The sequence below is a fragment of the Rubrimonas sp. genome (assembly GCF_036788415.1).
Taxonomy (GTDB): Bacteria; Pseudomonadota; Alphaproteobacteria; order Rhodobacterales; family Rhodobacteraceae; genus Rubrimonas.
In genome coordinates this window covers 1-53,709 of the sequence record NZ_DAIQNN010000016.1, presented here as the reverse complement: position 1 = coordinate 53,709, position 53,709 = coordinate 1, and the positions used below count along the sequence as shown (strand labels likewise).

The 53,709-nt window shown below is 69.4% G+C and carries 54 protein-coding genes; 37 read left to right on the top strand and 17 right to left on the bottom strand.

Going from position 1 to position 53,709, the window contains the following annotated elements; translation table 11 throughout:
• The 3 genes from V7Q31_RS06490 to V7Q31_RS06480 form a co-directional block, all read right to left on the bottom strand.
• Nucleotides 1-674: YeeE/YedE thiosulfate transporter family protein (locus V7Q31_RS06490; protein ID WP_333832877.1), on the bottom strand; the 674-nt coding region annotated here is incomplete at its 3' end.
• An 83-nt stretch (nucleotides 675-757) separates the two neighbouring features.
• A complete protein-coding gene (locus V7Q31_RS06485) occupies nucleotides 758-1,114 on the bottom strand; it encodes an ArsR/SmtB family transcription factor (protein ID WP_333832876.1) in 357 nt (118 codons plus the stop codon).
• Between the two features lie 102 nt (nucleotides 1,115-1,216).
• Entirely contained in the window at nucleotides 1,217-1,612 is a 396-nt protein-coding gene (locus V7Q31_RS06480) for a hypothetical protein (protein ID WP_333832875.1), read from the bottom strand.
• Nucleotides 1,613-1,714: 102 nt separating this feature from the next.
• Between V7Q31_RS06480 and V7Q31_RS06475 the strand changes: the two genes are divergently transcribed.
• The 20 genes from V7Q31_RS06475 (at nucleotide 1,715) to V7Q31_RS06380 (ending at nucleotide 19,543) form a co-directional block, all read left to right on the top strand.
• On the top strand, nucleotides 1,715-2,446 hold the full coding sequence (locus V7Q31_RS06475; protein ID WP_333832874.1) for a cytochrome c biogenesis CcdA family protein: 732 nt from the start codon (nucleotides 1,715-1,717) through the stop codon (nucleotides 2,444-2,446).
• Nucleotides 2,447-2,462: 16 nt separating this feature from the next.
• Nucleotides 2,463-3,053 carry a thioredoxin family protein gene (locus V7Q31_RS06470; protein ID WP_333832873.1) on the top strand — a complete coding sequence of 197 codons (591 nt, stop codon included), beginning with the start codon at nucleotides 2,463-2,465 and terminating at the stop codon, nucleotides 3,051-3,053.
• A gap of 216 nt (nucleotides 3,054-3,269) precedes the next feature.
• A complete protein-coding gene (soxY, locus tag V7Q31_RS06465) occupies nucleotides 3,270-3,716 on the top strand; it encodes a thiosulfate oxidation carrier protein SoxY (RefSeq protein ID WP_333832872.1) in 447 nt (148 codons plus the stop codon).
• Nucleotides 3,717-3,741: 25 nt separating this feature from the next.
• The gene (gene soxZ / locus V7Q31_RS06460) at nucleotides 3,742-4,068 is read left to right on the top strand and encodes a thiosulfate oxidation carrier complex protein SoxZ (RefSeq protein WP_333832871.1); all 327 of its coding nucleotides are present in this window, start codon (nucleotides 3,742-3,744) and stop codon (nucleotides 4,066-4,068) included.
• Nucleotides 4,069-4,164: 96 nt separating this feature from the next.
• On the top strand, nucleotides 4,165-4,971 hold the full coding sequence (gene soxA / locus V7Q31_RS06455; RefSeq protein ID WP_333832870.1) for a sulfur oxidation c-type cytochrome SoxA: 807 nt from the start codon (nucleotides 4,165-4,167) through the stop codon (nucleotides 4,969-4,971).
• A gap of 14 nt (nucleotides 4,972-4,985) precedes the next feature.
• Nucleotides 4,986-5,603 (top strand): sulfur oxidation c-type cytochrome SoxX, encoded by a 618-nt coding sequence (gene soxX, locus V7Q31_RS06450; RefSeq protein ID WP_333832869.1) that lies wholly within the window; start codon nucleotides 4,986-4,988, stop codon nucleotides 5,601-5,603.
• Nucleotides 5,604-5,665: 62 nt separating this feature from the next.
• Nucleotides 5,666-7,351 carry a thiosulfohydrolase SoxB gene (gene soxB / locus V7Q31_RS06445; RefSeq protein ID WP_333832868.1) on the top strand — a complete coding sequence of 562 codons (1,686 nt, stop codon included), beginning with the start codon at nucleotides 5,666-5,668 and terminating at the stop codon, nucleotides 7,349-7,351.
• A gap of 23 nt (nucleotides 7,352-7,374) precedes the next feature.
• The gene (gene soxC / locus V7Q31_RS06440) at nucleotides 7,375-8,652 is read left to right on the top strand and encodes a sulfite dehydrogenase (RefSeq protein ID WP_333832867.1); all 1,278 of its coding nucleotides are present in this window, start codon (nucleotides 7,375-7,377) and stop codon (nucleotides 8,650-8,652) included.
• Nucleotides 8,636-9,283, top strand: a complete 648-nt coding sequence (locus tag V7Q31_RS06435) for a c-type cytochrome (protein WP_333832866.1) — start codon at nucleotides 8,636-8,638, stop codon at nucleotides 9,281-9,283. Before soxC ends, V7Q31_RS06435 begins: the two co-directional genes overlap by 17 nt.
• Nucleotides 9,261-9,962, top strand: coding sequence for a c-type cytochrome (locus tag V7Q31_RS06430; protein WP_333832865.1), 702 nt, complete (start codon nucleotides 9,261-9,263; stop codon nucleotides 9,960-9,962). The genes V7Q31_RS06435 and V7Q31_RS06430 overlap by 23 nt, the downstream gene beginning before the upstream one ends.
• Nucleotides 9,963-10,038: 76 nt before the next feature.
• A complete protein-coding gene (locus V7Q31_RS06425) occupies nucleotides 10,039-11,307 on the top strand; it encodes an NAD(P)/FAD-dependent oxidoreductase (RefSeq protein ID WP_333832864.1) in 1,269 nt (422 codons plus the stop codon).
• Between the two features lie 54 nt (nucleotides 11,308-11,361).
• Complete coding sequence (locus V7Q31_RS06420; RefSeq protein ID WP_333832863.1) at nucleotides 11,362-12,435, top strand: YeeE/YedE family protein; 1,074 nt, start codon at nucleotides 11,362-11,364, stop codon at nucleotides 12,433-12,435.
• 168 nt (nucleotides 12,436-12,603) lie between these two features.
• The gene (gene rplM, locus V7Q31_RS06415; RefSeq protein ID WP_333832862.1) at nucleotides 12,604-13,068 is read left to right on the top strand and encodes a 50S ribosomal protein L13; all 465 of its coding nucleotides are present in this window, start codon (nucleotides 12,604-12,606) and stop codon (nucleotides 13,066-13,068) included.
• A 2-nt stretch (nucleotides 13,069-13,070) separates the two neighbouring features.
• A complete protein-coding gene (rpsI, locus tag V7Q31_RS06410; protein ID WP_333832861.1) occupies nucleotides 13,071-13,517 on the top strand; it encodes a 30S ribosomal protein S9 in 447 nt (148 codons plus the stop codon).
• A 116-nt stretch (nucleotides 13,518-13,633) separates the two neighbouring features.
• Nucleotides 13,634-14,524 carry a lysophospholipid acyltransferase family protein gene (locus V7Q31_RS06405; protein WP_333832860.1) on the top strand — a complete coding sequence of 297 codons (891 nt, stop codon included), beginning with the start codon at nucleotides 13,634-13,636 and terminating at the stop codon, nucleotides 14,522-14,524.
• A 69-nt stretch (nucleotides 14,525-14,593) separates the two neighbouring features.
• Complete coding sequence (gene argC, locus V7Q31_RS06400) at nucleotides 14,594-15,616, top strand: N-acetyl-gamma-glutamyl-phosphate reductase (RefSeq protein ID WP_333832859.1); 1,023 nt, start codon at nucleotides 14,594-14,596, stop codon at nucleotides 15,614-15,616.
• Between the two features lie 32 nt (nucleotides 15,617-15,648).
• A complete protein-coding gene (locus tag V7Q31_RS06395) occupies nucleotides 15,649-16,527 on the top strand; it encodes a YihY/virulence factor BrkB family protein (protein ID WP_333832858.1) in 879 nt (292 codons plus the stop codon).
• A 42-nt stretch (nucleotides 16,528-16,569) separates the two neighbouring features.
• Nucleotides 16,570-17,001, top strand: a complete 432-nt coding sequence (gene ccmE / locus V7Q31_RS06390) for a cytochrome c maturation protein CcmE (protein ID WP_333832857.1) — start codon at nucleotides 16,570-16,572, stop codon at nucleotides 16,999-17,001.
• 80 nt (nucleotides 17,002-17,081) lie between these two features.
• Nucleotides 17,082-19,079, top strand: a complete 1,998-nt coding sequence (locus tag V7Q31_RS06385) for a heme lyase CcmF/NrfE family subunit (RefSeq protein WP_333832856.1) — start codon at nucleotides 17,082-17,084, stop codon at nucleotides 19,077-19,079.
• Nucleotides 19,076-19,543, top strand: a complete 468-nt coding sequence (locus V7Q31_RS06380; protein ID WP_333832855.1) for a cytochrome c-type biogenesis protein — start codon at nucleotides 19,076-19,078, stop codon at nucleotides 19,541-19,543. The genes V7Q31_RS06385 and V7Q31_RS06380 overlap by 4 nt, the downstream gene beginning before the upstream one ends.
• 396 nt (nucleotides 19,544-19,939) lie before the next feature.
• Here V7Q31_RS06380 and groL read toward each other — a convergent pair whose 3' ends face one another.
• The 3 genes from groL to V7Q31_RS06365 form a co-directional block, all read right to left on the bottom strand.
• The gene (gene groL, locus V7Q31_RS06375) at nucleotides 19,940-21,586 is read right to left on the bottom strand and encodes a chaperonin GroEL (protein ID WP_333832854.1); all 1,647 of its coding nucleotides are present in this window, start codon (nucleotides 21,584-21,586) and stop codon (nucleotides 19,940-19,942) included.
• Between the two features lie 40 nt (nucleotides 21,587-21,626).
• Nucleotides 21,627-21,941, bottom strand: a complete 315-nt coding sequence (groES, locus tag V7Q31_RS06370) for a co-chaperone GroES (protein WP_333832853.1) — start codon at nucleotides 21,939-21,941, stop codon at nucleotides 21,627-21,629.
• Nucleotides 21,942-22,099: 158 nt separating this feature from the next.
• On the bottom strand, nucleotides 22,100-22,528 hold the full coding sequence (locus V7Q31_RS06365) for a DUF3429 domain-containing protein (protein WP_333832852.1): 429 nt from the start codon (nucleotides 22,526-22,528) through the stop codon (nucleotides 22,100-22,102).
• A 40-nt stretch (nucleotides 22,529-22,568) separates the two neighbouring features.
• On the opposite strand from V7Q31_RS06365, the gene V7Q31_RS06360 reads away from it, so the two are divergent.
• From V7Q31_RS06360 to V7Q31_RS06350, 3 genes are all read left to right on the top strand, one after another.
• A complete protein-coding gene (locus V7Q31_RS06360) occupies nucleotides 22,569-22,943 on the top strand; it encodes a thiol-disulfide oxidoreductase DCC family protein (RefSeq protein WP_333832851.1) in 375 nt (124 codons plus the stop codon).
• A gap of 163 nt (nucleotides 22,944-23,106) precedes the next feature.
• The gene (locus V7Q31_RS06355; RefSeq protein ID WP_333832850.1) at nucleotides 23,107-23,565 is read left to right on the top strand and encodes a MaoC family dehydratase; all 459 of its coding nucleotides are present in this window, start codon (nucleotides 23,107-23,109) and stop codon (nucleotides 23,563-23,565) included.
• Between the two features lie 228 nt (nucleotides 23,566-23,793).
• Nucleotides 23,794-25,017 (top strand): DEAD/DEAH box helicase, encoded by a 1,224-nt coding sequence (locus V7Q31_RS06350; protein WP_333832849.1) that lies wholly within the window; start codon nucleotides 23,794-23,796, stop codon nucleotides 25,015-25,017.
• Nucleotides 25,018-25,029: 12 nt separating this feature from the next.
• Here the strand turns inward: V7Q31_RS06350 and V7Q31_RS06345 are convergent, their stop codons facing one another.
• The 4 genes from V7Q31_RS06345 to V7Q31_RS06330 all read right to left on the bottom strand — a co-directional run bounded on the left by V7Q31_RS06345 (nucleotide 25,030) and on the right by V7Q31_RS06330 (nucleotide 27,266).
• Nucleotides 25,030-25,536 carry a hypothetical protein gene (locus tag V7Q31_RS06345; RefSeq protein WP_333832848.1) on the bottom strand — a complete coding sequence of 169 codons (507 nt, stop codon included), beginning with the start codon at nucleotides 25,534-25,536 and terminating at the stop codon, nucleotides 25,030-25,032.
• A gap of 73 nt (nucleotides 25,537-25,609) precedes the next feature.
• Nucleotides 25,610-26,107 carry a hypothetical protein gene (locus V7Q31_RS06340; protein ID WP_333832847.1) on the bottom strand — a complete coding sequence of 166 codons (498 nt, stop codon included), beginning with the start codon at nucleotides 26,105-26,107 and terminating at the stop codon, nucleotides 25,610-25,612.
• Nucleotides 26,101-26,394: a hypothetical protein gene (locus V7Q31_RS06335; RefSeq protein ID WP_333832846.1), complete on the bottom strand. Its 294-nt coding sequence runs from the start codon at nucleotides 26,392-26,394 to the stop codon at nucleotides 26,101-26,103. The genes V7Q31_RS06340 and V7Q31_RS06335 overlap by 7 nt, the downstream gene beginning before the upstream one ends.
• A 101-nt stretch (nucleotides 26,395-26,495) precedes the next feature.
• Nucleotides 26,496-27,266 carry an N-formylglutamate amidohydrolase gene (locus V7Q31_RS06330; RefSeq protein ID WP_333832845.1) on the bottom strand — a complete coding sequence of 257 codons (771 nt, stop codon included), beginning with the start codon at nucleotides 27,264-27,266 and terminating at the stop codon, nucleotides 26,496-26,498.
• Nucleotides 27,267-27,453: 187 nt separating this feature from the next.
• On the opposite strand from V7Q31_RS06330, the gene V7Q31_RS06325 reads away from it, so the two are divergent.
• From V7Q31_RS06325 to V7Q31_RS06315, 3 genes are read left to right on the top strand one after another with little or no spacing between them, the layout of a single operon-like run.
• Nucleotides 27,454-28,026 (top strand): YceI family protein, encoded by a 573-nt coding sequence (locus V7Q31_RS06325; protein WP_333832844.1) that lies wholly within the window; start codon nucleotides 27,454-27,456, stop codon nucleotides 28,024-28,026.
• Nucleotides 28,023-28,619 carry a YceI family protein gene (locus V7Q31_RS06320; RefSeq protein WP_333832843.1) on the top strand — a complete coding sequence of 199 codons (597 nt, stop codon included), beginning with the start codon at nucleotides 28,023-28,025 and terminating at the stop codon, nucleotides 28,617-28,619. Before V7Q31_RS06325 ends, V7Q31_RS06320 begins: the two co-directional genes overlap by 4 nt.
• Nucleotides 28,616-29,200: a cytochrome b gene (locus V7Q31_RS06315; protein WP_333832842.1), complete on the top strand. Its 585-nt coding sequence runs from the start codon at nucleotides 28,616-28,618 to the stop codon at nucleotides 29,198-29,200. Before V7Q31_RS06320 ends, V7Q31_RS06315 begins: the two co-directional genes overlap by 4 nt.
• 181 nt (nucleotides 29,201-29,381) lie before the next feature.
• On the opposite strand, the gene V7Q31_RS06310 is transcribed toward V7Q31_RS06315, so the two are convergent.
• A complete protein-coding gene (locus V7Q31_RS06310; protein WP_333832841.1) occupies nucleotides 29,382-29,966 on the bottom strand; it encodes a TlpA disulfide reductase family protein in 585 nt (194 codons plus the stop codon).
• Between the two features lie 88 nt (nucleotides 29,967-30,054).
• Here V7Q31_RS06310 and argH point away from each other — a divergent pair, with 88 nt between their 5' ends.
• Both argH and V7Q31_RS06300 read left to right on the top strand, forming a co-directional pair.
• Complete coding sequence (argH, locus tag V7Q31_RS06305) at nucleotides 30,055-31,419, top strand: argininosuccinate lyase (RefSeq protein ID WP_333832878.1); 1,365 nt, start codon at nucleotides 30,055-30,057, stop codon at nucleotides 31,417-31,419.
• 174 nt (nucleotides 31,420-31,593) lie between these two features.
• Nucleotides 31,594-33,429 carry an ABC-F family ATP-binding cassette domain-containing protein gene (locus V7Q31_RS06300; protein ID WP_333832840.1) on the top strand — a complete coding sequence of 612 codons (1,836 nt, stop codon included), beginning with the start codon at nucleotides 31,594-31,596 and terminating at the stop codon, nucleotides 33,427-33,429.
• A 22-nt stretch (nucleotides 33,430-33,451) separates the two neighbouring features.
• Here V7Q31_RS06300 and V7Q31_RS06295 read toward each other — a convergent pair whose 3' ends face one another.
• From V7Q31_RS06295 to V7Q31_RS06275, 5 genes are all read right to left on the bottom strand, one after another.
• Nucleotides 33,452-34,591 carry an ABC transporter permease gene (locus V7Q31_RS06295; RefSeq protein WP_333832839.1) on the bottom strand — a complete coding sequence of 380 codons (1,140 nt, stop codon included), beginning with the start codon at nucleotides 34,589-34,591 and terminating at the stop codon, nucleotides 33,452-33,454.
• A gap of 3 nt (nucleotides 34,592-34,594) precedes the next feature.
• Nucleotides 34,595-35,770, bottom strand: coding sequence for an ABC transporter permease (locus tag V7Q31_RS06290; protein ID WP_333832838.1), 1,176 nt, complete (start codon nucleotides 35,768-35,770; stop codon nucleotides 34,595-34,597).
• Nucleotides 35,767-37,623 (bottom strand): ABC transporter substrate-binding protein, encoded by a 1,857-nt coding sequence (locus tag V7Q31_RS06285; RefSeq protein WP_333832837.1) that lies wholly within the window; start codon nucleotides 37,621-37,623, stop codon nucleotides 35,767-35,769. Before V7Q31_RS06285 ends, V7Q31_RS06290 begins: the two co-directional genes overlap by 4 nt.
• A gap of 32 nt (nucleotides 37,624-37,655) precedes the next feature.
• Nucleotides 37,656-39,419, bottom strand: coding sequence for an ABC transporter ATP-binding protein (locus V7Q31_RS06280; protein WP_333832836.1), 1,764 nt, complete (start codon nucleotides 39,417-39,419; stop codon nucleotides 37,656-37,658).
• 103 nt (nucleotides 39,420-39,522) lie between these two features.
• Nucleotides 39,523-40,185, bottom strand: coding sequence for a TetR/AcrR family transcriptional regulator (locus V7Q31_RS06275; protein WP_333832835.1), 663 nt, complete (start codon nucleotides 40,183-40,185; stop codon nucleotides 39,523-39,525).
• 115 nt (nucleotides 40,186-40,300) lie between these two features.
• Between V7Q31_RS06275 and V7Q31_RS06270 the strand changes: the two genes are divergently transcribed.
• Both V7Q31_RS06270 and V7Q31_RS06265 read left to right on the top strand, forming a co-directional pair.
• Nucleotides 40,301-41,464: an efflux RND transporter periplasmic adaptor subunit gene (locus V7Q31_RS06270; RefSeq protein ID WP_333832834.1), complete on the top strand. Its 1,164-nt coding sequence runs from the start codon at nucleotides 40,301-40,303 to the stop codon at nucleotides 41,462-41,464.
• Between the two features lie 3 nt (nucleotides 41,465-41,467).
• Nucleotides 41,468-44,593 carry an efflux RND transporter permease subunit gene (locus tag V7Q31_RS06265; RefSeq protein ID WP_333832833.1) on the top strand — a complete coding sequence of 1,042 codons (3,126 nt, stop codon included), beginning with the start codon at nucleotides 41,468-41,470 and terminating at the stop codon, nucleotides 44,591-44,593.
• Here the strand turns inward: V7Q31_RS06265 and V7Q31_RS06260 are convergent.
• Entirely contained in the window at nucleotides 44,508-45,500 is a 993-nt protein-coding gene (locus V7Q31_RS06260) for a DMT family transporter (protein ID WP_333832832.1), read from the bottom strand. The two genes, V7Q31_RS06265 and V7Q31_RS06260, sit on opposite strands and share 86 nt — an antisense overlap.
• Before the next feature lie 147 nt (nucleotides 45,501-45,647).
• Between V7Q31_RS06260 and V7Q31_RS06255 the strand changes: the two genes are divergently transcribed.
• The 7 genes from V7Q31_RS06255 to scpA all read left to right on the top strand — a co-directional run.
• Nucleotides 45,648-45,971 (top strand): hypothetical protein, encoded by a 324-nt coding sequence (locus tag V7Q31_RS06255; protein ID WP_333832831.1) that lies wholly within the window; start codon nucleotides 45,648-45,650, stop codon nucleotides 45,969-45,971.
• Between the two features lie 138 nt (nucleotides 45,972-46,109).
• The gene (locus V7Q31_RS06250; RefSeq protein WP_333832830.1) at nucleotides 46,110-47,642 is read left to right on the top strand and encodes an acyl-CoA carboxylase subunit beta; all 1,533 of its coding nucleotides are present in this window, start codon (nucleotides 46,110-46,112) and stop codon (nucleotides 47,640-47,642) included.
• Between the two features lie 522 nt (nucleotides 47,643-48,164).
• A complete protein-coding gene (locus V7Q31_RS06245) occupies nucleotides 48,165-48,497 on the top strand; it encodes a hypothetical protein (RefSeq protein WP_333832829.1) in 333 nt (110 codons plus the stop codon).
• Between the two features lie 231 nt (nucleotides 48,498-48,728).
• Nucleotides 48,729-49,016 carry a hypothetical protein gene (locus V7Q31_RS06240; protein ID WP_333832828.1) on the top strand — a complete coding sequence of 96 codons (288 nt, stop codon included), beginning with the start codon at nucleotides 48,729-48,731 and terminating at the stop codon, nucleotides 49,014-49,016.
• Nucleotides 49,017-49,042: 26 nt separating this feature from the next.
• Nucleotides 49,043-49,453 (top strand): hypothetical protein, encoded by a 411-nt coding sequence (locus tag V7Q31_RS06235; RefSeq protein WP_333832827.1) that lies wholly within the window; start codon nucleotides 49,043-49,045, stop codon nucleotides 49,451-49,453.
• A gap of 28 nt (nucleotides 49,454-49,481) precedes the next feature.
• Nucleotides 49,482-51,512, top strand: coding sequence for an acetyl/propionyl/methylcrotonyl-CoA carboxylase subunit alpha (locus V7Q31_RS06230; RefSeq protein ID WP_333832826.1), 2,031 nt, complete (start codon nucleotides 49,482-49,484; stop codon nucleotides 51,510-51,512).
• A gap of 95 nt (nucleotides 51,513-51,607) precedes the next feature.
• Nucleotides 51,608-53,709 (top strand): methylmalonyl-CoA mutase (scpA, locus tag V7Q31_RS06225; protein WP_333832825.1); only part of this gene is annotated, 2,102 nt, incomplete at its 3' end.

The window sequence follows — 53,709 nt, the reverse complement described above, 5'->3', positions numbered from 1 at the left end:
GCGGCGAAGCTGGTGACCACCCAGCCCGCGGCGATGGCGAGGCCGATCACCGCGCCGGCGAACATCAGACCCGGCCGCGCGCGGAAGGCGGGCGAGGCGAAGACCCAGAGGAACAGGCCCCCCGCCACGGCGATGGCGGTTGCGGCATGCAGGTCCGCGCCGGTCATCGCCGACAGGATGGCCCCAAGCGACTGGTTCCCCGCGAAGGACAGGTCCATCGCCTGCGCATCGACCAGCGCCACCCGAACCTGCGCGACGAGCCCCCGCTGCGCCGCGAGCGCCGCGAGGCCCATCACGACCAGAACCACCAGCGCCTTGAGGCTGCCGCCGCCCACCTGGACCAGCGCGCTGAAGCCGCAGGCCCCGACCAGCGCCATGCCGATGCCGAACAGCAGGCCCCCCAGCACCGCGCCGGGCAGCGACAGCAGGGGCGAGAGGTAGAAACTGTCCTCGACCGCGATCAGCCCGCCCAGCCACAACGCCTGCGTGAGGGCCATAGCCACGGCCGTTGCCAGCACCCAGGCGCGCAGGGCGGTCGCGTCATTGGCATACCACCAGCGCTCGAGCGCCGAGAGGGTGCAGAACCGCCAGCGCCGGGCCACGAAGCCCATTGCGGCGCCTGCCAGAAGGCCCGCGAGCGGGGCCAGCCATCCGCTCTGCGCGAGCGCGATCATCGGCGTCGCCTCCCATGCCATGTTTTCGCCACGCTACGCCCGATGGCGCGCGGCGTCCATGTCGGGGCGGCCTCGACGCCCGGTCACTCGGCGGCGACGCCGTCGCAGCCGGGATCGCAGAACAGGGAATACAGCGCGGCGATGACCTGCGTCACCTCGCCTTCCGCCAGCGTGTAGTAGATGTTCCGTCCGTCGCGTCGGGTGGTCACCAGATTGTCGATGCGCAGGCGGGCAAGCTGCTGGGAGACAGCCGCCTGCGGCATGGCCAGCATGTCCTCGAGTTCCGAGACCGAACGCTCGCCGCGTGCCAGGATGCAAAGGATCACCAGCCGGGTCTCGTGCGACAGCGCCTTCAACAGGTCGCTGGCGTGACGCGCATGCGCCATCAGGGCGGCGACTTCCGCGGCGGTCGGGTTCTGGCTGAGCGCGGGGAGCGCCATGGACCAAGGGCTCCTCGGGAGCGCGACGGGGGGCACGGGACGCCCGGACCGATCATCCGCATTTTCTTGTTGCAGCGCAACGGGGACGCATCGCGGCCCCGATCAAGGGGGGAACGGCGGCGGACCGAGCATCTGCCCGAGCAGCCCCCAGAAGAAATCTTCGCCCGGATAGCCGCGTATCCGCCCGATCTCCTCCGTGCCCCGAAGCAGCAGGAAGCTCGGCGTCATCCGTTCGGGCGCATAGGCAGCCAGTTCGGCCGGCCAGCCCCGCGTGACGTCGACGATGCGCAGCGGCGCGCGACGCCCTTCCTCGGTGGCGGCGTAGATCGGGCCGATCTCGGCTTTCCAGCGCTTGCACCACACGCAGCCCTCGCGCTCGATCATCACGAGGCGCAAGCCGCCATCCGGCGCTGCGATGTCCTGCGGCCCCTCGGCCCGCAGCATGGGCGGGGCAGACAGCAGGAGCAGCAGCGACAGCAGGGCGGCGAACGGGCGCATGGGCGTGTCTCCGATGGCGCTTGCGAAAGTTACATAGAACGGCTTGAATATGTCCAGCGTCGCAAGCGGCCGGCAGAGGCTGCGGGGCGCGGGGGAGGCGGCATGTTCGACGTCAGCACGGGCGGGGCGTTCCTCGCGGGCCTGCTGTCCTTCGTGTCGCCCTGCGTCCTGCCCATCGTGCCGCCTTACATGTGCTACCTCGCCGGCGTCGGCGTCGAGGAGATCCGGGACGGGGGCGACCGCGACCTGTCGCTGCGGCTGGTGCGGTCGGCCATCGCCTTCGTGCTCGGCTTCACCACGGTGTTCGTGGCGCTGGGGGCCACGGCCAGCCTGATCGGCCAGGCCATCGCGCAATGGTTCGACGTGCTGTCCATCGTCGCGGGGGTGATGATCGCGATCATGGGGCTGCATTTCCTCGGGGTGTTCCGCATCGGCCTTCTGTTCCGCGAGGCGCGGGTGGAGGTGGCGCGCAGGCCGCCGGGGCTGCTCGGGGCCTATGTGCTGGGCCTCGCCTTCGCCTTTGGCTGGACGCCCTGCGTCGGGCCGGTGCTCGCCGCGATCCTGTTCGTGGCCGGGACCGAGGACACGGCATGGCGCGGCGCGGGGCTGCTCGCGGTCTATTCGCTCGGGATCGGGCTGCCCTTCGTGCTCGCGGCGGCATTCGCCGGGCGCTTCATGGGCGCGGCGCGCGGCTTCATGCGGCATCTGCCCAAGGTCGAGAAGGCCATGGGCGGGTTGCTGGTGGTCACGGGCGTGCTGTTCATGACAGGCTCGATGTCGGCCATCGCGCAGTGGCTGCTCGACACCTTCCCCGCCTTCGCCACCATCGGTTGACCGGAGGACGAAGCCCATGACCACCCGACGCCTGTTTATTGCCCTCGGCCTTTCCCTTGCGCTCACCGCGCCCGCCGCCGCCGCCACGATCGGCGAGGACGGGCTGCACAAGGAGGACTGGTTCGCCCTCACCTTCAAGGACGTGCGCGAGGACATCGAGACGGCGCGCGAACAGGGAAAGCGCCTCGTGCTCGTGTTCGAGCAGCGCGGCTGCATCTACTGCACCAAGATGCACGAGGAGATCCTCTCGCGGCCCGAGGTGCGCGACTACATCCGCGACAACTTCATGGTGGTGCAGGTCAACCTGTTCGGCGACGAGGAGGTGACGGACCTCGACGGCCGCAGCCTTACGGAGAAGACCGCGGCGCGGCGCTGGGCGGTGATCTTCACGCCGACCATGCTGTTCATGCCCGAGGAGGCTCCGGAGGGCGGCACGGCGGCCGAGGCGGCGGTGGCGGTGATGCCCGGCGCCTTCGGGCGACTGACCTTCCTGCACATGTTCCAGTGGGTGCGCGAGAAGGGCTACGAGGGCGAGGAGCACTTCCAAGCCTGGCATGCCCGCAAGATCAACGAGATGCGGGCGTCGGGCGCATTGGTGTCCGAGTGATCCAACTTGTCACATGCAGAAATCTGCATGAATGACTTGATCGACGTCAAATCTCCGCGTAGCGTCCCTTCAACAAGCCAGACCGGCCTGAAAAATCCGCCGGCAGAGGAAACCAAGGGTCGCCCGCGCGAGGGTCCCGAAGCGACGGTCTCCGCCGGTCCGGCCGGCAACGGCCGACATGCGCCCCGCGCCGGGGCCCAACGAGAGGAGAGGCCCATGAACTTCACCAGACGGCAGACTTTCGGGCTGGCATCGGGGGCGGCGGCCTTCGCCGCGGTCGCGCCGAAGCTGGCCTTCGCCGCCGCCGACGCCGACGCGGTCGTCGCCGCCTTCACCGGCGGCGCCGCGCCGCAGGCGGGCCGCATCACGCTGACCGCCCCGGAGATCGCCGAGAACGGCAACTCGGTGCCGGTGTCGATCTCGGTCGAGAGCCCGATGACCGATGGCGACCACGTCGCGGAGGTCCTCCTGCTGGCCACGGGCAACCCGAGCCCGACGGTCGCGACCTTCCGCTTCTCGCCGCTGGCGGGCAGCGCGGCGGCGACCACCCGGGTGCGCCTTGCCAAGACGCAGAACATGATGGCCATCGCCAAGATGTCCGACGGCTCGGTCTGGATGGACCAGAGCGAGGTCAAGGTGACCATCGGCGGCTGCGGCGGCTGAGCCCTTTCAGGACAGGAGAGACACCATGGCCGCTGCAAAGCCCCGCATCCGGGTTCCCAAGACCGCCGCTCCCGGCGAGATCTTCACCATCAAGACGCTGATCAGCCACCCGATGGAATCGGGCCTGCGCAAGGACAGCGCCGGCAACCCGATCCCGCGCATGATCATCAACAAGTTCACCTGCGAGTTCGGTGGACAGCTTGTGTTCGGGGCCGACATCGAGCCGTCGCTTTCGGCCAACCCCTACCTCGAGTTCAGCGCGGCGCTGCCGCAGTCCGGCGACCTGGTGTTCACCTGGACGGACGACGAGGGCACCACGGTCACCACCACCGAGACCGTGACCGTCGGCTGACACGCCTTCGCGTCCCGCCCCCGCGGGGGCAGGGCGCTCTGCCGTTGCTGACAATAACGCCGGGCCGCCCCAGCGCGGACCCGTGGGGAGGTTTCTATGCTCGCACCCAAGTGCGCGGTCGGGGCCATGGCGGGCCTCGCCATGGCGGTCGGCGGATCCGCCGCTCAGGCCGACGACCTGGAAGTCTACAAGCAGATGCTGTCCGACCCTTTCGCCAATCCGGGCTATCTGGCCGCGGATGCCGGCGAGGCGCTGTGGCAGACGCCCGCCGGACCGAAGAATGCCACGCTCGAGGGCTGCGATCTCGGGCTGGGCGCGGGCGTCGTCGACGGGGCCTTCGCGCAGATGCCGCGCTGGTTCGAGGACGCGGGCCGCGTCATGGACGTGGACACCCGCATCGGCTGGTGCCGCGAGACGCTTCAGGGCATCCCGATGGCCGAGACCGCCAAGGGCGCCTTCTCCAAGCGCGGCGGGCGATCCGACATGGAGCAGCTCGTGCTCTATGTCGCTTCGAAGTCCGAGGGCCTGCCGATCCAGGCGCCGCTCGCGCATCCCAAGGAGCAGGAGGCCTACGCGCTGGGCGAGGCGATGTTCTTCCGCCGCGCCGGCACGCTCGACTATTCCTGCGCCACCTGCCACAGCAACACCGGCGCGCGCATCCGCCTGCAGGACCTGCCGAACCTGCTGACGCCGGAAGGCGCGGCGGTGCCCATGACGACCTGGCCGACCTACCGCGTCAGCCACGAGAGCGTGCGGACCATGCAGCACCGCATGTGGGACTGCTACTGGCAGATGCGCATGCCGGACGTGGCCTGGGGCTCGGACGTCACCATCGCGCTGATCACCTACATGGCCAAGAACGCCGAGGGGGCCGAGCTCGCCGTCCCCGGCCTGAAGCGCTGAGAGGGACCGGACACATGCGCAGCCTGACCCTCGCCGCCGCGGCCGCCGCCTTCGCCGCCCCCGCGCTGGCCGAGCCGATCACCCCGGTCGCCATCGCCCCCGAGACGGTCGCCGCGGCCATCGCCGCGGCCTGGCCGGACCTGTCCCCCGAGCTGCAGGCCCGGGTGGACCAGGACGAGACCATGGCGGCCTGCACGCAGTACCGCGACCTGCCCCCCGACGACATCCACGAGGCCATCCTCGCCCGCGAGAAGGCCAACATCGTCTATCCCGCCGACGGCGTGCTGATGGGCGACTGGCAGGCCGGGATGAAGGAGGCCAACAACGGCTATGGCGGCCGGATGCGCGACAACCCGGACCGGGTGGTCGGCGGAAACTGCTACGCGTGCCACCAGCTCGCCCCCGACGAGGTCGCCTACGGCAATCTCGGGCCGAGCCTGACCGGCTACGGCACGCTCGAGCCGCTGACCGACGAGCGGATCAAGGCGACCTACGAGAAGATCTTCAACGCCCAGTCGGTGCTGCCCTGCTCGCAGATGCCGCGCATGGGCGCCAACGGCTTCCTGACGCCGGAACAGGTCCGCGATTTCGTGGCCATGCTCCTGCACCCCGACAGCCCGGTCAACAAGTGACCCACCGGGCCGTGCGCTGGGTCTGAGCCCCGCCGCGGCCCGCCCGACGACGCGAGGACATGATGAAGCTGAACAGACGCCACATTCTGGCGGCCGGCGCCGCCTTGGCCGGAAGCCTGGGCGGCGTGCCGCTGCGCGCGCTCGCCCAGCAGCGGCTGACGGAGGCCGACCTGCTGGACGCCGCGCCGTTCGGCAACGTCACCATCGCGCACATCACCGACATCCACGCCCAGCTGAAGCCGGTATGGTTCCGCGAGCCGTCGATCAACCTCGGCGTGGGCGAGGCGACGGGCCTGCCCCCGCACGTCACGGGCGCGGATTTCCTGAAGCTCTACGGCATCGAGCCGGGCTCGCCTCAGGCCTATGCGCTGACCTACCCCGATTTCGAGGCGCTGGGCCGGACCTATGGGCGCATGGGCGGACTCGACCGCGTGGCGACCGTGATGAAGCGCCTGCGCGCCGAGCGGCCGGGGGGCGTGCTGCTGCTGGACGGCGGCGACACCTGGCAGGGCAGCTACACCTCCAACCTCACGCAGGGCGCCGACATGGTCGCGGCGATGAACCTGCTCGCCCCCGACGCCATGACCGGCCACTGGGAGTTCACCTACGGCACGGACCGCGTGAAGGAGCTGGTGGAGAGCCTGCCCTTCCCCTTCCTCGGCGCCAACATCTTCGATGCCGAATGGGACGAGCCGGCCTTCGAGGCGTGGCGCATGTACGACCGCGGCGGCGTGCAGGTCGCGGTGATCGGGCAGGCCTTCCCCTATCTCCCGATCGCCAACCCGCGCTGGATGATGGAGAACTGGTCCTTCGGAATCCGCGAGGAGGTCGTGGCCGCCCGCGTGCAGGAGGCCCGCGACGCCGGCGCCCAAGTCGTCGTGCTGCTGTCGCACAACGGCTTCGACGTGGACCGCAAGCTGGCGGGCCGCGTGCCGGGCATCGACGTGATCCTCACCGGCCACACCCACGACGCGCTTCCCGAGCCGGTGATCGTCGGCCGCACGCTGGTCATCGCCTCGGGCTCGCAGGGCAAGTTCCTGACCTCGCTCGATCTCGACGTGCAGGGGGGCGAGGTGAAGGGCTGGCGGTCGCGCCTGATCCCGATCTTTGCCGACGTGATCGCGCCCGACCCGGAGATGGCGGCGCTGATCGACGAGGTGCGCGCGCCCCACGAGGCGGAGCTCGGCCGCGTGGTCGGGCGCACCGAGTCGCTGCTCTACCGCCGGGGGAACTTCAACGGCACCTTCGACGACCTGATCTGCGAGGCGCTGCTGGCAGAGCGCGACGCCGAGATCGCGCTGTCGCCGGGCTTCCGCTGGGGCACCTCGCTGCTGCCGGGCGACGACATCACGGTCGAGGACATCCACAACGCCACCGCCATGACCTATCCGGCCGCCTACCGCCTGAGCATGAGCGGCGCGACGCTGCGCGAGGTGATGGAGGACGTGGCCGACAACCTGTTCAACGTCGATCCCTATTACCAGCAGGGCGGCGACATGGTCCGGGTCGGCGGCATGGGCTACGCCATCGACATCCATGCGCCCATGGGCAGCCGCATCTCGGAGATGACGCTTCTCAAGACCGGCGAGCCCATCGAGGCCTCGCGCGACTACGTCGTGGCGGGCTGGGCATCGGTGAACCAGGGGACCGAGGGCCCCGCCATCTGGGACGTGGTGCTGTCCCATCTCGCGAAGAACCCGGTGGTGCGGCTCGAGCCCAACACCTCCGTCAAGGTGGTCGGGGCGTGAGGCCCGAGACGAGGAGAGACGCCGTGACCGACAAGACCAATCCCGCCAACCCCTCGCGCCGCGCGCTCCTGCGCGGCGCGGCGCTGACCGGCACGGCGCTGGCTGCGGGCGCGGCCGGCGGCCGGGCCATGGCCGCCGCCGACCCCGCCATCACCGAGATCCAAGACTGGAACCGTTATCTCGGCGCAGGCGTGGACGCCGCCCCCTACGGCATGCCCTCGCCGCACGAGGCCCATGTCGTGCGCCGCGGCGTGTCCTGGCTGACCGCCGAGAACACCTCGTCGATCAACTTCACGCCGCTGCACGAGCTCGACGGCATCATCACGCCCAACGGGCTGTGCTTCGAGCGCCACCATGCCGGCGCGGCGGAGATCGAGCCGTCGATGCACCGGCTGATGATCCACGGCCTCGTGGACACGCCGCTGGTGTTCACCATGCAGGACATCCTGCGCATGCCGCGGGTGAACAAGGTCTATTTCCTTGAATGCGCCGCCAACTCCGGCATGGAGTGGCGGGGCGCGCAGCTGAACGGCTGCCAGTTCACCCATGGCATGGTGCATTGCGTCCACTACACCGGCGTCAAGCTATCCACGATCCTCGAGATGGCGGGCGTGCGCACCACCGGCAAATGGATCCTGCCCGAAGGCGCCGACGCCTCGCACATGACCCGCTCGATCCCCATCGAGAAGGCCATGGACGACTGTATGCTGGCCTTCAGGATGAACGGCGAGGCGCTGCGCACCGAGCAGGGCCATCCGCTGCGCCTCGTGGTGCCGGGCTGGGAAGGCAACATGTGGGTCAAGTGGCTGCGCCGCATCAAGGTCGGCGACGAGCCGTGGCACCACCGCGAGGAGACCTCGAAATACACCGACCTGCTCGAGGACGGCCGCGCCCGTCGCTTCACCTGGGAGCAGGAGGTGAAGTCGGTGATCACCTCGCCCAGCCCGCAGGCCCCGATCGCCCATGGCAAGGGGCCGCTGGTCGTCACTGGCCTCGCGTGGTCGGGATATGGCACCATCAAGCGGGTGGACGTCAGCCTCGACGGCGGGCGCAATTGGCGCACGGCGCGGCTGGATGGTCCCAGCCACGACAAGGCGCTGCACCGCTTCTATGCCGATGTCGACTGGGACGGCCGCGAGATGTTCCTGATGTCGCGCGCCATCGACGAGAAGGGCTTCGTCCAGCCGACCAAGGACCAGCTGCGCGCCGCCCGCGGTGTGAATTCGATCTACCACAACAACGGCATCCAGACCTGGCATGTCAGCACGGACGGGACGGTGGAAAATGTCGAAATCTCGTAAGCTCGCCGCCGCCCTGATCCTGCTGGCCGCACCCGCGGCCGCGGAGGGGCCGACGCTCGGCCGGGTCGCGCTGCCCGAGGAGATCGCCGCCTGGGACATCGATGTGCGGCCCGACGGCGCCGGCCTTCCCCCCGGTTCCGGAACCGTCGCGCAGGGCGAGGAACTGTTCGTCGAACAGTGCGCCGCCTGCCACGGCGACTTCGGCGAGGGCGTGGACCGCTGGCCGGTGCTGGCCGGCGGGCATGACAGCCTGACCCACGAGCGGCCGGAAAAGACCATAGGCAGCTACTGGCCCTATCTGTCCACCGTGTTCGACTACATCAAACGCGCCATGCCCTTCGGCAACGCGCGATCGCTGTCGGACGACGAGGTCTATGCCATCACCGCCTATCTGCTCTACATGAATGACGTGGTGGGCGAGGACTTCGAGCTGTCGCGGGAGAACTTCGCCAGCGTGCGGATGCCGAACGAGGCCAATTTCATCGATGACGACCGCCTGTCCGAACCGCACTACCAGCCCGGGCTCGTGCCCTGCATGGAGAACTGCGCGCCCGGCCCTGCGGCCATCGCCATGCGCGCGGCCGTTCTCGACGTGACGCCAGATGGCGATGGCTCGATCACGCTGGAGTAGGGGCCTCGCCGCGGCGGCGCTGGCCGCCGCGGCCGTGTTCGTCCCGCAGGCGCGGGCGGGCGGGGCGCCGCCGCAGTTCAAGGCCTGCAAGGCCTGCCACAAGGTCGGCGAGGGGGCGGTGCACGGCATCGGCCCCCATCTTGACGGGCTGATGGGCCGCAGGGCCGGCGGCCTGCCGGATTTCGCCTATTCCTCCAGCATGGTCGCGCATGGCCGCGACGGGTTGGTCTGGACCCCCGAGACGCTTGACGCCTATCTGGCGAAACCCGATGCCCTCGTGCCCGGCACGCGCATGTCCTACCGCGGCATGCGCGATCCGGCCGACCGGGCCGCCCTGATCGCGTGGCTGGCAGACGCCACGTCGGCCGAACCTGCCGAGGACGCGACCGTGGCGCCGGAGGTCTCTCCCGGCATGTACCAGGGCGCGCTGGCGCTGGCCGGAGACCCGGCCTACGGCGAATACCTCGCTTCGGAGTGCGTGACCTGCCACCAGGTCTCGGGGCGGGCCGACGGCATCCCGTCGATCGTCGGCTGGCCGCGGGAGGCCTTCGTGCAGGCGATCTTCGCCTACAAGACCAACATCCGGGCGCATGAGGTGATGCGCATGGTGACGACGACGCTGGGCGACGAGGAAATCGCCTCGCTCGCGGCCTATTTCGAGGGCCTCGCGCCGCAGTGACAAAACCCTCCGCGCGCGCGATATTTACCGTCAAGCGCCGTAGAAAAGGGCGCCGACACTCCGGGGAGGAATGCAGATGCTGCACATGGATCGCCGCGCCTTCGGCCGGCTGCTCGGCGGGGCCACGCTCGTGGCCCCGATGCTGGCGCGCGCGCAGTCGCGGCCGAAGCTCGTGGTCATCGGCGGCGGTGCGGGGGGCGCCACGGCGGCCCGCTATGTCGCCAAGGACAGCGAGGGCGCCATCGACGTCACGCTGATCGAGGCCAACCCGGCCTACACCACCTGCTTTTTCGGCAACCTCGCCATGGGCGGCTTCTACGACTGGGACAGCCTGACCCATTCCTACGACCGCCTCGCCTCGAACTACGGCGTGACCATGGTGCAGGCCATGGCGCAGTCCGTGGATCGCGATGCGCGCGAGGTCGTCATGGCAGACGGGTCGCGCGTGCCCTATGACCGGCTGATCGTCTCGCCCGGCATCGATTTCCGCTGGGACGCGACCGAGGGCTACTCCGAGGCCGCGGTCGCGAAGATGCCGCACGCCTACAAGGGCGGCACCCCGGCGCGCGAACTGTCGGATCGGCTGCATGCGCTCGAGAACGGGCAGAACGTGGTGCTTGTGGCGCCGCCCAACCCGTTCCGCTGTCCGCCCGGCCCTTACGAGCGCGCCTCGATGTTCGCGCATGTGCTCAAGGCCAAGGGGCACGACCGCTCGAAGGTGTTCGTCCTCGACCACAAGGACAGCTTCTCGAAGCAGGCGCTGTTCGCCGAAGGCTGGACGCGCCATTACGGGCAGATGATCGAGTGGTTCGGCCCGTCGATCCATGGCGGCATCGAGCGCGTCGATCCCGACACTGGCGAGGTGCACACCGATCTCGACGTCTTCCAGGGCGACCTCGTGAACTTCATCCCGGCCCAGAAGGCCGGGGCCATCGCCCATGCGGCCGGCCTGACCAATGAAAGCGGCTTCTGCCCCGTCGATCCGGCCACCATGCGCTCGACCATGGACCCGAACATCTTCGTGCTGGGCGACAGCTCGATCGCGGGCGACATGCCGAAATCGGGCTTCTCGGCCAACAGCCAGGCCAAGGTCGCCGCGATGATCGTCCGGTCGGAACTGATCGGCGCGCGGGCCTTCCCGGCCCGCTTCGCCAACACCTGCTGGAGCCTGATCGCGGCCGAGGACGGCGTGAAGGTGGGCGGGCAGTATGCGCCCACCGAGGAGAAGATCGCCACTCAGACCTCGTTCATCAGCCAGACCGGCGAGGACGCGGCGCTGCGCCGGGCGACCTTCGAGGAATCGCTCGGCTGGTACGCGGGCATCACGGCCGACATGTTCGGCTGATCGGCAGCGGGGCGGGGGCATGCGTCCGCCGCCCCGAATGGCGGGAGAGGGGCCATGGAGGGCTTCGACGCGACCCCCGTGCTCGACGCGCTGGGCGATGGCGGCGCCGCAGCGCTTGCGGGGCTGCTGACCGGCGCGATCTTCGGCGTCTCGGCCCAGCGCAGCCGCTTCTGCCTTCGCGCGGCCTGCGTCGAGTTCGCCCGCGGCCAGGTCGGCGAGCGCCTGTCGGTCTGGTTCCTCTGCTTCGCCACGGCGATGATCTGGACCCATGCCTTCGACCTGCTTGGCTGGGCCGACATCCACGCCTCGCGCATCCTCACCGGCGCGGGCTCGCTGTCGGGGGCCATCGTCGGCGGGGCGCTGGTGGGCTGGGGGATGGTGCTGTCGCGCGGCTGCCCGGGGCGGCTGCTTGTGCTGGCCTCGACCGGCAACCTGCGATCGCTGCTGACGGGCCTTGTGTTCGTGGTCGCGGCGCAGATGGCCTATCACGGCGCGCTCGCGCCGCTGCGGCAGGATATCGCCCTGTGGTGGACCACGGGGACAAGCAACGTCGATCTGGCGCTGGTGTCCGGGCTGGGGCGCTGGACGGGGCTTGTGCTGGGCGTCGCATTCACGGCGCTCGCGCTGTGGTCCGCGGCGCGCAACCGCGTCTCGGCGCGGACGCTGTGGTTCGGCTCGGGCGTGGGATTCTCTGTCGGGGCCGGCTGGCTGCTGACCGCGCAGCTTTCGCGCGCGGCCTTCGAGCCGATCCCGGTGGAGAGCATCGCCTTCTCCGGGCCGTCCGCCGAGACGCTGATGGCGCTGCTGTTCACCGGGGAATGGGCGGATTTCGGTGTCGGCCTCGTGGCCGGCGTGGTGCTGGGGGCGGGCATCGCGGCGCGCGCCGCGGGCGAGTGGCGCTTCGAGGGCTTCGACGGCGCGCCCGCCATGCGCCGCCACATCGCGGGCGCGGTGCTCATGGGCTTCGGCGCCATGCTGGCGGGCGGCTGCTCGATCGGGGCGGGGGTCACGGGCGCGTCCACGTTGGCGCTGAGCATGTGGGTCGCGCTGACGGCCATGTGGGTCGCCGCGATCGCCACGGAATGGGCGCTGGACCGGCCGGGCGCCGCGCCGGTGGCGGCGCAGTAGCGGTATCGAAATACCCCAACAGTGAATCCCTTGAAGTCGCGCGGGAAATCGCGCCAGAGCGCGCTTGACAGCGGCGCGTCGCTCTGCCACTCACCGCGCCTCAGCGACGCGGGGCGTGGACCGCGGCGAACCCTCGCGCCGCCTGCGGCGCCAAGGCACGGACGGACGATGAAAACCTTCAGCGCGCGACCCGCCGACATCGACAAGAAGTGGGTCCTGATCGACGCGCAGGGCGTGGTGCTCGGGCGGCTCGCCTCGATCATCGCCAAGGTCCTGCGCGGCAAGCACAAGGCGACCTTCACGCCGCACATGGACATGGGCGACAACGTGATCGTCGTGAATGCGGCCAAGGTGCAGCTGACCGGCAACAAGCGGGCCGACAAGGTGTATTACCGGCACACAGGCTATCCGGGCGGCATCAAGTCGGCGATCGCCGGAAAAATCCTCGAGGGCAAACACCCCGAGCGCGTGATCTCGAAGGCGGTCGAGCGCATGCTGCCGGGCGGCCCGCTCAGCCGCAAGCAGATGACCAACCTGCGCATCTATGGCGGCGCGGAGCACCCGCACGAAGCCCAGCAGCCCGCCGTTATGGACGTGGCGTCGATGAACCCCAAGAACACGCGGAGCGCCTGAGCATGGACGAGCTGACCCCCATCGAAGAGGTCGCGGCGCCCAAGGTCCCCGTGCGCGACGCGCTGAACCGCTCCTACGCCACCGGCAAGCGCAAGAACGCCATCGCGCGCGTGTGGGTGAAGCCCGGCGCCGGCCGCGTGACGGTCAACGGCAAGGTCATGGCCGAGTATTTCGCGCGGCCCGTGCTGCAGATGGTCGTCGCCCAGCCCTTCAAGATCGCCAATGTCGGCGGCCAGTTCGACGTGATGGCGACCGTCAAGGGCGGCGGCCTGTCGGGCCAGGCGGGCGCTGTGAAGCACGGCATCTCGAAGGCGCTGAGCCTGTGGGACCCCGAGCTTCGACCCTCGCTGAAGGCTGCGGGCTTCCTGACCCGCGACCCCCGCGTGGTCGAGCGCAAGAAATACGGCAAGGCGAAGGCCCGCCGCAGCTTCCAGTTCTCGAAGCGCTGATCCGCCCCGCCCGCCCCGCGCCCTGCGCGGAGCGGGCTCACTCTCCGGGCCGCCGTCTTGCGCTGCGCGCGACGGCGGCCCTATCTCTGTGCAGCGCCGCCTCAACTGAACGGACCATGCCAGGCTCCAGCACCCACGGCCCGACCCCATCCGACGGGGCGGCCGCCCGCGAGATCAGCTATGCCTTCGGGGCCAAGAGCCGCGCGGGGCGCGTCTTCATCCGCTCGGTCGAGAACATCACCGGACGCCCGCGCCTGATCCGCATGGCGATGGGATACGACGCGGAGGTGGAGCGCGGGCGCGATTTCTGGGAGGTGATGGCGGAACGCTATCGCCTCGCCCTGTCGGTGACGCAGGACGATCTCGCGCGCATCCCGCGCGAGGGGCCGCTGGTGGTGGTGGCGAACCACCCGTTCGGCATCCTCGACGGGCTGGCGATGGGTCGGATCCTCTCGCTGACGCGGGGACGGTTCAAGATCCTCGCCAACAACGTGTTCACCAAGGCGCGCGACCTGCACGAGGTGATCCTGCCCATCAGCTTCGAGGAGAGCCGGGCGGGCACCGAGGAGAACCTGCGCACGCGTCGCGAGGCGCTGGCCTGGCTGGGGCAGGGCGGCTGCATCGGTGTGTTCCCCGGGGGCACGGTCTCGACCAGCGCCCGTCCGTTCGGCCGCGCCATGGACCCGGCATGGCGCACCTTCACCGCCAAGATGATCACCCGCACCGGGGCGGCGGTGGTGCCGGTGTTCTTCGACGGCCAGAACAGCCGCCTGTTCCAGATCGCCAGCCACGTGAACCAGACCCTGCGGCTTGCCCTGCTGATCAACGAGTTCGGCCGCGGCATCGAGCGCCCGGTCAGCGTGCGCATCGGCGCGCCGCTGCCGAAGGATGAACTCGACCGCTTCAGGCGCGATCCCAAGGGGTTGATGGATCACCTTCGCGTGGCGACCTATCGGCTCGCCACGCCCCCGATCCCCGACCTGTCCTACGGCCACGATTTCGGCTGAGGCCCCCGCGGTTGCTTCGAGGCCACCTGCGGGGTATCCATCGCGCTCGCGAGGGAAGGGGAGACAGCCATGCGGACGGCCGCGATCCTGGGCGCCAGCGGCTATACGGGGGCCGAGCTGGTGCGGCTCATCGCCACCCATCCCGGGCTGCGCATCGGGGCGCTGACCGCCGACCGCAAGGCCGGGTCGGAGATGCGCGACGTGTTCCCCCACCTCACGCATCTGGACCTTCCGGCGCTGACGCGCATCGAGGATGTCGACTTCGCCCGCATCGACCTCGTTTTCTGCGCGCTTCCGCACGCGACAACGCAGGAGGTCGTGGCCGAGCTGCCGCGCGACCTGAAGGTCGTCGACCTGTCGGCGGATTTCCGGCTCGAGGATCCGGCGGTCTACGAACGCTGGTACGGCCACGCGCACCATGCGCTCGCGCTGCAGGCCGAGGCGGTCTATGGGCTGACCGAATTCTATCGCGACCGCATCGCGCCGGCGCGCCTCGTGGCCGGGACGGGCTGCAATGCCGCCACTGGCATGTATGCGGTGCTGCCGCTGCTGGCCGACCGCGTCATCGATCCCGACGAGATCATCATCGACCTCGCGACCGGCGTATCGGGCGCCGGGCGTTCGCCCAAGGAGGGCAGTCTCTACGCGGAGGTCGCCGAGGGCTTCCACGCCTACAACGTCGCCGCGCACCGGCATCTGGCGGAGTTCGACCAGGAGTTCTCGAAGGCTGCGGGCCGAAGCGTGACCTGCACCTTCACGCCGCACCTGGCCCCCCAGAACCGCGGCATCCTCGCCACCGTGTATGTGCGGGGCGAGGCGGCGGAGATCCACGCCTCGCTGGCCCGCCGCTACGCCGCCGAGCCTTTCCTGCATGTCCTGCCCATGGGCCGCACGCCGCAGACGCGCCATGTGCGCGGCTCGAACCACTGCCACATCGGGGTCGTCGCCGACCGGCGCGCGGGCCGGACGATGGTGTTCGCCGCGCTCGACAACCTTGTGAAGGGCGCCTCGGGGCAGGCGCTGCAGAACGCCAACCTGATGCTGGGGCTGCCCGAGACGCAGGGGCTGGACGCCGCGCCCCTGTTTCCGTGACCGTCGCCGCGGCAGTTGCGGCGCCGCCCCGGATGGCGGTTCGGGCGCGCATCGCACGGCTCTGGCGGCGTCTGCGCGCCGCGGTCCGCGTGGGCTGGCTGGCACTGGCCCGCCACGCCGGAGAGGACGGCGACGCCATGGCGGCCTACATCGCCTACACCGCCTTCCTCGCGGTGTTCCCGTTCGCGATCTTCATGACGGCACTGATCGGCGTGACCATCAGCGAGGCGCAGGCGCAGTCCCTGATCGACGGGCTGTTCGAGGCCGCGCCCCAGCACATCGCCCAGACCCTCGAGCCGGTGATCTTCAGCGTCACGCAGGGGGCGAGCGGGCGACTGCTGACAATCTCGGCGGTCGGCGCGCTGTGGGTGGCCTCGAGCGCGCTCGAAGCGGTGCGCGTGGGCTTCGACCGCGCCTATCGCGCCCCGACGCAGCGGCCGTTCCTGAGGCGCCGCCTCGTCGCGATGCTGTGCGTTCTGCTGGCCGTCGGCACCTTCGCGCTGCAGGGGCTGCTGATGGGCCTCGCGCCGGTCGGCGTCCTGCTGGCGGAGACCGCGCTCGGCGTCACCGCGCCCATCGCGCTGACGCTGGTGCGCTGGGTCGTGGGGCTGGGCATCTTCGCGCTGTTCCTCTGGGAACTGCACGTGCTGCTTCCCTCGCGCCGCCCGCCGCGGCGCCGGCTGATGCCGGGGATCATCGTCTCGACGGTGCTGTGGGGCATCGGGGCGGGAGGATTCTCCTATTATCTCAGCCTCGCGCCGTCCTACGCCATCACCTACGGCGCGTTCGCCGGCGTCATCGTGACGCTGCTGTTTTTCTGGCTGACCGGCGCCGCCATATTGATCGGGGCGCAGGTCAACGGGGTACTGATGCGCTATCGGAAATCGAGCCTCCGCGACGACCTGCCCTGACAGACGGGTTCCCCCGGAACCGCCGCCACCAAGGAGCGCCCCATGGCGATGACCCGAAAGAAGCGCCGCATTCTGATGCTGTCGGTCGCAGGCGTCTTGATGGCCTCGGCCACGGCGCTCGCGACGGTCGCCTTCCGCGACAGCCTCGTGTTCTTCATGCCGCCGACGGAGCTGCTGTCGAAGGACGTCTCGCCGAACCAGCGCCTGCGCGTGGGCGGCATGGTCGTCGAGGGCACGGTGATGCGCGGCGAGGGCGAGACGGTGGCCTTCGACGTCACCGACTACGAGAGCACGGTGCGGGTCGAGTTCGCCGGCGTCCTGCCCGACCTGTTCAAGGAGGGCGAGGGGATCGTCGCCGAGGGTCACTGGCGCGACGGCCGCTTCGTCGCGCGGGAGGTTCTGGCCAAGCACGACGAGAAGTACATGCCCCCCGCGGTCGCGGACACGCTGCGCGAGCCGCGGACGGGCATCTGACGCGGGCGCACCGCCACATTGACGCCGCGGACGCGCGCCATAGGCTTGGCGCATGGAAGGTCGCCTGAAGGGACGAACCGATGATCGCCGAATTCGGCCATTTCCTGCTGATCCTCGCCTTCGCCGTGTCGCTGATCGGCGCGACCGCGCCGCTGGTGGGCGCCCACAAGGGTTGGGCCGACTGGATGGAAACGGCGACGCCCGCCGCAACGGCCCTGTTCGCGCTGACCGGCGTGTCGTTCCTGGCGCTGACATGGTCCTTCGTGACCACCGACCTTTCGGTCGAACTCGTCGCGACCAACAGCCACATCCTGAAGCCGATGCTCTACAAGATCACCGGCGTCTGGGGGAACCATGAGGGTTCGCTGCTGCTGTGGGTGCTGATCCTCGCCCTGTTCGGCGCACTGCTGGCATGGCGCGGCGGCAACGTGCCGGCCCCGCTCAAGGCGCGGGCTCTGGCGGTGCAGAGCATGATCTCGGCGGGCTTCCTCGCCTTCATGCTGTTCACCTCCAATCCGTTCGACCGCCTGTTCCCCGCGCCCGATCAGGGGCAGGACCTGAACCCGTTGCTGCAGGATCCCGGCCTCGCCTTCCACCCGCCCTTCCTCTACCTCGGCTATGTCGGCCTCTCGATGGCGTTCAGCTTCGCCGCGGCCGCACTGATCGAGGGGCGCGTGGACGCGGCCTGGGCGCGCTGGGTGCGGCCCTGGGCGCTCGTGGCATGGGCGGCGCTGACGGTGGGGATCGCGCTGGGCTCGTGGTGGGCCTATTACGAGCTCGGCTGGGGCGGCTTCTGGTTCTGGGATCCGGTCGAGAACGCCTCGTTCATGCCGTGGCTCGCGTCGATCGCGCTTCTGCATTCCGCCATCGTCGTCGAGAAGCGGTCGTCGCTCAAGAACTGGACGATCCTCATGGCGATCCTCGGTTTCTCGCTGTCGCTGATGGGCACCTTCATCGTGCGCTCGGGCGTGATCGACAGCGTGCACGCCTTCGCCGTGGACCCCGAGCGCGGCGTGTTCATCCTGCTGCTGCTGGCCCTGGCCGTGGGGGGAAGCCTTGGGCTTTACGCCTGGCGGGCGCCGTCGCTGCGGTCCGAGGGCGTGTTCGCGCCGGTCAGCCGCGAGGGCGGGCTGGTGCTGAACAACCTGCTGATGATGGCGTCCTGCGGCGTCGTGCTGGCCGGCACCATGGCCCCGATGGTCCGCGAGGCGGTGATGGGCGACAAGATCAGCGTCGGCGCGCCGTTCTTCGACATGGCCTTCACGCCCTTCATGGTGCTGCTGGCCCTCGCGCTGCCGATCGGGGCCGTGCTGCCCTGGAAGCGGGGGGATCTGCTGGCCGCATCGCGCAAGCTTGCGGGGGCGGGCATCGCCGCGATGGCCGCTGGCGCTTTGCTGTGGTGGTACCAGACCGGGCGCTCGCCCATGGCGCCCGTCGCCATGGCGCTGACCGTGTGGATCCTCGCCGGCATCGCGGTCGAGATCCTCGAGCGGGCCAAGATCGGGCGCGGAGCCCTCGCGGAAAGCTGGCGGCGCGTGGCGCGCACGCCGCGCGCCGACTGGGGCAAGTGGACCGCCCATGCCGGGGTCGCCTTCACGATCTGGGGCGTCGCCGCGATCACCGCATGGTCGGTCGAGGACATCCGGATCAAGCGCCCCGGCGAGCGCTTCGAGCTCGGCGGCTACGAGATCGTCTTCAACGGCGTGGTTCCGGTGCGGGCGTCGAACTACGTCGCCAATCGCGGCGAGTTCACCGCCTATCGCGATGGCCGCGAAGTGGCCCATGTCTTTCCGGAAAAGCGTGTCTATACAGAGACGACGCCGCCGACTCCGACCACCGAGGCGGGCATCGACTACGGCTTCTTCCGCGACATCTACATCGTGCTCGGTGATCCGCAGCAGGGGGACGAGGGCGCTTGGGCGGTTCGCAGTTATGTCAAGCCCTATGCAAACTGGATTTGGGGCGGTGCCGTGGTCATGGCGCTGGGTGGCGTGCTGTCGCTGACCGACCGGCGCTACCGCGTCGGCGCGGCGAAGATGGCCGTGCCGCGAGCGCCGGCCGCGGTGCCCGCCGAATGAACTGGCTGCGGGGCTTCCTGCTGGCGCTGGCGCTGCTGGCGGGACCGGCAGCGGCCGTGCAGCCCGACGAGATGCTCGATGACCCCGTGCTCGAAGCCCGGGCGCGGGACATCTCGGCGGGGCTTCGCTGCCTCGTTTGCCGTAATGAATCCATCGACGACAGCAACGCCGATTTCGCGCGCACCATGCGCCTTCTGGTGCGCGAGCGCCTGACCGAGGGCGACAGCGATGCGCAGGCGGTATCGTACATCGTCGATCGCTATGGCGAGTATGTGCTGCTGACGCCGCGGCTGACCTTGGCAAACGCTTTCATCTGGCTGTCCGGGCCCGCGCTGCTGCTGTTCGGCGGCTGGACGGCCTGGAGATACCTGAAGGCGCGCGAGGCGGCCGGCAGGCTCAAGGCCGGGCCTGCGCCGCTGTCCGAGGACGAACAGAAGCAACTCGCCAGCCTGCTCGACCGCTGAGCGTCGGTTCGGAAAGACCGCGCAGGTTCCCCAGCGCCCGCAGCCTCACATGAGGCGCGGTATCCCCGCGTCGGCCGTCCAACCTGCCCGGCGCGGCAAGTCTGTCGGTCATGCGCCCGTCGCGCGGTCCTGCGCCCTTGTTCATCGGCTGGGCTCGTCCGGCAGCGCGAGACGAGGTCGGTGCTGCCCCGCGCAGGCGCGATCAGTCGAGGCGCGCGGCGGTGCGGAGGGCCCATTCGCGTCCCGCGTTGCTCACGGCGCCGGCGCTCGCAATTCTCACCCTGCCAGCCCAGTCGCCGCCTGACGAGCGACGGGGGTCAGGTCAACCGGCAAACAGAAAAGGCCGCCCGGGGTATCCTGGGCGGCCGATTTCATGGTCCCTCGCGATCGATCAGATCACATCATGCCGTCCATGCCGCCCATGCCGCCCATGCCGTCCATGCCGCCGGCGGAGGACTTCTTCTCGGGCCTCTCGGCGACCATCGCCTCGGTGGTGATCAGCAGGCCAGCCACCGACGCGGCGTCCTCGAGAGCGGTGCGCACGACCTTCGCCGGGTCGATGATCCCCGCCTTCATCAGGTCGCCATAGACTTCCAGCTGTGCATCGAACCCGAAGTTGCGGTCGGTGGACTCGCGGACCTTGCCGGCCACCACCGAACCGTCCACGCCCGAGTTCTCGGCGATCTGACGCAGCGGGGCCTCCAGCGCGCGGCGCACGATGGCGATGCCCGCCTTCTGGTCCTCGTTGTCGCCGACGAAGCCTTCCAGCACCTTCGCGGCATGCACGAGGCAGACGCCGCCGCCCGGCACGACGCCCTCCTGCACCGCGGCGCGGGTGGCGTTCAGCGCGTCGTCGACGCGGTCCTTGCGCTCCTTCACCTCGACCTCGGTGGCGCCGCCGACGCGGATCACCGCGACACCGCCCGCCAGCTTGGCCAGACGCTCCTGGAGCTTCTCCTTGTCGTAGTCGGAGGTGGTTTCCTCGATCTGCTGCTTGATCTGGGCGACGCGCGCCTCGATCTCGCCTTTCTCGCCATGGCCGTCGACGATCGTCGTGTCGTCCTTGGTGATCCGGATCCGCTTGGCGGTGCCCAGCATGTCGAGCGTGACGCTCTCAAGCTTCATGCCGAGGTCCTCGCTGATCACCTGACCGCCGGTCAGGATCGCGATGTCCTGCAGCATCGCCTTGCGCCGGTCGCCGAAGCCGGGGGCCTTGACGGCCGCGATCTTCAGACCGCCGCGCAGCTTGTTGACCACCAGCGTCGCGAGCGCCTCGCCCTCGACATCCTCGGCCACGATGAGCAGCGGCTTCTGGGTCTGGATGACGGCCTCAAGAAGGGGCACCATCGGCTGCAGCGACGACAGCTTCTTCTCATGGAGGAGGATGTAGCAGTCCTCGAGTTCCGCCACCATCTTGTCGGCGTTGGTGATGAAGTAGGGGCTGAGGTAGCCGCGGTCGAACTGCATTCCCTCGACGGTCTCGAGTTCGAACTCCATGGACTTCGACTCTTCGACGGTGATGACACCTTCGTTGCCGACCTTCTGCATCGCCTCGGCGATCTTTTCGCCGATGACGCGCTCGCCGTTGGCCGAGATGGTGCCGACCTGCGCGACTTCCTCGGAACCGGTGACGGGGCGGGCCATCGCCTTGATCTCGGCGACGACCTTGAGCACGGCGGCGTCGATGCCACGCTTCAGGTCCATCGGATTGAGGCCGGCCGCGACCGACTTCATGCCCTCGACCACGATGGCCTGGGCCAGCACGGTCGCGGTGGTGGTGCCGTCGCCGGCCTCGTCATTGGTGCGCGACGCAACCTCGCGCACCATCTGCGCGCCCATGTTCTCGAACTTGTCGGCGAGTTCGATCTCCTTGGCGACCGAGACGCCATCCTTGGTGATCCGCGGCGCGCCGAACGACTTGTCGAGGATCACATTGCGGCCCTTGGGGCCGAGCGTCACCTTCACCGCGTTGGCGAGGGTGTTGACACCGCGGACCATCCGGTCGCGGGCGTCGGCGTGGAATTTCACATCCTTGGCGGCCATTTCGTCAGTCCTTTTCGCGTGATTTGGAAAGCGCGTCTGTTCAGGCGGCCTTCTTGGCCGCGGCCGAACCCTCGACGATGCCGAGGATGTCGCTTTCCTTCATGATCAGCAGGTCTTCGCCGTTAAGCTTGACCTCGGTCCCGGACCATTTGCCGAACAGGATCCGGTCGCCGGCCTTGACGGCCATCGGGATCAGTTCGCCCGAGTCCTTGCGGGCACCCTCGCCGACGGCGATCACCTCGCCCTCCTGGGGCTTTTCCTTGGCGGTGTCCGGAATGATCAGGCCGCCGGCGGTCTTGGCGTCGCTTTCGATGCGCTTGACCAGCACGCGGTCGTGCAGAGGCTTGAAGTCCATTGGAAGTCGCTCCCTATTCGCGTCTTCGAACGACGGCGGCCGTCCCGCCTGGGGCGGGCCTGTTAGCACTCGCCGTCGATGAGTGCCAACCAGCATGGCGACGGATTAGCCGAGGCTGTAGGCATGGTCAAGACGGTTTGTCGCAGGATGCGCGGTCGTCAGGCGGCCGCCCCTGCGAGCAGCGACAGCGTCGCCCCGAGTGTCAGGGGGAGCCTGAGTGCGGGCCACCAGTGCGGCGCGCCGCCATCCTTGGTCAGCTTGAGATCGGCCAGATACAGCGCGAGCAGTCCCAGAGCGAGAAGCTCCATGTCGAACGGGGCAGGGGCCCGCAGCGAAAGCCAAGCGTACAGGGCGGGGGCCACCGCCAGCACAAGAGGCCGCACCGCCGGCCCTTCCCCCATGCCCGTCGCGGCGAAGCCCCAGCGGCAGCCGCCCATGAAAGACAGGATGACAGCGCCATAGGCGGCCAGCCAGCTGCGGGCACCCGAACCCGGCGCCAGATGCGCCAGCGCCGCAAGGCCGACGAAAGGGATCAGCCCCGCGAGACCGAGCCGCGCCGCCGCGGCGGGAACGCCTTTCATCATCATGTCGCCTCGCCCTCGCTTCGCCGCGTCTTACTTATCCGACATGGACGAACCCGCCAGCCCCGATCCCGCCGCAGCCCGCGAGGTGTTCTACGACGGCGGCTGCCCACTCTGCCGCGCGGAGATCTCCGCGTACCGCCGCATGCAAGGGGCGGAACGGATCGCCTTCCGCGATGCGAGCGCCGGCGAGGCGCCGCCGGAGATCACCCCGGCGCGGGCGCTCGCGCGGTTCCATGTCCGTCGCATGGATGGGCGTCTGGTTTCGGGATTCCGGGCGTTCCTGGCCGTCTGGCGCGTCAGTCCGCGGTTGGCCCCATTGGCGCGCGCGCTCGACCGCGCGCCCTTCAGATGGATCGGGGAAGCGGCCTATCGCCTTTTCCTGCCGATGCGCCGGTTGTGGAGAGGCACCCCGCGATAGTGGGCTCGAGCCCGCCCGTGCCTCTCCCTCGGCCGAGCACGCCTCGAATGCGCGCAACGAAATTGCATCGGAAAGGTCGTATGCGTCCGTTTCTTGCGCGCGCGGCTTGATTTCGCAGCCGCAGCACGGCATACCTGTCGCTACGGGATGGCGGGAGGACGGCATGTTGGACGCGGAAGCCTTCGGTGACATCAAGCGCGGCACTATCGTCATCGAGGATCTCTCGGTGGGGCTGTCGCGTTCGCTGCGCAAGGTCATCGAAGATGCCGATCTCGAGATGTTCGCCCGCATCTCGGGAGACCGGAATCCGGTCCATTTCGACGATGATTACGCCCGGGACACAATCTTCGGCGGCAGGATCGCGCATGGCATGCTGACCGCCTCGCTGATCTCGGCAGTGATCGGCGAACAGTTGCCTGGCCATGGCACCATCTATCTCAAGCAGAACCTCAGCTTCCTCGCGCCCGTGCGCCCCGGCGATATCGTCGAGGCCGTCGTCACGGTCGCCGACATCGACTACGGCAAGCGGCGCGTGACGCTGGCCTGCGTGTGCTCGGTCGAAGGAAAGCCCGTCCTGAAGGGCGAGGCGATGGTGCTGGCACCGTCCGCCAAGTTCGACTGAGGCCGGGCACGAAACGCAAATGCCGAAAGCAGCGGGTCCGATGCTGATGAGTTGACAGTCGGCCGACTTTCGTGCAGTTGGTCCCTATGCGACAGCGCAGCTGGGTCCACCGACCCGCAAGATCGTCGCGCCCATCCTTCTGCTTCCGCCAGATGCGCTTGGCGATTGCCGAGCTGCCGTCGCTTGGTGTCCAGGCTTCGGTCAGTCCATCTTGTGGAAAACCATCTGATGACCGCTTTTGCGGATTTCGCTTTTTCGCCCGCTCTGGCTCGCTCTGTCGCGAAGGCCGGATACGATACGCCCACGCCGATCCAAGCGCAGGCCATTCCGCCCCAGCTTGAAGGGCGCGACGTCCTGGCTCTCGCTCAGACAGGCTCCGGTAAGACCGCCGCCTTCGCCTTGCCGCTGGTCGAGCGTCTCGGCGGCCGCCCGGGGCGGCGTCGGCCCGCCACGGCGCGTGCCCTGATTCTGGCGCCCACCCGCGAACTCGCGGTGCAGATCGAGGGAGAGTTGCTGCGCTTCGGCGGCAGCCTTGGTCTCTCGACTGCGCTGATACTCGGTGGCGTTCCGAGGGGCCGTCAGATTCGTGCGATGGCTCCCGGTGTCGACGTGCTCGTTGCCACGCCCGGGCGTCTGCTCGACCTGATGTCGGAGGGTGCCGTGCGCCTCGACGCCGTCGAGGTGCTCATCCTCGATGAGGCAGATCGCATGCTGGACATGGGTTTCGTGCGCGACGTGCGAAAGATTGCCGCCGCCACGCCTGCCAGCCGCCGCACGGCGCTGGTCTCCGCCACGATGCCCGCGGAGGTCGAAGGTCTCGCGGCGGAGCTGCTGCGCGATCCTGTGCGCGTCGAGGCTGCACCGCTGAACAGCGCAGCGCCCGATATCTCGCAGCGCGTCGAGTTCGTCACTCAGGCCGACAAGCGGGCTCGACTCGCCGCCCTGCTGCGGGACCCCGACGTCACGCGCGCCATCGTTTTCGCGCGGACCAAACGCGGGGCGGATCGGGTTGCGAAGAACTTGCTGGCGGACGGCGTGTCTGCCGATGCCATCCACGGCGACAAAGCCCAGAATGCCCGGCAGCGGGCGCTCGACGGCTTCCGTTCGGGCCGCGTCAAGGCGCTGGTGGCGACTGACATCGCCGCCCGCGGCATCGATGTGGCAGGGGTCAGCCATGTGGTGATCCATGACCTGCCAGATGAACCCGAGAGCTATGTGCACCGTATCGGACGCACCGGACGCAACGGAGCCACGGGCATCGCGATCACGCTCTGCGATCCGGGCGAGCGCGACAAGCTTGCGGCCATCGAGCGCATCACCCGCACCCGTGTCACAGCCGAAGGCGGTTTCGTCGAGGGCCCGGCGACAGCCCCGCGCGGCGCCAAGCCCGCGGGTGCGCCGCGTCCGGGCGCTCCGCGACGCCGCAGGGGAGGGCGGCGCGCCGCGGCGTGACCAGCGACAGGCTCAGCGCCGCTCGCTCTGGTTCGCCACGGGTTCAAGTCGCGTGGCGTCTGTCCGCGCGACGACTGTCTTCGGCACACCCAGCAAAGTGAAGCGCCATATGGTGCTCAGCGCGTAGACGCGGCCTTCGGATAGTTTGCAGTCGGCGTCGCCGGTCCAGTCGGCGACTGGAATGTGGTGGTATTCGTGCGATGCAAGGCCGATAGCCGTGTTGCCTTTTCCCGCACAAACCACGCGTCGTCGCGGCGAGACCGCGCCCGATGGCTCGATGTCCTCCACCATGGAGCTCCATTCCACGGGAAGTGGCCGGAAAGGCCAGACGTTGCGCTCGATCACTACCATCGGACCGGACCCCGCGCCGTGGTACAGTTCGAAGCGTTGCACTTGCAGGAACAGGGATCCCGGTACTGCGCCGAGGCCGAGGGGAAACAAGAGGGCCAATGCGATTGGCCGCACGGCCGTGCGCAGATGGCGCGGCGGCGCTGCCGCCGCTCGCAACTTGGTCCACATGGTCGCATCCGATCAGAATGGATGGCAGGGTCAGGCACCCCGGGACGGGGTGCGGGTAGCTTGGCGCATCGCCTCAGCGGTCGAGGCGGATCGTGCGGTCCACAAGGGTAAAGGCCGCCGACCGCGTCGAGGCAGTCTTGGTGACGCCAAGGATGTCGAACGACCAGCTCGCCTGCGCGACGTGGGGTTCGCCGATGTCGGGATTGCAGAACGGGTCTCCGACCCAGTCGGCTAGCGGCATCCGCACGACCTCGTAGACGTCGTCTCGGATCGTCGCGAACCCTTCGCCCGCGCAGACCGTCGCGCCGAAGGCCTTGCCGGCAGGGTCCAGCACGATCCGGTCGACCTGCGCATTCCACTGAACGCTGAGGGCGTCGCCCGGCCAGACGGTGCGCGCCTGGATGACGATGGTCTTGCCCTCGTCAGACTGGATGACCTGGATCGAGTGGATCTTCAGGAACCACTCGGCGGGTGCGACATAGAGCACCGCCACCGTGATCATGCCCGCGATCAGAATCGACAGGATCTCGCGGGTGAAGCCACGCTGGCTGGGCAGGATACGCTTCACCATATGTCCAACCCCTTGAGAAGGACCAATCCACCGGCGATCGCCGACAACCATTTGATCACATGAGTAAACAGGATCAGTGCTGTGTGGGCCTTTGCCACGGATTTCAGGACGTCGGCATCCAGCGCGAGCGCCCGCAGGCTCGCGACTTCTTCCTCCGTCAATCCGAACGGGCAGATCCGTCGCTGATCGGTCATCGCCGGCCCTTTCCCGGCGACGCCCACGCGGGCGAAATCAAATGGAACCGCATGAATGACCCTCTCGAAACAACGCCGGTCGAAATGCGCCACGAACCGGAAGGCTCCACCCGGCGCACCCGTATGGCATTCGTAATCGAGCTTCGTTAAAATAAGACCTAATCTAGCGTGTTATCAGGCTTCCAGCACCTGTCTCAGCGCCGGGCTTGATCCTCGCTCGCAGGCTCGAGGTCGAGGACCTCGCCGAGGTGCCGCGCCAGAAGTGCTGCCCAGGCGCGCTGGCCCTCGACATCGCCGATCAGGTCGTTACGCAGTTCGATCAATACGTTGGGCAGACCGCGCATGGTGCCGTGCCGCCAAAGACAGTCTCCCTCGAGGCGGCCTGTGTAGGGCTCGTTATCGCCAACAACAAGTTCGTCTTCCGCACCCAGCGCCCGCAGCAGCGGAGCCGCCAGCCGATCATCGCGGTCCCACAGCACGCCGACATGCCATGGGCGCGGCGCGCGACCGCGCAGTTGAGGGGTGAAGGAATGCACCGAAACGATCCGCGGCGTGACATTCAGCGCAAGTGCCCGATCCAGTGCCGCATCGATGGCCGCGTGATAGGGCCGGTGATACAACGCCAGCCGCCGCTCTCGTTCTGCAGGGTCCACGGAACGGTTTCCCGGGATCACTGCGCCGTCGTACAGACGCATGACCAGTGTCGGGTCGTCCTCGCCTCGATTGGCGTCGACCACCAGCCGCGACCAGCGCGTCAGGATCGCCGGCGCCTCGAAAGCGTCCGAGAGCGCAAGCGTAACCGCTCGCGCTCCGACATCCCACGCGATGTGACGCGCCATGTCGTCTCCGGACAGGCCGAGACATCCGATCTCGGCAGGCAGGGCGTTCGAGGCGTGATCGCACAGCAGCAGCAGCGAGGGATCGCCCTCGGGACGCACGATGTCGACGGGAGAAACATGTTTCATCGTAGATGCCTAGCGCGCTGCGTCGCCCTGCTCAAGCGCTCTTCTATATACTGCCTCAGATGACACAAACGCCGCCAACTGGCGACGTTACGCACAGAATTGGAAACGACCTGTCATCCGACGGGCAGTTTATGCCCGTGCTGTTCCGCTCTATCTCCAATCTGCGTCAACAAAGCAGGAGTTCGCCATGCGCCGCGCCACCGCTCTCGCGCTCGCCGCCTTCGCCGTCGCCCTCCCGGCCGAGGCTGCCGACCGCTGGGTCGTCGACAAGAGCCACGCACATGTCACCTTCATGGCCGATCACCTCGGCTTTTCGGTGGTCCATGGCCAGTTCCGGGAGTTCGACGCCGACATCGCTTTCGACCCCGAACGGATCGAGGACACCCGGATCAGCTTCACGATCAAGGCCGAGAGCATCGACACCTTCTGGCCGCGCCGCGACGAGCATATTCGCTCGGCCGATTTCCTGAACGTGGCCGAACATCCGGAGATCACCTTCGTCTCGACCGCGGTCACGCGCACAGGCGAGAGCACTGCGACGGTTGCAGGCGACCTGACCATGATCGGCGAGACCCGGCCCGTCACCTTCGAGGCCACGTTGAACAAGCTGGGTCCCAACCCCTTCACCAACCAGCCTCTTGCCGGCTTCACGGTCACCGGGGAAATCCGCCGTGCCGACTGGGGCATGAGCTATGGAGGCGACGCCTTCGCTGCGGTCATCCCGGTGCGCGTCGATCTGGAACTGACGCCGGGGTCGTGAACGCTCTTCGAGCCTTTGCCGCCGCCGCGGCCCTCGCGGCGGCGCATGCCGCGGATGCTGCGGAGCCATGGCGTGTGGTGCCAGGGATTTCCAGCATCGCCTTCGATTACCGCATGAACGGGGCACCGGCCGAGGGCCGTTTCATCGAAATGTCGGGCGAGGGCGTCTTCGATCCCACTGATCCAGGCGCGACCAGATTCGAGCTGCGCATTCCGGTCCGCGGGCTTGACCTCGGCAACCCGCTTTTCAGCGCCTTCGCGCAGAGCGCCGAGTGGTTCGATGCGACGCACTGGCCCGAGGTCGTCTATCGCCTCGCCCGGCTCCAGCCGCGGGGCGATGGCATGTGGGAAGCGTTGGGCGACATCGCGGTGAAAGGGCGGCTCGTGATCCTTCGCACGCCTGTCACGCTCGCCTTCGACGGTCCGGAAGCGCGGGCCCGGGGCGCGCTGGTTTTCGACCCCGGGGCAGTCGGGCTCGGGCAGGGTCCCTCGGCGCTGTTCGTTCGCCTGGACCCTGAGGTAACTGTCACCTTCGACCTTGTTGCACGCCCCGCGGCTGTGCCCGAAGCCGCGAATTCGGGAGACATGCCATGAAATTCCGCAACGACGCTGCCGGCTGGGGCCTTCCCGCCCGCGTCCTGCACTGGGCGATGGCGCTGCTGATCCTCGGCCTTCTCGTGGTGGGCTGGTACATGGTGAATGTCGTCGGAACCTCGGATCTGGTGCTTCGCTACCAGCTCACCCAGACGCACAAGAGCTTCGGGTTCGTTGTGTTCGCGCTCGCCATTCTTCGGCTCGTCTGGAGGGCGCTCAACCCGACTCCAACCGAACCGCCCGGAAGTGCCTTGGAGCATCGGGTCGCACGCGCTGCCCATATCGCGCTCTACGCCTTGATGCTTGCGCTCCCGGTCACCGGCTGGCTGATGGCCTCTGCCTCGCCGATGAACAACGCGGATGCATTTCCATTTCAGGTTCGCAACATGGTGTTCGGTCTGTTCGAGCTGCCCGATCCGGTCGATCCGGGGTCAAAGGCGCTCGAGGCGACGTTCAAGACCCTGCACCTTGCCGCTGCCCTCGCGATGGCAGGGCTGCTTCTTGCCCATGCGTGCGCGGCGCTGTTCCATCATTTCGTAAGGCGCGACCGCACGCTGGTTCGCATGGTGACCGGCGGCTGAGGCGGAAGAAGCGCTCACTCCGAACCGCGTCCGCGCGATGGGGGGCGGAAGCATGGGTTTCGTGCAGACCATGCGGTTCGGCATGCCGAGTTGATCGTGCGGTCGCAGCGTTGCCGGCCGTCGCCTTCTCCCCTCGGCACGTTCGGCAGCCTCCCGCGCCGGGAAAAATCGCAGTTGACGATCAGTCGCCGCCACCACTACGCGTCGCCTCCACCGCCGCGCGAATGACGGCCAGTGCGTCGTCGCTGTCCCATTCGGCCTCACCCTGGAAGCGCGCGATCTCGCGCCCCGCACGGTCAAGGATCAGCGTCGTAGGCTGGCCGAGGATCGCCGCAGCGCTCGCAAGCCGCAGGCCACGGTCGTGATGGAACGCCAGCGACGTGATGCCGTTGTCGGCCAGCCACTTCATCGGCTTGGCGGGGTCGCCGCGGTCGGTCGAGACCGCAAGGACCATCGCCTCCCCGCCCTCCAGCGCCTTCGCCAGTCGGTCGAGCGACGGCATCTCTTTCAGGCAGGGTGGGCACCACGTCGCCCAGAAGTTCACGACCTGCACCGCGCCAACCCCGTCGGCGAAGCGGCGCTCGCGTCCCTCGGCATCGAAGAACGCTGTCTCGACACGCGGTCGCGCCTCCGTGTGGACCACGAGGCGCGTCATCTGCCCCGCTCGCGCGGCTTCGAGGCTGGCGGCATCGGCCGCAGTCCAGGCGGCGGCGGGGGTGGCGCAGAGCATGGCCGCGAGGTAGAGCCAGACTGGCAGGGGGCGCATGGACGGTCTCCGGCGGAGGGGTGCGATGGCGGAAGATAGGCGCGAAACGGGCGAGGGGGAAACCGCTGGCGACGGTCGTGCCAATGCGATGTGGGGCGGCCGCTTCGCCATGGGCCCCGATGCCGTGATGACCGCCATCAACGCCTCGATCGGCTTTGATCGCCGCCTCGCGCGCGAGGACATCGCCGGCAGCCGCGCCCATGCGGCGATGCTTGCCGCGCAGGGCATCATCGGGCCCGACGACGCGGTGGCCATCGACGCTGGGCTCGCGCAGGTCCTCGCCGAGATCGAGTCGGGGACCTTCGCGTTCTCGACCGCGCTCGAGGACATCCACATGAACGTCGAGGCCCGGCTTCGCGAGATCGTCGGCCCGGCCGCCGGCCGCCTGCACACCGCCCGCTCGCGCAACGACCAGGTCGCCACCGACTTCCGACTGTGGGTGCGCGCACGCTGCGACGACGCGGACGCGGCGCTCGCCCGCCTGATCGACGCGCTGCTGGATCAGGCCGAACGTGGCGCCGACATGGTCATGCCCGGCTTCACCCATTTGCAGGTGGCCCAGCCAGTGACCTGGGGCCACCACATGCTGGCCTATGTCGAGATGTTCGCTCGCGACCGCGGCCGCTTCGCCGATGCGCGCGCCCGCATGAACGAATGCCCGCTCGGGGCGGCGGCGCTGGCTGGCACCTCGTTCCCCCTCAACCGCGAGGCCACCGCCGCCGCGCTCGGCTTCGACCGGCCCACGGCCAACTCCATCGATTCGGTCTCGGACCGCGACTTCGCCATGGAGTTCCTCGCGGCGGCCTCGATCTGCGCCGCGCACCTCTCGAGGCTGGCCGAGGAGCTGGTGCTCTGGTCCACTGCGCAGTTCCGCTTCGCGCGCCTGTCCGACCGTTTTTCGACCGGCTCGAGCATCATGCCGCAGAAGCGCAACCCCGACGCGGCGGAGCTGGTCCGCGCCAAGGTCGGGCGCATCCTCGGCGCGCAGGTCGCGCTGACGGTGGTGATGAAGGGCCTGCCGCTCGCCTATTCCAAGGACATGCAAGAGGACAAGGAGCCGGTGTTCGACGCCGCCGATGCGCTGGGCCTCGCCCTGTCGGCGATGGAGGGCATGATCCGCGACCTCGAACCCGATGGCGACCGCCTGCGCGCCGCCGCCGCCGCGGGCTTCTCCACCGCGACCGACCTCGCCGACTGGCTGGTGCGCGCGCTCGGGATGCCTTTCCGCGACGCCCATCACGTCACCGGCGCGGCGGTGGCCCGGGCCGAGGCGCTGGGCGTAGATCTGCCCGAGCTGCCGCTGGCCGAGCTTCGTGGGCTGGATCCTCGCATCACCGCAGAAGTCTACGCAGTCCTCGGCGTCGAGAACTCGGTGCGCAGCCGCACGAGCATCGGCGGCACCGCGCCCGACCGCGTGCGCGCTGCCATCGCCCGCTGGCGGGGGCGGCTTTGAGGTCGCGTGCCCTCATCCTGCTTCTGGCCATCGGCCTTGCAGCCTGCGGGATCAAGGGCGATCCCTTGGGTCCGGCAGAGGCTGCGCGCGAGGCGGAGCGCGACCGACCCGCGCGCCCCTGAGGGTCCGCTTGTCCCGTTGACCCCGGAGCGCCTGCGCGCCAGAACCGGTGGCATGGCTGCGCCCCCGATCCTCACCCTCAGCGATATTCGCCTCGGCTTCGGCGGCCGCCCCCTTCTGCAGGGCGTCACGCTCTCCGTCGGCGCGGGAGAGCGGCTGTGCGTCGTCGGCCGCAACGGCTCGGGCAAATCGACCCTGTTGAAGATCGCCGCCGGCCTCGTGGAACCGGACAGCGGCACGCGCTTCGCGCAGCCGGGCGCGCGGATCGCCTATCTGCCGCAGGAGCCAGACCTATCGGCCTTCGAGACGCTCGGTGCCTTCGCCGCGGCAGACCTTGGAGACGCCGAGCGCTGGCGCGCCGAGATGGCGATGGACGCTCTGTCGGTGCGCGCCGATTCACCCGTCTCCGGGGCGTCGGGCGGCGAGCGGCGTCGGGCTGCGCTTGCGCGCCTGCTGGCGGGCGAGCCCGAACTTATGCTGCTGGACGAGCCGACGAACCATCTCGACATCGCGGCCATCGAATGGCTCGAGGACAATCTGCGCGACACCCGTGCGGGCTTCGTGCTGATCTCGCATGATCGCGCGCTTATGGCAGCCCTCACGCGCGCCACGCTCTGGGTCGACCGCGGCCAGGTCCGCCGGCTCGAGCGCGGCTTCGACGGTTTCGAGGCGTGGCGCGACGAGACGCTGGCGCAGGAAGAGGCCGAGCGCCACAAGCTGGATCGCCTGATCAAGGCCGAGGGCAAATGGGCGGTCGAGGGCATCTCGGCCAGGCGCACCCGCAACCAGGGCCGCGTCCGCCGCCTCGCCGCGCTGCGCGCCGAGCGCCGCGACCAGATCCACGTCAGCGGCACCGCAGCGATGGCTTTCGACGGTGCCCGCGCCTCGGGGCGGCTGGTGATCGAGGCGAAGGGCCTGTCCAAGACCTTCACGGGGCGCACCGTCGTGCGGGACTTCTCGACGCGCATCCTGCGCGGCGACCGGGTGGCGCTGGTCGGCCCCAACGGAGCGGGAAAGACCACCCTGCTCAAGATGCTGACCGGCGGCCTCGCCCCCGATGCCGGCACCTTGCGGCTCGGCTCCAACCTCGCCGTCGCCGTCTTCGACCAGAACCGCGAATTGCTGGACCCCGAGGCCACGCTTTGGGAGAGCCTGACCGGCGCGCCCGAACTCGGCGTGCCAGGACAGTCCGACGGCATCATGGTGCGTGGTCGTCCCCGCCATGTTGTCGCCTATCTCAGGGACTTCCTGTTCGACGAGCGCCAAGCCCGCGGTCCGGTCAAGGCGCTGTCTGGCGGCGAGCGGGCGCGCCTTTTGCTGGCGCGGATCATGGCGCGCGAGTCGAACCTGCTCGTGCTGGACGAGCCCACCAACGACCTCGACGTCGAGACGCTCGACCTGCTGCAGGAACTGCTGGCGGATTACGACGGCACGGCGCTGATCGTCAGCCACGACCGCGACTTCCTCGACCGCGTCGCGACCTCGGTCATCGCGGCCGAGGGTGAAGGCCGTTGGATCGAATACGCCGGTGGCTGGACCGACCACCTCGCGCAGAAGCCGGCACCCGAGAAGGAGGAGCCGCCGCGTCCGAAAGCTGCCGGCACGCGGCAGAAGTCCGGACTGGCATCGCGCCCGAGGCCCGAGGCTCAGCGGCCGCGCCTTTCCTCGAACCAGGCGCGTAGGCTCGACCTGCTGCCCGCCGAGATCGACCGTCTCAGCTTCGAGATCGCCCGTCTCGGCGAATTCCTTGGCGCCCCGGATCTCTATGCGCGCGATCCAGCCGCCTTCGCCAAGGCATCGACGGCCATGGCCCAGCGCCAGGCGGCCTTGGTCGCGGCGGAGGAGGAATGGCTGGAACTCGAGACGCTGCGCGAAGCCATGGGCGACTGACGGTCCGTCAGCCTGCGGGCGGTCAACTGTAGGGGTCGAGCGCGTCCCGCAAGCCGTCGCCGAGGAAGCTGAAGGCCAGCACAACCATCATCACCGGCGCCAGCGGCCACAGCAGCCACGGGTAGATCTCGACCACCGTCAGGTCGAGCGCATCGTTCAGCATCAGGCCCCACGACACCGCCGGTGCCCGCAGCCCCAAGCCCAGGAAGGACAGCGCGGTTTCGCCCAGGATCATCGCGGGCACCGCGAGCGCGGCGCTGGCGACGATGTGGCTCATGAAGTTCGGCATCATGTGCGCCGCGATGATGCGCCGGGGCGAGGCCCCCATCAGTTCGGCCGCGCGCACATAATCCTCTTCGCGCAGGCTGAGGAACTTCGACCGGATGGCGCGCGCTAGCCCCGGCCAGTCGAGCAGGCCTAGGATCACCGAGATGATGAGGAACACGCTCACGGGCCCCCAGTTGGCCGGGATGGCCGCCGACAGCGCCAGCCAGATCGGAAGCTCCGGAAGTGATCGCACGATTTCGATGGTCCGGCTGACCGCCGCGTCGACCATGCCGCCGAAATAGCCCGCGATGCCGCCAAGCACGAGGCCGATGGCGAAGCTGACCGTCACGCCGATAAGCCCGACGGTCAGCGACAGTTGCGCCGCCCACAGGATGCGGCTGTGCACGTCGCGCCCCAGCCGGTCGGCCCCGAGAAGGAAGAAGTGACCGTCCGCCGGAGGGCAGACGACGCGAAACCGTGACTCGAAGATGCCGAGAATTGCGTGCGGCCGACCGCAGGTCGCGAGGAACCGCAGCGGCAACGGCCTGGAGCGATCAGCCTCGGTGTCCATCCGGAACGTGTCCAGATTGAATACCTCGCGCGTCGCATAGGTGTGCGGGCCGACGAATCGCCCGTCGTGAAACAGCGCCAGCGGCGAGGGTGCCGCGAAGATCCTGGTCTCATGCCGTTCGTTCGGAGCATAGGGTGCAAAGAAGCCGATGAATGGCAAGGCAAGATAGATCGCAGCCAGATAGACGCCGGCCCAGTACGCCAGCGGTCGCCGGCGGAACCGCTGCCAGATCAGGGCGCGCAGCGGCAGGTCTGCCGCGGCATCGGCGCGCGGCGCGGGGGCGGCGGCCTCGGGCGAGACCCAATGAGCGTCGGGATCGCGCATGGTTCAGGCTCCGAGCCGGATTCGTGGGTCCACGAGGGCCAGCAGCAGATCCGACAGCAGCATGCCCACGAGGGTCAGCGCCGACACGAACAGCAGGATGAAGCCCGACAGGAAGACGTCTTGCGAGCGCAAGGCCGACAGAAGGATCGGCCCGATGGTCGGAAGGCTCATCACCACCGATACCAGCACCGCGCCCGACACGAGTTGCGGCAGAAGGTTGCCGATATCGGCGATGAAAGGGTTCAGCGCCACGCGCAGCGGGTATTTCAATACCGCCCGCGTCTCGCCCAACCCCTTGGCGCGTGCGGTCACCACGTAGGGTTTGCCCAATTCGTCGAGAAGGTTGGCACGCAACCGTTGCGACATGCCGGCAACCGCAGCGGTGCCGATGACGAATACGGGCGCGATGAGGTGCAGGAGGATCGAGCCGAGCTTCTCGACGCTCAAGGGCTGGCCGATGAACTCCCGCGCCATGCCGCCGCCGATCGGCAAGCCGACCGCCTTGTTGCCGTAGTACATCAGCAGCAGCGCCAGCAGGAAGTTGGGAGTCGCAAGGCCGAGATAGCTGACCACCGACACCGTCCGGTCGATCCAGGTCCCCGCACGCATGGCCCCGATAACCCCGAGTGGCAACGCAAGCGCATAGACGAACAGCACCACCGCGAGATTGAGCCCCAGGGTGAAGGCCATCGCCTCGCCCACAATCTCGAGCACGGGCCGATCCAGTGCGAAGCTCTGGCCGAAATGGCCTTGGAGGATCCCCGAGAACCCGCGCGGCCCCGGCCACAGTCCCAGCCATATCAGGTATTGCTCCGGCAGCGGTCGGTCGAGCGCGTATTCCGCAACAAGGAATTCTGCCTGCGCAACACCGGACTCCTGTCCCGTTGCGCGCAACTCGGCGATCTGGTTCGAGAGATAGTCGCCAGGCGGCAGCGTGATGATCAAGAAAACAAGCGCCGACACCACGAGCAGCGTGCCGAGCATGGCCGCGATGCGCCGCAGAATGTAGGCTCCGAGAGGTCCCCCCGCCCAGAGTGCGAGCGCCGCGCCACAGGTCAGCGTGACGAGTGCCCAGAGCGGTGTCGGGCCCGGCAGGAGCCCGACGGCTCCGCCCAGTGCCGCAAGCCCGTAGCCTGCGATGCGAAGCGCACCCCGACTGCCGATCCCGATGCCGCTCATGGCGCGAAGAAGGCTTCATCGATGCGGTGCACCCCGAAATGGGCACCAGGCTCCCAAGCGAAAACGGCCGATTCCGGTAGGTTGTGCAGTCTCTTGGATACAACCACCGGCTGCGGGGCCGAGGCGACGAGGCCGATCGCGAACACCTGGTCGGCGTGGATCGCCAGCATCTCTCGCCAAGCCGCCGCGCGTCCGGCAATGTCAGGCGACCGTGTCCAGGATTGATAGAGTTCCAGCAGTCTGCGCGCCTCGGGAACGTCGACGGGCTCGCCGAGCTTGCCGCCGCTCTGTGCGTATTGGCCCCATTTTGGCCATGTGAAGGTAACCTGATCCACTGGGGCGACCTCGTTGGGAACCGCATCCGCGGTCGGGATGCCGAGGTTCCAGCCGAACCAGACCGGCAGGATCGAGTCGCCCGAATAGACACGGTTGCGCAGGATGTCGCGGTCGAGCGGGCGGAAGATCAGCCGAAGCCCCACTTCGGCCCACATCTCGGCCAGCAGTTCCAGCGCATCGAGTTCCTCGCGCCTCTCGCCAGCCGTCTCCGCCACGATCTCGGCCTGCCGACCGTCCGGCAGAAGGCGCACACCCCCGCGCCGTGCATCGAGTCCCGCCGCGTCCAGAAGCGATGCCGCCCCATCGAGGTCGAACTGCGTCCAGGCCTGAGCATGGTCGGGGTTATGGAAAGGGCTCTCCGGCAGAGCGGCCATCGCCGCCGGGCGGCCCAGTCCGAAATAAAGCGACCGGTTGAGCGTCTCGCGGCTGATCGCAAGGCTCAGCGCCCGGCGTACCCGCACATCGCGGAGCACGCCCCTCCAGACCGCGTCGTTCGCATTCAGGTTCGGATAAAGCGCAATCTCCGAGGCGTAGCCCGATCGCCACAGCTGCGTGCGGTATCCGCCGGACGCTTCGCCCTTTCGCAGCACCGGCGCGTCCGAGAACGACAGGCCCCGCGCCTGAAGTTCGACCTCGCCCCGGTTGGTCTTTGCCGGGATCAGGCTGCCGGAGGCGACCATCATCTCGATCCTGTCGACATAGGGAAGCTGCCTCCCCTCGCTATCGACACGGTGGTAGAAAGGGTTCCGTTCAAGAACATAGCGCTGGCTGTTGCGTGCGGTCGTGTTGCGCCAGGGCTGCAGCGTCGGCAGGTCCGGATCGTCGAAGGCATAGAGATCGTCGCGCTTGTTGTGCAGCGCGGCCCAGCTTCGGGCGCTGTCGGCCGCCACCTCGGCCGCCAGAGCGTCGGGGTCGGCATAGCGGGCGTGGAAGCGGCGCATGCGATGGAACGGGCTGAACACGTCGCGAGGACGCGCGCCCGCCAGCGCAGGCAGGAAGCGCGGATTCGGCTTCGGCCAGACATAGCGGATCGTGACCTCGTCGATCACGCTGACGACCGGCGCCGCCCCATCCACCAGCATCGACTCTGGCGGGCCAGCGGGGGATAGGTCGGGGTTCAGGGCCACATCCTCCCACCAGTATCGGAAATCCTCGGTGGTGAAGGGGTGGCCGTCGGACCAGCGATGCCCCCGCCGCAGGCGGAAGGTGAATGCCCTGCCATCCTCGACCTCGACTTGGCGCAGGATGTCGGGGACCAGCGCATAACTGTCGTCATACCCGACAAGCCGCGCATAGCCGTACACGACGGCCATCCTCACGTCGCGCGGAGTGCCGATCAACGTGCGGATCTCGCCGCCATGGACGCCGAAGGCCCGTCCGCGCGCTGGCAGATCGACGATGAGCGGATCGAGCGGCAGGCGCGCCACGGCTGGCGGAAGGGCACCGGTCGCCACCGCCCTCGCCAGCGCCGGCGGTTCCGCCGTCGCGCGCGCGCGCGGAACGCCGCCAGCGGCCATCGCGAGAGCCGCCGTGAGGACATCGCGCCGCCTCATGCCGCGCACCGTACGAAATGGCCGGCCTCGATCTCGCGCAGCGCGGGAACGGCGTGCTCGCCGACCCGAAAGCGCTCGGGCCAGGTTTCCGGCTCGCCCGCGCCCAGTGAAACCGCGGCGAGATCGAGCCGCGCTTCGCAATCCGCAACCGGCGACGCGGCGATCAGCGCCTGCGTGTACGGATGCACAGGCGCGAGAAACAGACGGTCCACCGGTGCGGACTCGACGATCCTGCCGCGACGCATCACGGCGACATGATCTGCTATGCCCGCGACAACCGCGAGGTTGTGGCTTATGAAAAGCATCGACAAACCGAGTTCTCGACGCAACTCTGCAAGAAGATCAAGCACCTGCGCCTGCACACTGACATCGAGTGCCGAGGTTGGCTCGTCGCAGACAAGAAGTTCGGGCCCGAGCGCAAGTGCCCGCGCGATCGAGATGCGCTGGCGCTGTCCGCCCGAGAAAGCGTGCGGAAAGCGCCCGAGATGGTCAGGCGACAGGCCGACCCTGGCCATCAGCGCCGCCGCGCGGTCGCGCTGCTCGGCCGGGGTTCCGATCCGGTGGACGCGCAGCGGCTCCGTCAGGATGTCGCGGATCGTCATGCGCGGCGACAGCGACGCGAAAGGGTCCTGGAACACCATCTGCGCGCGGCGGCGGAAGGCGCGAAGCGCTTCCGGACCGGCACTGCCGATGTCGATCTCGACCCCGTCCCGACCGCGAAAGACGACGCGCGATCCGGGATCGGGGATCTCCGCGAGCAGCGCCAGCCTCGCGATGGTGGATTTTCCCGACCCGGATTCGCCGACGATCGCAAGCGTGGCCCCGCGTTCGAGCGCGAAGCCCACGTCGATGGCGGCCGTCACCGGCGGCGCGCGGCGGCCAAGCGCCAGTCGCCGCCCGGGATAGGTCTTGTTCAACCCGGACACCTGCAGGATCGTGTCGAGCGCCGTCGGCACGCGGCAGGACGGTGCCTCCGGGATCGTTGGCGTCGCTGCCATCAGCGCTCGCGTGTAGGGATGTCCGGCCGCGCCCAGCACGGCCGTCACCGGTCCGGCCTCGACCACGCGGCCGGCCCGCATCACGGCGACGGTGTCGGCGACATTGGCCACGACGCCGAGGTCGTGAGTGATCAGCAGCACGCCCATGCCCGTCTCGGCCTGCAGCCGGCGGATGAGGTCGAGCACCGTGGCCTGCGTCGTCACGTCGAGCGCAGTGGTCGGCTCGTCCGCGATCAGCAGCGTCGGGCGGCACACCATCGCCATCGCGATCATCGCCCGCTGGCGCAGTCCGCCCGACAGCTGGAAGGGGTAGGCCGCGTAGGCCCGATCCGGGTCCGGGAACCCCACTTCCGCGAAGACCTCGATGCAGCGCTCCGCCGCCGCGGCTCGGGTCGCGCCGTGATGCAGCCGTACCGCCTCGGCGACCTGCTCGCCGACGCTGTGCAACGGCGACAGCGCGCTCATCGGCTCCTGGAACACCATTGCGATGCGGGACCCGCGGATGTCGCGCAGCGCCGCATCGCCCAGTGCCAGCAGATCGCTCGCGCCATCTCGATCGACGAAGATGGCATGGCCGGCGCGGATGTGCGCCCCGCGCGGCAGAATTCCCAGAAGGCTGCGGGCGGCCAGCGTCTTGCCCGATCCGGATTCACCGACCAGCGACAGGGTCTCGCCCCGCCGCAGCGAGAACGAAACGTCATCGAGCGCGAGCGGTCCGGACGGTCCGCCGAAGCCGATCGTCAGCCCTTCGACCGACAGCAAAGGCCGATCAGCCATGCAAGACCCCGTGGTTCCCGGCCGGCTTTATGCACCGCCCACGGGCCAGCCGGCAAACGCTTTCACGTTTTCGCGCGCCCCCATGGCGTCAACGCGCTGACCCCTCCGCATCAACGCGCGACCCTGCGAAATATGCCCGGGCGGACCGGTCCGCCATGTTCTGGACCCCGGTCAGATCCGCGCCGAGCATCGGGCTGCGCCCGATGAGCAGCCCCGCAAAGCCGTGCACCATGGCCCAGAGCGGCGCGCCGAATTCATGCGGGTCGCGGGTTCCCAGCCCTTGCGCTCCCATGACCCCCTGCAGCCGCGCGATGAAGGCGGCGTAGCAGCGCGCCCCCGTCTCGGTGGCGATGCCGTTCTCGAGGTGCGGTCGCGTCGCGCCCCACATCAGGTGGAACAGTTCCGGTTCCTCGGCGCCGAAGGCGACATAGGCCTGGCCGCTTGCGATCAACCCGTCGAGCGTGCCGGGCCCGTGTTCCGCGCTCGCAGCTTCGGTGCGGGCCTGCAGGCGCAGGAACCCCGCGGCGGCGACGGCGTCGAGCAGCGCGTCGCGGTCGGCAAAGTGGCGGTAGGGGGCGCCGCTGCTGACCCCGGCCTGGCGCGCAGCCTCGGCGACGGTGAAGGTTTCGACGCGTCCGCCCCGGATGAGGTCGGTCGCGGCATCGATGAGCGCGGCGCGCAGGTCGCCGTGGTGGTAGGGCGCACGCCCACCCTTGCATCCTGCCGCCTTGTCGCTCTGCCGTCCGCCCATCCCGCGCTACTCTCCACCCCGCGATGCAGCAAAAAATGTTTTGCCAGCTTACATAGAAAGTGAGACCGTCTCACTTAACGCCGCGCGGGCGGCGACGTCCACCGGAGATCGCACGATGCCAGACACGCAAGCCGGCTCCGGTTCCGCGAGGTCGCGCCGGATCCGCGCGTGGACGGGGGCGCTGCTGTTCGCGGTGGCCATCTTCGGCGCCGCGCATCTCGGTCTTGATGCAATGCGCGTGCGGGTGGCTGCCGCTGCCGCGCAGGCCGTCGCGCCAGCGCCGCTGCCGGTGCGCGCCCTGAGACTGAGGATCGAGCCCGGCTTTGCCTGGACCGAACGCTTCGTGGGACGGGTCGAGCCCGCGCGACAGGCGGCGCTCGGTTTCGAGCGGCCCGGCCTCGTGGTCGCGGTGCTCGCGCAGGAAGGGGACACGGTCGCAGCCGGGGCTCTGCTTGCCAGCCTCGACACCGAACCGCTGCAGCGCGAGCGCGCGCGCCTGGAAGCGGCGCGCGATGTCCTGGCGGCCGATCTGGCACTGGCCGAATCGACCCTCGGACGGCGCAGCGCGCTGAGCGGCCGCGGTTTCGATACCGCGCAGGCGCTCGACGAGGCGCGCTTTGCTGTCGATGCCGTGCTGGCCCGCATCCGCGAGACCGATGCTCGACTTGCGGCGATCGATCTCGACATCGCCAAATCCGAGCTCCGCGCGCCTTTTGCCGGCGCGGTTGTTTCGCGCGCGCGCGACGAAGGGGCGGTGGTCGCCGCAGGCGCGCCCATCGTCACGCTCCACGAAACCGGCCGGCCGCGGGCAAGGGTTGGCGTGCCTGCGGCGCTGGCTGCCACGCTGACCGCCGATACCGAGTTGATGATCGACACGCGAACCGGCCCGATCGGGGGTCGGCTGCGCGCGGTCGTTCCCGACATCGATCCCGCGACGCGCACCCGTGCCCTCGTCGTCGACCTGCCATCGGACGCCGCGCTTGCGATGGGAGAGATCGTCCGCCTCGCCTTGCCGCGCAGTGAGAACGAACCCGGCGCCTGGGTGCCTCTCGTCGCCTTGCAGGAAGGCATCCGCGGACTGTGGGCCGTGATGCTTGTTGTGCCGGACGGGCAGCAAGGTCATGTCGCCCGACCGGAAGCGGTCGAAGTGCTCCATGTCGAGAACGGCAGCGCCTTCGTGCGCGGGGCGATCCCCGACGGCGCGCTGCTTGTGGCGGAGGGCGTGCACCGCCTCGTGGCGGGCCAGCGCGTGACGCCGCTGCCCGCTGACGGGGGCTGAGGGATGGGCGCGCTGCTCCACCGCCGACCCCGGTACTTGGCCCTCGTGCTGCTGACGCTGGTCGCGCTGGGCCTCAATGCCCTCGGCACGCTGGGGCGGCAGGAAGATCCGACCATCACCAACCTGTTCGCGACTGTCATCACCCGCTATCCCGGGGCGGACCCCGCCCGGGTCGAGGCGCTCGTGACCGAGAAGATCGAGGCGCGGCTGCGCGAACTTCCGGAGATCGAGGAGATCAAGTCGGTCAGCCGCGCGGGCGTCTCGTCGATCCAGATCGAGCTGTCGGTCTTCACGCCCGTGAGGCGCATACCCGAGGTGTGGTCCGAGATCCGCGACGCGCTCGGCGACGTGGCATCCGAATTGCCGGCCGGTGTCGTGGCCCCGCTGTTCGACGACGACCGTACCGGCGCCTTCACGGCCATCGCGTCGATCACCGCCCGCGACGGGCTCGCAGCCCCCATCGGCGTGCTGTCGCGCACCGCCCGCGCGCTGCAGGAGCGCCTGCGCCAGGCGCCGAACACCAAGCGGGTGGAACTCTACGGCGCCGCGGCCGAGGAGGTGCTGGTCGAGGTCGACGCCGACGCGCTCGCCGCGCTCGGGTTGACGCCCGCGGACGTGGCCGCCGCCATCGGCGCCGCCGACGCCAAGGTCGCGGCCGGGCGCGTGCGCGGGCCGGGCGCGGATTACCTGATCGAGGTGGCGGGCGAGATCGACAGCCTCGATCGCGTGCGCGACACGCCGCTGGCGGGCGGACCGGACGGGCGCGCCCTGCGGGTGGGCGACGTGGCGCGCGTCACCCGCACCCCAGCCGACCCGCCGGACCAGATCGCCTACGACATGGGCCGGCGCGCCGTGCTGGTGGCCGCGCGGATGGAGGAGGACCGGCAGGTCGACCGCTGGGCCGCGCGCCTTCGCGCGGATGTCGAGGCCTTTGCCGCCGGCGCGCCGGCGGGTCTCGAGGTGCGCCTCGCCTTCGACCAGAGCGGCTACACGGCGGCGCGCATGGCCGATGTGCTGTGGAACCTCGCCCTTGGGGTGGCGCTGGTGGTTGTGGTGCTTTTCGTCTCGATGGGGTGGCGCTCCGCGCTCATCGTCGGCGCGACGTTGCCGCTGACGGCGCTCGGCGCGCTGTTCGTGCTCGAGAAGCTTGGTGTGGTCATTCACCAGATGTCTGTCACGGGGCTGATCGTCGCGCTGGGTCTGCTGGTCGACGCGGCCATCGTGACCACCGACGAGATGCGCCGGCGGATCGGGGCAGGTGCGCCGCGGCTGGCGGCGGTGCAGGGGACGGTCCGGCGTCTCGCGACTCCCTTGGCGGCCTCGACGGCGACGACCGTGTTCGCCTTCCTGCCGATGGCGACGCTGCCCGGCCCGGCGGGAAACTTCGTCGGGGCCATCGCGCTTTCGGTCATCACCATGCTGGTCATCTCGTTCGGCCTGGCGCTGTTCGTGACCCCTGCGCTGGCGGCACGGATGCTGCCCGCGGTCGGTGAGGCCCCGCGCTGGTGGCGCGACGGCATCCGGGCCGCCGTGGTGTCCCGTGTGTTCGCGGCCTCGCTCGACGCGGCCCTGCGCTGGCGCGGTCTCGCGATGGCGGCGGCGGCGACCCCGGCCATCGTCGGGTTCCTCGCCCTGCCGACCCTGAGCGCCCAGTTCTTTCCGGGCGTCGAGCGCGACCAGTTCCATGTGCAACTGGAACTGCCGGGCGGCGCCTCGATCCGGGAGACCGACGCGGCGGCACGCGCGGCCGAGGCGATCCTGCGCGGCGATCCGGCGGTTGTCGCCGTCCAGTGGTCCATCGGCCGAAGCGCGCCGGCATTTTACTACAACATGCTCGCCAACCGCGACAGCGATCCGAGCTTCGCCGAGGCGCTGGTCACGACGGTCTCGCCCGACGCCACGGACGCCGCCGTGCCGCGGCTTCAGCGCGCCCTCGATGCGGGCGTTCCGCAGGCTCGCGCGCTTGTGCGCGGGCTAAAGCAGGGGCCGCCCGTCGATGCGCCGCTCGAGTTGCGCCTTGTAGGCCCCTCGCTCGACGGACTGCGCGCGCTTGGCGAGCAGGCCCGCCTGCGCATGGCCGAGACGCCATTCGTCACCCATGCCCGCGCGGAACTCGCCGGCACCGCGCCTAAGTTGCGCCTTTTGCTCGACGCGGACGCGGCGCGACTTGCGGGCCTCACTCTGGTCGAGGTTGCGTCACAGGTGCAGGCGCTGGGGGAGGGCGCGCTCGGCGGTTCGCTGATTGAGGGGCCGGAGGAGATGCCAGTGCGCGTGCGCCTGCCGGCGGCGGATCGCGCCGATGCGGCCGCGATCGCGGCCCTGACCGTCGCGCCGGCCGGCGCGCGCGCTGCCGCGCTGGCGGGCGATTGGTCGCCGATCCCGCTTGCCGCGCTCGGGACCCCGAGGCTCGAACCGGCAGAGACCGCCATCGCCCGGCGCAACGGCGAACGGGTCAATACCGTGCAAGGCTTCCTCGAACATGGCGTTCTGCCCGACGAGGCCCTGTCGCTGCTGCAGGAGCGGCTGGCCACTGCGCCATTGTCGCTGCCCGCCGGCTATCGCATCGAATGGGGCGGCGACACCGATGCGCGGGATGAAACCATCCGCAACCTGATGTCCACGCTCGGGATCGTCGTCGTCGGCATGGTCGCCTCGATCGTCGTGACCTTCAATTCTTGGCGGCTGTCAGCGGTGGCCTTCGTCGTCTGCGGCCTCGCCATGGGCCTCAGCCTTCTGGCGCTGGCGGTCTTCCGCTATCCGTTCGGCGTTGTGGCGCTGATCGGGGTGATCGGGTCGGTCGGCGTCTCGATCAACGCCGCCATCATCATCCTCACGGCGCTGCAGGAGGACGCGGAAGCCGCTGCGGGCGATCGCGCGGCGATCCGCGGCGTGGTCATGCGCCAGGGCCGCCACATCGTCTCGACCACAGTTACGACCTTCGGCGGCTTCCTGCCGCTGATCCTTGCCGGCGGCGGCTTCTGGCCGCCCTTCGCGATGGCCATTGCCGGCGGCGTGCTGCTCTCGACCGTCGTCTCGTTCTGGTTCACGCCCCCGGCCTTCTCGCTGCTGGCCGGGCGGCGGCAGCGGGCGAAGGCGCGGCCCGTTCCCGTCCGTCTGGCGGCGGAGTAGGGGCCCGGTCCCGGCGTGCCGCGATCTGGACGCAGGCGATGCCGACGGTCACCACCGCGACGCCGGCAGCATCGACCCAGGTCGCGGGCTCGCCCAGTGCCAGTGCGGCGATGCCCACGCCGAGGGCCGGGTTCAGAAAGTGGAATGCGCTGGCAGGGCCCGCCCCGATCCGCCGCACCAGCCCGAACCACAGAAGGGTGGCCGCGATCCCCGGGACAAGCGCGATGTAGACGAAGGCGAGCCCCAGGCGCGGCGTCCAGCGCACGGCCTCCGTCGTTTCGAGCGCCAGCGCGACAGGGGCGAGCGCTGCGGCGCCGACCAGCATCTGCAGACCGACCACCATCAGCAGCCCGCCGCCCGCCGAGGCTCCGCGGAGGCTCAGCGTCGCCACCGCCAGCGCCAGCGCGCCGCCCACGCAAGCCGCGAGGCCCCAGACCGGCGCGCCGCCCTGCACGCGACCGCCCATCACCACCAGCACCCCGGCGAACCCGACCGCCAGCCCCAGTACCCCCAGCGCCGAGGGGCGCTCGCCCCGCGTCGCCCATGCGAGCGCCGCCACCGCAAGCGGCAACGCGCTGGCGACGATGGCCGCGAGGCCGGCCGGAACCTCCGTCATCGCGAGGAAATTCAACCCCAGATACAGGGCGTTCTGGCAAAGCCCGAACACCGCCACCGCCCTCCAGGCGCTCCGCCCCCGCGGCAGGCGCTGTCCCAGCGCCAGCGCCACGGCCACCGCCCCGAGACCCGCCGCGGCGAAGCGCGCGGTCAGGAAAAGGAAGGGCGGCGCGTCGAGCAGGGCGATGCGCGCGGAACTGAACGCCGATGACCAGATCACCGCGAAGGCGATGCCCATGGCGACGGCCGCCACGTCGGGCGCGCGGGTCGCGGGCGCTGCGGCGTCTGTCATCGACGGGTTCCCTGCTGTGCGGGCGGCACCCTTGCCGTGGACGGGCGCGCGCGCAAGGGCGATGCGCCCCGCGGCGGTCCCGTCGCTTCCGCCCGCCGGCGCGCAGTGCTAGGAGCGAAGCGCCCGACTGTGACCGGAGCGACACCGATGCGCCTGCGATCCTCCGCCCTGCTCTGGGCCGTCGCCATGCTGTCGGCCGGTTCGGCCATGGCACAGTCGAGCGGCGCGTGGAACGCCGCACGCGCCGCCTGCCGCGCCTTCGCGGCCGATCGCGGCCCTTTGGCCGATCGCGCTGTCGCGGCCGACGACATCGCCGTCCGCAGTGACGTCCGCGTCGCCACGAATCAGGTGCGCACAACGCTGACGGTCGACACGCCGCGCGTTTCCGCTCGTGGTTTCTGCATCCTTGTCGGCATCGGCACCAACTGGTCGGTCATCGAACTGACCGTGACACAACTCACGGATCGCTGAGGACCGCGCGCGGTGCAGGATCGCCGCTTCGCCGCACCGCGGCACGCCCGAAGCGCGATGACGGTTTTGCTGCGCCGCGCTTCGCGCTATCAGCATCCGCCGCGCTGACGCCCGCCGGCGCCGAGGGGAGACGGAACCATGAAGGACATCCTCCAGCAACTCGAGGACCGCCGCGCCGAGGCCCGGCTCGGCGGCGGCCAGCGCCGCATCGACGCCCAGCACGCCAAGGGCAAGCTGACGGCGCGCGAGCGCATCGAGGCGCTGCTGGACGAGGGATCCTTCGAAGAATACGACATGTTCGTGGCCCACCGCTGCGTGGACTTCGACATGGCCGGCACCACGATCCCGGGCGACGGCGTCGTGACCGGATGGGGTACGGTCAACGGCCGCATGGTCTATGTCTTCTCTCAGGACTTCACCGTGTTCGGCGGCGCGGTGTCGGAGACGCATGCGGCGAAGATCTGCAAGATCATGGACATGGCCATCCGCAACGGAGCACCCGTGATCGGGCTGAACGATTCGGGCGGCGCGCGCATCCAGGAGGGCGTGGGATCGCTCGCGGCCTATGGCGAGGTGTTCCAGCGCAACATCGAAGGCTCGGGCGTGGTGCCGCAGATCAGCGTGATCATGGGTCCCTGCGCCGGCGGCGCGGTCTACAGCCCGGCGATGACCGACTTCATCTTCATGGTCCGCGACAGCAGCTACATGTTCGTGACCGGCCCCGACGTGGTGAAGACCGTCACCAACGAGCAGGTCACAGCCGAGGAACTGGGCGGCGCAAAGACCCACACCTCGAAATCCTCGGTCGCCGACGGCGCCTTCGAGAATGACGTCGAGACGCTGGCCGAGGTACGCCGCCTGATCGACTTCCTGCCGCTGTCCAACCGCGATCAGCCCCCCGTCCGCCCCTTTCACGACGACCCCGCCCGCGTCGACGAAAGCCTCAACACCCTGGTCCCCGACAACCCCAACACGCCCTACGACATGAAGGAGTTGATCCTGAAGGTCGTCGACGAGGGCGACTTCTTCGAGATCCAGAAGGATTACGCGAAGAACATCATCACCGGATTCGGCCGGCTCGAGGGGCAGACTGTGGGCATCGTCGCGAACCAGCCCATGGTGCTTGCGGGCTGCCTCGACATCGACAGCGCCCGCAAGGGCGCGCGCTTCGTGCGCTTCTGCGACGCCTTCAACATCCCGCTGCTGACCTTCGTCGACGTGCCGGGCTTCCTGCCGGGCGTGGCGCAGGAATACGCCGGCATCATCAAGCACGGCGCGAAGCTGCTCTACGCCTACGGCGAGGCCACCGTGCCCAAGGTCACGGTCATCACCCGCAAGGCCTACGGCGGCGCCTACGTCGTCATGGCCTCCAAGCACCTGCGCGCCGACGTCAACTACGCTTGGCCGACCTCCGAGATCGCGGTGATGGGGGCCAAGGGCGCGACCGAGATCCTCTATCGCAGCGAACTGGGCGACGCGGAGAAGATCGCAGCGCGCACGAAGACCTACGAGGACCGCTTCGCCAATCCCTTCGTCGCGGCCGAACGCGGCTTCATCGACGAGGTGATCATGCCGATGAGCACCCGCAAGCGGGTCGCCCGCGCCTTCGCCGCGCTGCGAACCAAGCGGATCGAGCGTCCGTGGAAAAAGCACGACAACCTGCCGCTTTAACGCCATCCCTCGAGGTTCTCGTTCCCAACGCGATCCTTGGTGCCCGCGTCTCCCGGGCGCCATGCGGACACGCGGCCGATGCCGTCGTCTGGGTTTTCGCAGCGGGCCATATGCCGAACGCCCAGCGGCCCCCGACGCGCCTCTGCCGGAGGGATTCGCGCAGCAGATGGCCGCAGCATGCGCAACCTGAAGGCGGCGTTCGCGCCGCTTGGGGCTTTCCCTTGAGGTTGCCGTGCAGGCGCGCTGCTTCCTGACGCAGATCGAGCGCCGCGATGCTGCCCTAAACGCCGCCCGCGCGGCATCCTTTCGCCGGACCTCCTGCCTGCGCGCACCGCGGTGCGCGCAACGGCACCCGCGCCCGGCGCTCTGGTCGAGATCGACAGTCCCTGCCCGGAGGCCGGACGTCGCCTCCCAACGGCCTTCCGATTGACGCGCGGGCCGTTCCAAGCGGGCCTTCGCGGTGGACGGCGGGCTTCTGCCCGCTAGATCCCACATGACAGGGCCGCCGGGCGGAGCAGCATCATGCCGCATCAGAAGCAACGGGAGGCGCTCGCGCCCCTCGGCATCCGCGACTTTCTGCATATCGTCGGCCGTGCGATCATCGCTCTCGGGATTGGCTGGGGCTACCTGCTCGCCGTCGCGCTCGGCGATTTCGGGGGGCTCGCAAGCTGGGCCATGGCCACGCCGATCGGCATGATGGCCATGACGATGATCTGGGGCATAACCGGCGTCGCCTTCGCCATCACCGGTGCGCACATCGGCTGGATGAATGTCGCGGGCGAAGCCGCGCGCGCCCATGCCGCCGATGCGGCCGCCCGTCGGGGCGAGGCGCGGTACATGGGCCGCCGGCCGTGAGAGATCCGACCCCGTGCTCGGCAAACACCGAGAGCCGGTTCCTCCTTGCCAGGGCCGCGGACGGCGTGGCGGCAGGCTGGGCGGCACTTCTCGGGCTGGTCTGGACGGATGTCGGCCACATAGGCACCCTGATGGACCGATCCGATCAGGGCGAGCTCGCAATGGCGTTGCTGGCGACTGTGTTCGCCGTCACCTTCGGGCCGGTCGGCATTGCTGCAGGGTGGGCATTACGTGGGCGATGACGAATACGAGCCGCCTTCGGGCCCGACGCCGCAGCAACCTGTCGACTGGCGACTGACCCGCTTCCTCGCCCGCCATTGCGCCACCGGCATCGCCGCGTCTTGGACGCTGCTGCTGGGCCTGCTCTGGACCGACGTCGGCCAGCTTGGGACGTTGCTGGACAGGTCATCATCCGGCTGGCTCGCGCTCATTGTGCTTGCCGCTTCCTTCGGGCTCACGGGCGGCGCGGTGGCGATGGCCGTGGCGGTGATGACCATCGGCGGCAGGGACGACCGCTGACGCCGTTGCCGGACGCCCGGGAGCTCGTGGCGGCGATCATCGCCCGTCCCCACCGCGCCGCCGGCCGGTTCGCCGTATATGCCGCGCCCGACCTTGTGGCGCAGGCGCCGCTGATCCTCGCCCGCGCGCCGGCTCGCCTCGGGGCGGTGGTGGGCCTGTCGGCGCCATGGCCCGGCGGGAGCGGTGTCGGAATGGCATCGCATCGCGCCGTGGCCGCTTTGAGGCAGGAGATTTGGCGCGCGCTGCGCGATGCGCCCGGCCTTTGTCCGGTCTCGGCCGTCGCGTGCGGGGATGAGGGCTGGCGTTTCATGGCTGCCGCAGCCTTTGTCGACCGGGCTCGTCCGTCGTCGCGGACGCTGGACGCGTTGTCCGAGATCTTTCATCACGCTGCAGTGCGGCGCTGGGGCCGATGGTCCGCGGACGCCGCCCTGCGCTAAACGCGCAGGGGACAGCGAGGGGCGGGCCATGTTCAAGAAGATCCTGATCGCGAACCGGGGCGAGATCGCCTGCCGCGTCATCAAGACGGCGCGGCGCATGGGCATCGCCACCGTCGCGGTCTATTCCGACGCCGACCGCGATGCGCTGCATGTCCGCATGGCCGACGAGGCGGTGCACATCGGCCCGCCGCCGGCCAACCAGTCCTACATCGTGATGGACAAGATCCTCGCCGCCATCCGCGCGACTGGGGCCGAGGCCGTGCATCCCGGCTACGGCTTCCTGTCGGAACGCGCCGAGTTCGCCCGCGCCCTCGAGGAGGCCGGCGTGGCCTTCATCGGCCCGCCCTCCTCGGCCATCGACGCCATGGGCGACAAGATCACCTCGAAGAAGCTCGCCGCCGAGGCGGGCGTCAGCACCGTGCCCGGCTACATGGGCCTGATCGCCGACGCGGAGGAGGCGGTGAAGATCGCCGGCGAGATCGGCTATCCGGTGATGATCAAGGCCAGCGCCGGCGGCGGCGGCAAGGGCATGCGCATCGCCTGGAACGCGCAGGAGGCGCGCGAGGGCTTCCAGTCCTCGAAGAACGAGGCGGCGGCCAGCTTCGGCGACGACCGGATCTTCATCGAGAAGTTCGTCACCCAGCCGCGCCACATCGAGATCCAGGTGCTCGGCGACAAGCACGGCAACGTCCTCTACCTCAACGAGCGCGAATGCTCGATCCAGCGCCGCAACCAGAAGGTCATCGAGGAGGCCCCGTCGCCCTTCCTCGACGCCGCGACCCGGCGCGCCATGGGCGAGCAGTCGGTGGCGCTGGCCAAGGCGGTCGACTACTGTTCGGCCGGGACGGTCGAATTCATCGTCGACGCCGAGCGCAAGTTCTATTTCCTCGAGATGAACACCCGCCTGCAGGTCGAACACCCTGTCACCGAGCTGATCACCGGCCTGGACCTCGTCGAACTGATGATCCGCGTCGCGGCGGGCGAGAAGCTGCCGCTGACGCAGGCCGATGTCGGCATCGACGGCTGGGCCATGGAGAGCCGCCTCTACGCCGAGGATCCCTACCGCAACTTCCTGCCCTCGATCGGCCGCCTGACCCGCTACCGTCCGCCCGCGGGCCCGCAGCTCGACCACACCCGGGTCCGCAACGACACCGGCGTCTTCGAGGGGGGCGAGATCAGCCGCTTCTACGACCCGATGATCGCGAAGCTCTGCACCTGGGGCCGCGACCGCGCCGAGGCGATCGAGGAGATGCGCTGCGCGCTCGACGCCTTCGAGGTGGAGGGGATCGGCCACAACCTGCCCTTCTGCGCAGCGGTGATGGACCACCCGAAATTCGTCGCGGGCGACATCTCGACCGCCTTCATCGCCGAGGAATACCCCGACGGCTTCCAGGGCGCCGCCATCGGCGAGGTGGCGCAGACGCGCCTCGCGGCGCTCGCGGTCGCGCTGCGCATCGTCCGCGAGAAGCGCGACGCCCGCGTGTCCGGCGCCATGTCGAACCACGAGCGCGAGGTCGGGACAGACTGGGTGGTCGGCTTCGGCGGGGCCTTCTGGGCGGCCCGTGCCCATTTCGGCGTCATGCTGATGACTCGGCTCGATGGGGCGAGCGTTCCCGCGGGGCTCGACCTCGGCAAGGGTGATGCCTTCGAGGTCAATACCGACTGGTCTCCGGGGCAGACGCTGGCGCGCGCGCAGGTCGGCGGCGTCGCCATGGCCGTGAAGGTCGATCCGCTGACCGAGGGCTTCCGCCTGCGCTATCGAGGCGTCGACCTCAAGGCGCAGGTGCGCACGCCGCGGCTGGCGCAGCTTGCGGCGCTGATGCCCGAGAAGGCGCCGCCCGACACCTCGAAATTCCTGCTCTGCCCGATGCCGGGCCTCGTGGTCTCGATCGCCGTGGCCGAGGGCGACGAGGTGCAGGAGGGACAGCAACTCGCCATCGTCGAGGCGATGAAGATGGAGAATATCCTGCGTGCCGAGCGCAAGGGCAGGGTCGCGAAGGTCAAGGCCCAGCCCGGCGCCTCGCTGGCGGTCGACGACGTGATCATGGAATTCGAGTGACCGTCGCACCGTCTTCGTCGCACCCCGGCCCCGGCGGTCCCCGCCGGCGGGCGTCCGCGCTATCCTGACTCCGTCCTGATCCGGGAGACGCCGCCATGACCGACAAGCCCGACCTCGCCGCGTGGGAAGCCCTCGCCGCAAAGGAGCTGCGCGGCAGGACGCCAGACGCGCTCACCTGGCGCACGCCCGAGGGCATCGACGTCAAGCCGCTCTACACCGAGGCGGATCTCGCCGGCCTGGACCATCTCGGCTCGCTGCCGGGCCTCGCGCCTTTCACCCGCGGGCCCCGCGCGACGATGTACGCGGGCCAGCCTTGGACCATCCGGCAATATGCGGGGTTCTCGACGGCGGAGGCGTCCAACGCCTTCTATCGCCGGGCGCTGGCGGCGGGGCAGAAAGGGCTGTCGGTGGCCTTCGACCTCGCCACCCATCGCGGCTATGACAGCGACCACCCGCGCGTGGTGGGCGATGTGGGCAAGGCGGGCGTCGCCATCGACAGCGTCGAGGACATGAAGATCCTGTTCGACGGCATCCCGCTGAAGGAGATGTCGGTGTCGATGACCATGAACGGTGCCGTGATCCCGGTGCTGGCGTCGTTCATCGTCGCCGGCCGCGAGCAGGGCTGCACCGATGCCGACCTGTCGGGGACCATCCAGAACGACATCCTCAAGGAGTTCATGGTCCGCAACACCTACATCTACCCGCCCGAGCCCAGCATGCGGATCGTGGCCGACATCATCGCCTACACCGCCGAGCACATGCCGCGCTTCAACTCGATCTCGATCTCCGGCTACCACATGCAGGAGGCCGGGGCGAACCTGGTGCAGGAGCTGGCCTTCACGCTGGCCGACGGGCGGGAGTACGTGCGAACGGCGCTGGCCCGCGGCATGGACGTGGACGCCTTCGCGGGACGGCTGTCGTTCTTTTTCGCGATCGGCATGAACTTTTTCATGGAGGCCGCGAAGCTGCGCGCCGCCCGCCTGCTGTGGTCGCGGATCATGGCGGAGCTCAAGCCGAAGAAGCCGCAATCCCTGATGCTGCGCACCCACTGCCAGACCAGCGGCGTGTCGCTTCAGGAGCAGGACCCCTACAACAACATCGTCCGCACCGCCTACGAGGCGCTGGCGGCGGCGCTGGGCGGCACGCAGTCGCTCCACACCAACAGCTTCGACGAGGCCATCGCGCTGCCGACCGAGTTCTCCTCGCGCATCGCGCGAAACACCCAGCTGATCCTGCAGGAGGAGACGGGGGTCACCAAGGTCATCGACCCGCTGGCGGGCAGCTATTACGCCGAGAAGCTGACGGCGGACATGGCCGAGGCCGCCTGGGCGATCATCGAGGAGGTCGAGGCGCTGGGGGGCATGACCAAGGCCGTCGCCTCCGGCATGCCCAAGCTGCGCATCGAGGAGTCGGCCGCGCGCCGTCAGGCGGCGGTGGATCGTGGCGACGAGGTGGTGGTGGGGGTGAACAAGTACCGCCTCGCCAAGGAGGACTCCATCGACATCCTCGACATCGACAACGCCGCCGTGCGCGACAGCCAGGTGGCGCGGCTGGAGCGCATCCGCGCCACCCGCGACGCGGCGGCCTGCGCGGCGGCGCTGGAGGGGGTGGAGCGCGCGGCGCGCGAGGGCGGAAACCTGCTGGCGGCGGCCATCGAGGCGGCGGCGGCGCGGGCGTCGGTCGGCGAGATCTCGGACGCCATGGAGCGGGTGTTCGGCCGCCACCGGGCCGAGGTGCGCACGCTCGCGGGCGTCTACGGCGCGGCCTATGAGGGCGACGACGGTTTTGCCGCGATCCAGAAGGACGTGGAGGATTTCGCGGCGGCGGAGGGGCGGCGGCCGCGCATGCTGGTGGTCAAGATGGGGCAGGACGGCCACGACAGGGGCGCGAAGGTCATCGCCACGGCCTTCGCGGACATCGGCTTCGACGTGGATGTGGGGCCGCTGTTCCAGACGCCGGAGGAGGCGGCGCGGGACGCCATCGACAACGACGTGCACGTGATCGGGGTGTCCTCGCAGGCCGCGGGGCACAAGACGCTGGCCCCGAAGCTGATCGAGGCGCTGCGGGCGGCGGGGGCCGGGGAAATTCTGGTGGTCTGCGGAGGGGTGATCCCGCAGCAGGACTATGAGTTCCTGCACGGGGTGGGGGTGAAGGCGATCTTCGGGCCGGGCACGAACATCCCCGACGCGGCGCGGAA

Coding starts and splice junctions, on each gene's coding strand:
- V7Q31_RS06330 (WP_333832845.1), bottom strand. CDS start 27,266: ATGAAACATGTTTCTCCCGTCGACATCGTGCGTCCCGAGGGCGATCCC.
- soxX (WP_333832869.1), top strand. CDS start 4,986: ATGCGCAGCCTGACCCTCGCCGCCGCGGCCGCCGCCTTCGCCGCCCCC.
- V7Q31_RS06350 (WP_333832849.1), top strand. CDS start 23,794: ATGACCGCTTTTGCGGATTTCGCTTTTTCGCCCGCTCTGGCTCGCTCT.
- V7Q31_RS06270 (WP_333832834.1), top strand. CDS start 40,301: ATGCCAGACACGCAAGCCGGCTCCGGTTCCGCGAGGTCGCGCCGGATC.
- V7Q31_RS06380 (WP_333832855.1), top strand. CDS start 19,076: ATGAACTGGCTGCGGGGCTTCCTGCTGGCGCTGGCGCTGCTGGCGGGA.
- V7Q31_RS06295 (WP_333832839.1), bottom strand. CDS start 34,591: ATGCGCGATCCCGACGCTCATTGGGTCTCGCCCGAGGCCGCCGCCCCC.
- V7Q31_RS06245 (WP_333832829.1), top strand. CDS start 48,165: ATGCCGCATCAGAAGCAACGGGAGGCGCTCGCGCCCCTCGGCATCCGC.
- soxY (WP_333832872.1), top strand. CDS start 3,270: ATGAACTTCACCAGACGGCAGACTTTCGGGCTGGCATCGGGGGCGGCG.
- V7Q31_RS06395 (WP_333832858.1), top strand. CDS start 15,649: ATGGCGGTTCGGGCGCGCATCGCACGGCTCTGGCGGCGTCTGCGCGCC.
- V7Q31_RS06275 (WP_333832835.1), bottom strand. CDS start 40,185: ATGGGCGGACGGCAGAGCGACAAGGCGGCAGGATGCAAGGGTGGGCGT.
- groES (WP_333832853.1), bottom strand. CDS start 21,941: ATGGACTTCAAGCCTCTGCACGACCGCGTGCTGGTCAAGCGCATCGAA.
- rpsI (WP_333832861.1), top strand. CDS start 13,071: ATGGACGAGCTGACCCCCATCGAAGAGGTCGCGGCGCCCAAGGTCCCC.
- V7Q31_RS06385 (WP_333832856.1), top strand. CDS start 17,082: ATGATCGCCGAATTCGGCCATTTCCTGCTGATCCTCGCCTTCGCCGTG.
- V7Q31_RS06340 (WP_333832847.1), bottom strand. CDS start 26,107: ATGGTGAAGCGTATCCTGCCCAGCCAGCGTGGCTTCACCCGCGAGATC.
- V7Q31_RS06300 (WP_333832840.1), top strand. CDS start 31,594: ATGGCTGCGCCCCCGATCCTCACCCTCAGCGATATTCGCCTCGGCTTC.
- groL (WP_333832854.1), bottom strand. CDS start 21,586: ATGGCCGCCAAGGATGTGAAATTCCACGCCGACGCCCGCGACCGGATG.
- V7Q31_RS06260 (WP_333832832.1), bottom strand. CDS start 45,500: ATGACAGACGCCGCAGCGCCCGCGACCCGCGCGCCCGACGTGGCGGCC.
- V7Q31_RS06425 (WP_333832864.1), top strand. CDS start 10,039: ATGCTGCACATGGATCGCCGCGCCTTCGGCCGGCTGCTCGGCGGGGCC.
- argH (WP_333832878.1), top strand. CDS start 30,055: ATGTGGGGCGGCCGCTTCGCCATGGGCCCCGATGCCGTGATGACCGCC.
- V7Q31_RS06480 (WP_333832875.1), bottom strand. CDS start 1,612: ATGCGCCCGTTCGCCGCCCTGCTGTCGCTGCTGCTCCTGCTGTCTGCC.
- argC (WP_333832859.1), top strand. CDS start 14,594: ATGCGGACGGCCGCGATCCTGGGCGCCAGCGGCTATACGGGGGCCGAG.
- V7Q31_RS06360 (WP_333832851.1), top strand. CDS start 22,569: ATGGACGAACCCGCCAGCCCCGATCCCGCCGCAGCCCGCGAGGTGTTC.
- V7Q31_RS06290 (WP_333832838.1), bottom strand. CDS start 35,770: ATGAGCGGCATCGGGATCGGCAGTCGGGGTGCGCTTCGCATCGCAGGC.
- V7Q31_RS06485 (WP_333832876.1), bottom strand. CDS start 1,114: ATGGCGCTCCCCGCGCTCAGCCAGAACCCGACCGCCGCGGAAGTCGCC.
- V7Q31_RS06250 (WP_333832830.1), top strand. CDS start 46,110: ATGAAGGACATCCTCCAGCAACTCGAGGACCGCCGCGCCGAGGCCCGG.
- soxA (WP_333832870.1), top strand. CDS start 4,165: ATGCTCGCACCCAAGTGCGCGGTCGGGGCCATGGCGGGCCTCGCCATG.
- V7Q31_RS06325 (WP_333832844.1), top strand. CDS start 27,454: ATGCGCCGCGCCACCGCTCTCGCGCTCGCCGCCTTCGCCGTCGCCCTC.
- V7Q31_RS06475 (WP_333832874.1), top strand. CDS start 1,715: ATGTTCGACGTCAGCACGGGCGGGGCGTTCCTCGCGGGCCTGCTGTCC.
- V7Q31_RS06265 (WP_333832833.1), top strand. CDS start 41,468: ATGGGCGCGCTGCTCCACCGCCGACCCCGGTACTTGGCCCTCGTGCTG.
- V7Q31_RS06430 (WP_333832865.1), top strand. CDS start 9,261: ATGGCTCGATCACGCTGGAGTAGGGGCCTCGCCGCGGCGGCGCTGGCC.
- V7Q31_RS06310 (WP_333832841.1), bottom strand. CDS start 29,966: ATGCGCCCCCTGCCAGTCTGGCTCTACCTCGCGGCCATGCTCTGCGCC.
- V7Q31_RS06315 (WP_333832842.1), top strand. CDS start 28,616: ATGAAATTCCGCAACGACGCTGCCGGCTGGGGCCTTCCCGCCCGCGTC.
- V7Q31_RS06470 (WP_333832873.1), top strand. CDS start 2,463: ATGACCACCCGACGCCTGTTTATTGCCCTCGGCCTTTCCCTTGCGCTC.
- V7Q31_RS06355 (WP_333832850.1), top strand. CDS start 23,107: ATGTTGGACGCGGAAGCCTTCGGTGACATCAAGCGCGGCACTATCGTC.
- V7Q31_RS06255 (WP_333832831.1), top strand. CDS start 45,648: ATGCGCCTGCGATCCTCCGCCCTGCTCTGGGCCGTCGCCATGCTGTCG.
- rplM (WP_333832862.1), top strand. CDS start 12,604: ATGAAAACCTTCAGCGCGCGACCCGCCGACATCGACAAGAAGTGGGTC.
- ccmE (WP_333832857.1), top strand. CDS start 16,570: ATGGCGATGACCCGAAAGAAGCGCCGCATTCTGATGCTGTCGGTCGCA.
- V7Q31_RS06435 (WP_333832866.1), top strand. CDS start 8,636: ATGTCGAAATCTCGTAAGCTCGCCGCCGCCCTGATCCTGCTGGCCGCA.
- soxZ (WP_333832871.1), top strand. CDS start 3,742: ATGGCCGCTGCAAAGCCCCGCATCCGGGTTCCCAAGACCGCCGCTCCC.
- V7Q31_RS06345 (WP_333832848.1), bottom strand. CDS start 25,536: ATGTGGACCAAGTTGCGAGCGGCGGCAGCGCCGCCGCGCCATCTGCGC.
- soxB (WP_333832868.1), top strand. CDS start 5,666: ATGAAGCTGAACAGACGCCACATTCTGGCGGCCGGCGCCGCCTTGGCC.
- V7Q31_RS06285 (WP_333832837.1), bottom strand. CDS start 37,623: ATGGCCGCTGGCGGCGTTCCGCGCGCGCGCGCGACGGCGGAACCGCCG.
- V7Q31_RS06405 (WP_333832860.1), top strand. CDS start 13,634: ATGCCAGGCTCCAGCACCCACGGCCCGACCCCATCCGACGGGGCGGCC.
- V7Q31_RS06420 (WP_333832863.1), top strand. CDS start 11,362: ATGGAGGGCTTCGACGCGACCCCCGTGCTCGACGCGCTGGGCGATGGC.
- V7Q31_RS06365 (WP_333832852.1), bottom strand. CDS start 22,528: ATGATGATGAAAGGCGTTCCCGCCGCGGCGGCGCGGCTCGGTCTCGCG.
- V7Q31_RS06230 (WP_333832826.1), top strand. CDS start 49,482: ATGTTCAAGAAGATCCTGATCGCGAACCGGGGCGAGATCGCCTGCCGC.